Source organism: Pseudomonas monsensis (genome assembly GCF_014268495.2).
GTDB lineage: Bacteria > Pseudomonadota > Gammaproteobacteria > Pseudomonadales > Pseudomonadaceae > Aquipseudomonas > Aquipseudomonas monsensis.
In genome coordinates this window covers 3,927,436-3,985,106 of sequence record NZ_CP077087.1, presented here as the reverse complement: position 1 = coordinate 3,985,106, position 57,671 = coordinate 3,927,436, and the positions used below count along the sequence as shown (strand labels likewise).

General features: G+C 62.4%; 33 protein-coding genes and 2 pseudogenes (2 of these 35 only partly in view). 18 read left to right on the top strand and 17 right to left on the bottom strand.

Features of this window, described 5'->3' with window-relative positions; all coding sequences use genetic code 11:
* The 4 genes from HV782_RS17410 to gloB all read right to left on the bottom strand — a co-directional run.
* Positions 1 to 1,247, bottom strand: partial view of an extracellular solute-binding protein gene (locus tag HV782_RS17410; protein WP_186748536.1) — the 5' portion only. 595 nt of this gene lie to the left of the window's left edge; only the first 1,247 of its 1,842 coding nucleotides appear in the window; its start codon is at positions 1,245 to 1,247; the stop codon falls past the left edge of the window.
* Positions 1,244 to 3,076 carry an extracellular solute-binding protein gene (locus HV782_RS17405; RefSeq protein ID WP_186748537.1) on the bottom strand — a complete coding sequence of 611 codons (1,833 nt, stop codon included), beginning with the start codon at positions 3,074 to 3,076 and terminating at the stop codon, positions 1,244 to 1,246. Before HV782_RS17405 ends, HV782_RS17410 begins: the two co-directional genes overlap by 4 nt.
* A 639-nt stretch (positions 3,077 to 3,715) precedes the next feature.
* A complete protein-coding gene (locus HV782_RS17400) occupies positions 3,716 to 5,182 on the bottom strand; it encodes a transglycosylase SLT domain-containing protein (protein ID WP_186748538.1) in 1,467 nt (488 codons plus the stop codon).
* Positions 5,183 to 5,281: 99 nt separating this feature from the next.
* Positions 5,282 to 6,049 (bottom strand): hydroxyacylglutathione hydrolase, encoded by a 768-nt coding sequence (gene gloB, locus HV782_RS17395; RefSeq protein ID WP_186748539.1) that lies wholly within the window; start codon positions 6,047 to 6,049, stop codon positions 5,282 to 5,284.
* Between the two features lie 66 nt (positions 6,050 to 6,115).
* On the opposite strand from gloB, the gene HV782_RS17390 reads away from it, so the two are divergent.
* From HV782_RS17390 to HV782_RS17370, 5 genes are all read left to right on the top strand, one after another.
* Positions 6,116 to 6,874 carry a class I SAM-dependent methyltransferase gene (locus tag HV782_RS17390; RefSeq protein WP_123462795.1) on the top strand — a complete coding sequence of 253 codons (759 nt, stop codon included), beginning with the start codon at positions 6,116 to 6,118 and terminating at the stop codon, positions 6,872 to 6,874.
* Positions 6,875 to 6,966: 92 nt separating this feature from the next.
* The gene (gene rnhA / locus HV782_RS17385) at positions 6,967 to 7,428 is read left to right on the top strand and encodes a ribonuclease HI (protein ID WP_003224162.1); all 462 of its coding nucleotides are present in this window, start codon (positions 6,967 to 6,969) and stop codon (positions 7,426 to 7,428) included.
* 217 nt (positions 7,429 to 7,645) lie between these two features.
* Entirely contained in the window at positions 7,646 to 8,404 is a 759-nt protein-coding gene (gene dnaQ, locus HV782_RS17380; protein WP_123462797.1) for a DNA polymerase III subunit epsilon, read from the top strand.
* Between the two features lie 153 nt (positions 8,405 to 8,557).
* Entirely contained in the window at positions 8,558 to 10,813 is a 2,256-nt protein-coding gene (locus HV782_RS17375) for an Orn/Lys/Arg family decarboxylase (RefSeq protein ID WP_123462799.1), read from the top strand.
* A gap of 14 nt (positions 10,814 to 10,827) precedes the next feature.
* Positions 10,828 to 11,442 (top strand): GNAT family N-acetyltransferase, encoded by a 615-nt coding sequence (locus HV782_RS17370; protein WP_123462801.1) that lies wholly within the window; start codon positions 10,828 to 10,830, stop codon positions 11,440 to 11,442.
* Here HV782_RS17370 and HV782_RS17365 read toward each other — a convergent pair.
* Entirely contained in the window at positions 11,408 to 12,301 is an 894-nt protein-coding gene (locus HV782_RS17365) for a LysR family transcriptional regulator (RefSeq protein ID WP_186748540.1), read from the bottom strand. The genes HV782_RS17370 and HV782_RS17365 overlap by 35 nt on opposite strands.
* 85 nt (positions 12,302 to 12,386) lie before the next feature.
* Complete coding sequence (locus tag HV782_RS17360) at positions 12,387 to 12,623, bottom strand: hypothetical protein (RefSeq protein ID WP_064587205.1); 237 nt, start codon at positions 12,621 to 12,623, stop codon at positions 12,387 to 12,389.
* A gap of 183 nt (positions 12,624 to 12,806) precedes the next feature.
* On the opposite strand from HV782_RS17360, the gene HV782_RS17355 reads away from it, so the two are divergent.
* Positions 12,807 to 13,364: an NADPH-dependent FMN reductase gene (locus HV782_RS17355; protein ID WP_123462805.1), complete on the top strand. Its 558-nt coding sequence runs from the start codon at positions 12,807 to 12,809 to the stop codon at positions 13,362 to 13,364.
* A 162-nt stretch (positions 13,365 to 13,526) separates the two neighbouring features.
* Complete coding sequence (locus tag HV782_RS17350; RefSeq protein WP_186748541.1) at positions 13,527 to 14,810, top strand: arsenic transporter; 1,284 nt, start codon at positions 13,527 to 13,529, stop codon at positions 14,808 to 14,810.
* Positions 14,811 to 14,940: 130 nt separating this feature from the next.
* Here the strand turns inward: HV782_RS17350 and HV782_RS17345 are convergent, their stop codons facing one another.
* Positions 14,941 to 15,891 (bottom strand): DUF1853 family protein, encoded by a 951-nt coding sequence (locus HV782_RS17345; protein ID WP_186748542.1) that lies wholly within the window; start codon positions 15,889 to 15,891, stop codon positions 14,941 to 14,943.
* 115 nt (positions 15,892 to 16,006) lie between these two features.
* Here HV782_RS17345 and HV782_RS17340 point away from each other — a divergent pair, with 115 nt between their 5' ends.
* From HV782_RS17340 to pepN, 6 genes are read left to right on the top strand one after another with little or no spacing between them, the layout of a single operon-like run.
* Entirely contained in the window at positions 16,007 to 16,897 is an 891-nt protein-coding gene (locus tag HV782_RS17340; RefSeq protein ID WP_003224174.1) for an NAD(+) kinase, read from the top strand.
* Positions 16,894 to 17,868: a metallophosphoesterase gene (locus HV782_RS17335; protein WP_409202031.1), complete on the top strand. Its 975-nt coding sequence runs from the start codon at positions 16,894 to 16,896 to the stop codon at positions 17,866 to 17,868. Before HV782_RS17340 ends, HV782_RS17335 begins: the two co-directional genes overlap by 4 nt.
* On the top strand, positions 17,865 to 18,734 hold the full coding sequence (locus HV782_RS17330) for a rhomboid family intramembrane serine protease (protein ID WP_186748543.1): 870 nt from the start codon (positions 17,865 to 17,867) through the stop codon (positions 18,732 to 18,734). The genes HV782_RS17335 and HV782_RS17330 overlap by 4 nt, the downstream gene beginning before the upstream one ends.
* Before the next feature lie 33 nt (positions 18,735 to 18,767).
* Positions 18,768 to 19,028 (top strand): YeaC family protein, encoded by a 261-nt coding sequence (locus HV782_RS17325; protein WP_123462815.1) that lies wholly within the window; start codon positions 18,768 to 18,770, stop codon positions 19,026 to 19,028.
* A complete protein-coding gene (locus HV782_RS17320; protein ID WP_186748544.1) occupies positions 19,025 to 19,855 on the top strand; it encodes a DUF2797 domain-containing protein in 831 nt (276 codons plus the stop codon). Before HV782_RS17325 ends, HV782_RS17320 begins: the two co-directional genes overlap by 4 nt.
* 10 nt (positions 19,856 to 19,865) lie before the next feature.
* Positions 19,866 to 22,523 carry an aminopeptidase N gene (gene pepN, locus HV782_RS17315; protein ID WP_186748545.1) on the top strand — a complete coding sequence of 886 codons (2,658 nt, stop codon included), beginning with the start codon at positions 19,866 to 19,868 and terminating at the stop codon, positions 22,521 to 22,523.
* A gap of 126 nt (positions 22,524 to 22,649) precedes the next feature.
* Here the strand turns inward: pepN and katG are convergent, their stop codons facing one another.
* On the bottom strand, positions 22,650 to 24,920 hold the full coding sequence (katG, locus tag HV782_RS17310; RefSeq protein ID WP_186748546.1) for a catalase/peroxidase HPI: 2,271 nt from the start codon (positions 24,918 to 24,920) through the stop codon (positions 22,650 to 22,652).
* 162 nt (positions 24,921 to 25,082) lie between these two features.
* On the bottom strand, positions 25,083 to 27,293 hold the full coding sequence (locus HV782_RS17305; protein WP_128615466.1) for an LTA synthase family protein: 2,211 nt from the start codon (positions 27,291 to 27,293) through the stop codon (positions 25,083 to 25,085).
* Between the two features lie 445 nt (positions 27,294 to 27,738).
* Between HV782_RS17305 and HV782_RS17300 the strand changes: the two genes are divergently transcribed.
* Positions 27,739 to 28,755, top strand: a complete 1,017-nt coding sequence (locus tag HV782_RS17300; protein ID WP_186748547.1) for an ABC transporter substrate-binding protein — start codon at positions 27,739 to 27,741, stop codon at positions 28,753 to 28,755.
* A gap of 254 nt (positions 28,756 to 29,009) precedes the next feature.
* On the opposite strand, the gene HV782_RS17295 is transcribed toward HV782_RS17300, so the two are convergent.
* The 4 genes from HV782_RS17295 to HV782_RS17280 all read right to left on the bottom strand — a co-directional run bounded on the left by HV782_RS17295 (position 29,010) and on the right by HV782_RS17280 (position 33,367).
* Entirely contained in the window at positions 29,010 to 29,369 is a 360-nt protein-coding gene (locus tag HV782_RS17295; protein WP_186748548.1) for a DUF6124 family protein, read from the bottom strand.
* Between the two features lie 474 nt (positions 29,370 to 29,843).
* Positions 29,844 to 32,579 (bottom strand): immunoglobulin-like domain-containing protein, encoded by a 2,736-nt coding sequence (locus HV782_RS17290; RefSeq protein WP_217890322.1) that lies wholly within the window; start codon positions 32,577 to 32,579, stop codon positions 29,844 to 29,846.
* A 219-nt stretch (positions 32,580 to 32,798) separates the two neighbouring features.
* Positions 32,799 to 32,996, bottom strand: a complete 198-nt coding sequence (locus tag HV782_RS17285; RefSeq protein WP_123462826.1) for a helix-turn-helix transcriptional regulator — start codon at positions 32,994 to 32,996, stop codon at positions 32,799 to 32,801.
* Positions 32,993 to 33,367: a hypothetical protein gene (locus HV782_RS17280; protein WP_123462828.1), complete on the bottom strand. Its 375-nt coding sequence runs from the start codon at positions 33,365 to 33,367 to the stop codon at positions 32,993 to 32,995. The genes HV782_RS17285 and HV782_RS17280 overlap by 4 nt, the downstream gene beginning before the upstream one ends.
* 232 nt (positions 33,368 to 33,599) lie before the next feature.
* Between HV782_RS17280 and HV782_RS17275 the strand changes: the two genes are divergently transcribed.
* On the top strand, positions 33,600 to 34,088 hold the full coding sequence (locus HV782_RS17275; protein WP_186748640.1) for a hypothetical protein: 489 nt from the start codon (positions 33,600 to 33,602) through the stop codon (positions 34,086 to 34,088).
* Between the two features lie 79 nt (positions 34,089 to 34,167).
* On the opposite strand, the gene HV782_RS17270 is transcribed toward HV782_RS17275, so the two are convergent.
* From HV782_RS17270 to HV782_RS17255, 4 genes are all read right to left on the bottom strand, one after another.
* Positions 34,168 to 34,647, bottom strand: a complete 480-nt coding sequence (locus HV782_RS17270; protein WP_128615983.1) for a copper chaperone PCu(A)C — start codon at positions 34,645 to 34,647, stop codon at positions 34,168 to 34,170.
* On the bottom strand, positions 34,647 to 35,252 hold the full coding sequence (locus tag HV782_RS17265) for an SCO family protein (protein WP_186748641.1): 606 nt from the start codon (positions 35,250 to 35,252) through the stop codon (positions 34,647 to 34,649). The genes HV782_RS17270 and HV782_RS17265 overlap by 1 nt, the downstream gene beginning before the upstream one ends.
* 156 nt (positions 35,253 to 35,408) lie before the next feature.
* Positions 35,409 to 36,803, bottom strand: coding sequence for an efflux transporter outer membrane subunit (locus tag HV782_RS17260; protein WP_186748642.1), 1,395 nt, complete (start codon positions 36,801 to 36,803; stop codon positions 35,409 to 35,411).
* A 225-nt stretch (positions 36,804 to 37,028) separates the two neighbouring features.
* Positions 37,029 to 37,823, bottom strand: a complete 795-nt coding sequence (locus HV782_RS17255) for a helix-turn-helix transcriptional regulator (protein WP_128615984.1) — start codon at positions 37,821 to 37,823, stop codon at positions 37,029 to 37,031.
* 488 nt (positions 37,824 to 38,311) lie between these two features.
* On the opposite strand from HV782_RS17255, the pseudogene HV782_RS28975 reads away from it, so the two are divergent.
* The 3 genes and pseudogenes from HV782_RS28975 to HV782_RS17245 form a co-directional block, all read left to right on the top strand.
* Positions 38,312 to 39,634, top strand: a pseudogene (locus HV782_RS28975) (condensation domain-containing protein); the annotation flags it as partial.
* A 90-nt stretch (positions 39,635 to 39,724) separates the two neighbouring features.
* Positions 39,725 to 44,725, top strand: a pseudogene (locus HV782_RS17250) (amino acid adenylation domain-containing protein); the annotation flags it as partial.
* Positions 44,726 to 44,943: 218 nt separating this feature from the next.
* Positions 44,944 to 57,671: the 5' portion of a non-ribosomal peptide synthetase gene (locus HV782_RS17245; RefSeq protein WP_217890321.1), read on the top strand. 286 nt of this gene lie beyond the right edge of the window; only the first 12,728 of its 13,014 coding nucleotides appear in the window; the start codon lies at positions 44,944 to 44,946; its stop codon lies off the right edge, out of view.

The following is a 57,671-nucleotide window of genomic DNA, read 5'->3' as shown; positions in this document are numbered from 1 at the left end:
GCCTCTTGCAGCAATTGATAGGCCTCGCGCTGCTGAGCGCGGATCATGCCGCTGGCATCGGTCTTCGGGTTCTCGAAGGCCTCACTGAACACTTGCGCCGGGAGTTTGCTGCGGAACGGCTCGAGGATCGCCCGTTGCTCGGCGTCAGGCAGGCCATTGGCAGCCATTTCCGAGTTCTCGAAATAGCTGCGGGTGCGGAAGTAGGCGCCGTTGAACAGTTGTTTGTTGGTCCATTCGAAGTCGAACAGCAGGCCGAGCGCCTGACGCACCCGCACATCCTGAAACACCGGGCGGCGCAGGTTGAAGACAAAGCCCTGCATGCCGGTCGGATTGCTGTTGGCGATCTGTTCCTTGATCAAGCGACCTTCGGTGACCGCCGGGATGTTGTAGGCGTTGGCCCAGTTTTTTGCGGTCATTTCCAGCCAGTAATCGAATTGCCCGGCCTTCAGCGCTTCGAGGGCAACGGTGTTGTCACGGTAGTAATCGGTGGTCATCGTGTCGAAATTGTAGAAACCACGGTTGACCGGCAAATCCTTGCCCCAGTAATCCTTGACCCGCTCATAGCGCACCGAGCGCCCGGCCTTCACTTCGGCGACCTTGTACGGGCCGCTGCCCAGCGGGATTTCCAGGTTGCCCTTGGTGAAGTCACGACTGGCCCACCAGTGTTTCGGCAGCACCGGCAACTGGCCGAGAATCAGCGGCAACTCGCGGTTGTTGGTGTGCTTGAACTTGAACAGCACTTTCAGCGGATCTTCGGCGATCACTTCGGAAACGTCGCTGTAGTAGCCGCGAAACAGTGGTGAACCTTCCTTGGTCAGCGTGTTGAAGCTGAACACCACGTCCTCGGCACGTACCGGGTGGCCGTCGTGGAAGCGCGCTTCGGGGCGCAGGTAGAAGCGCACCCAGCTGTTGTCCGGAGCCTTTTCGATCTTGCTGGCGATCAGGCCGTATTCGGTGAACGGCTCATCGAGGCTGTGCTTGGTCAGGGTGTCGTAGATCTGCCCGACGTCGTCGGCCGGCACCCCTTTGCTGATGAACGGGTTGAGGCTGTCGAAGCCGCCGAAACCGGCCTGACGGAATGTCCCGCCTTTGGGCGCGTCGGGGTTCACGTAATCGAAATGCTTGAAATCGGCCGGGTATTTCGGTGGCTCGTTGTACAGGGTCACAGCGTGTTGCGGGGTGGCACAGGCCAGCCCGGCGAACAGCAGACCGCTGGCCTGCACGAGCAGGGCGCGGAACGGTTTCATTGATCTTTCTCCGAAGACTTCAGCCACCACGCGCTCAGGCCCAGGGTGTAGGGCGGCGTGGTGACAAAGGCCAACCGGTTGCGGTAGGCCAGACGGTGATAATTGAGGTACCAGTTGGGAATGCTGTAGTGCTGCCACAGCAGCACGCGGTCCAGCGCCTTGCCGGCGGCGACCTGTTCATCGCGGGTTTGCGCGGCGAGCAGCTGTTCGAGCAGATGGTCGACCACCGGGTTGGCAATACCGGCGTAGTTCTTGCTGCCCTTGACCCCGACCTGACTGGAATGGAAGTACTGCCATTGCTCCAGACCCGGGCTGAGCGTCTGGTTGAGCGTCATCAGGATCATGTCGAAATCGAACTGATCCAGACGTTGTTTGTACTGGGCGCGATCCACCGTGCGCAGGCGCGCATCTATGCCGATGCTGTTGAGGTTCTCGATGTACGGCTGCAGGATGCGCTCAAGGTTCGGGTTGACCAGCAGCAGTTCGAAGCTCAGTGGCTGGCCATTGGCGTTTTGCAAGCGTTGACCGTTGAGCTTCCAGCCGGCCTCGGCGAGCAGGGCCAGGGCCTTGCGCATGGTCTCCCGAGGGATGCCGCGGCCATCGGTCTGCGGCAGGCTGAATGGTTCGGTGAACAGCCGTGCCGGGAGTTGCTCCTTGTACGGCTTGAGCATCAGCCATTCATGGCCGACCGGCAGCCCCGTCGCGGAAAACTCGCTGTTGGGGTAGTAGCTGGTCGTGCGCTTGTAGGCGTCGCTGAACAGCGCTCGGTTGGTCCACTCGAAGTCGAACATCAGGCCCAGCGCTTCACGCACCTTGACGTCGGCAAACGTCGGACGCCGGGTGTTCATGAACAGGCCCTGGCTCGGGGTCGGGATCTGATGCGGGATCTGCGCCTTGATAACATCGCCACGGCGCACGGCCGGGAAGTTGTAGCCGTTGGCCCAGTTCTTCGCCTGGTGCTCGATATAGATGTCGAACTCGCCGGCCTTGAATGCTTCGAAGGCGACGTCGCTGTCGCGGTAGAACTCGACTTCCATGCGATCAAAGTTGTACTTGCCGCGATTGACCGGCAAATCCTTGCCCCAGTAGTCCTTGACCCGTTCGAAGATCAACTGCCGCCCCGGTGTGACGGACGTGATGCGGTATGGCCCGCTGCCCAGCGGCGGCTCGAAGGTGGTGGCCTTGAAGTCGCGGTCTTTCCAGTAATGCTGCGGCAGCACCGGCAGTTCGCCGAGACGCAGGATCAACAACGGATTACCGGAGCGCTTGAGCACGAAACGGATGCGCTGCTTGTTGAGGATGTCGACGCGCAACACTTCCTGCAACGCCGTTCGGTACAGCGGATGACCTTCCTTGAGCAGCAGACGGTAGGAGAACGCCACGTCGTAGGCGGTGATCGGCGTGCCATCGTGAAAACGTGCTTCGGGGCGCAGATTGAACACCACCCAGCTGCGATCTTCGCTGTACTCCACCGATTGCGCGATCAAGCCGTAACTGGATGCGGGTTCGTCACCGGACGGCGAATACTGGCCGGTGCCGACCATCAGCGGCTCGTTCAGCTCGTTGATGCCGTACTGCAGGAAATTCGGCGTGGTGACCGGGCTGGTGCCCTTGAACGTGTAGGGATTGACCGTATCGAAGGTGCCGAATGCCATCACCCGCAACGTACCGCCCTTGGGCGCTTGCGGGTTGACCCAGTCGAAGTGGGTAAATCTGGCCGGGTACTTGAGCGTGCCGAACTGCGCATAACCGTGACTTTCGGTAATCGTCGCGCTTGCGGTTGAGCTCAAGGCCAGGCTGATCAGGAGCAGGAGGAGGGGACGCTTCAAGTCAGATCCGATCCAGGCGGCTTGGGCTTAGTGGGCCGTACAGTAACAGCTTGTCTGGACAGGAAAAAGATGCGGGTTAATGCAGGGTTAATCGTTTGCGCGAAGAGCCCCTCACCCTGACCCTCTCCGGGGGGAGAGGGGACTGATCGTGGTGTTTGGACGAATTACACCGACGTGCTGCACCGAGTCGAACTCAAGTTCTCAAAAGCCCCTCACCCTGACCCTCTCCCGGGGGGAGAGGGGACTGATCGTGGTGTTTGGACGAATTACACCGACGTGCTGCACCGAGTCGAACTCAAGTTCTCAAAAGCCCCTCACCCTGACCCTCTCCCGGAGGGGAGGGGACTGATCGTGGTGTTTGGACGAATTACACCGACGTGCTGCACCGAGTCGAACTCAAGTTCTCAAAAGCCCCTCACCCTAACCCTCTCCCGGGGGGAGAGGGGGCTGACTGTGGTGTTTGCGAGAGCTGCGCCGACGTGCGATACCGCGCCGAACTCGGATGTTGAACAGCACGGAGATCGGCTCCCTTTCCCCCTCGCCCCCTTGGGGGAGAGGGCTGGGGTGAGGGGGATGGATCTAATGCACACCTCAAAAACGTGATCAAAAAAAGCCCCCGAAATCTCAGGGGCTCTTCTGTCAGTGCGGCTGATAAACCGTGAGCATCTGCCCCGGCTTCAGTGCTTTACCCGCACCCGGATTCCAGCGCTTGAGATGCTGCATCTCAACGTTGAAGCGCTTGGCCACGACGTACAGCGTGTCGCCGCGTTTGACCTTGTACTGGGTTTGCTGCGCGCTGTCGTCCTTGCCTTTGCTCTTGCTGTTGGCCGCAATCACCGTGTTGACCCGGCCGGATTTGCGTGCCGGCGCGCGCTTGGTGGTGTCTTGCATCACCAGGGTCTGACCAACCTTGAGGTTCTTGCCGGTCAGCTTGTTCCAGCGCTGCAGGTCTTTGACTTCGACCTTGTTGGCCTTGGCGATGGAACCGAGGTTGTCGCCACGCTTCACCCGATAGGCACGCTTGAGCTGCGCCACTTCTGACGGATCGGCGCCTTCGAAGACTGGTTTCAGCGAACGCGGGCTGATCAGCTCTTCCGGACGCATGGTCTGCAAACTGGCCGTCAGCAATTGCGCCTTCGACGTCGGCACCAGCAAATGCTGAGGGCCGTCGATGGTGGTGCGTTGCTTGAAGGCCGGGTTGAGCTGGAACAGTTCGTCTTCGTCGATGTTGGCCACCGCAGCGACCTTGGACAGGTCCATGCGCTGGTTGATTTCGACGACCTGGAAGTACGGTTCGTTGGCGATCGGGTTGAGGTTCACGCCGTAGGCTTCCGGCGCCAGCACCACTTGCGACAGCGCCAGCAGTTTCGGCACGTAGGCCTGGGTTTCCGCCGGCAACGAAGACAGGTTCCAGTAGTCGGTCGGCAGGCCTAGCTTCTCGTTCCGCTCAATGGCGCGGCTGACGGTGCCTTCACCGGCGTTGTAGGCGGCCAGGGCCAGCAGCCAGTCACCGTTGAACATGTCGTGCAGGCGGGTCAGGTAATCCATCGCTGCGGTGGTCGAGGCGGTGATGTCGCGACGGCCATCATAAAAGCGGGTCTGGCGCAGGTTGTAGTAGCGGCCCGTGGACGGGATGAACTGCCACAGCCCCGACGCGTCGGAGCGGGAGTAGGCCATCGGGTTGTAGGCGCTCTCGATCACTGGCAGCAGGGCCAGCTCCAGCGGCATGTTGCGCTCTTCGAGACGCTCGACGATGTAATGAATATAGAGACTGCCGCGTTCGCCGGCATTCTCGAGGAAAGAGGGGTTACTGGCGAACCACAGGCGCTGCTGCTCGATGCGCGGGTTCACGCCCAGGCCTTCTTGCAGCTGGAAACCGCCGCGCATACGCTCCCAGATGTCCTGGGGCACCTGCGGGCTGGGCTTTTCACTCAGCCAGATGGGCTTCTGCTTGGCTCGCGCAGCAATGTTCGGCGTATGGGTCGCTTCAGTCTGCGGAGCATGGCTGGAACAGCCCGCCAGCGTGGCGGACACAGCCACCGCGATGGCTTGCGCCAGGCGGGTCAATGCGTCTGAATTGACGGACTTACGTATGGATGACGACATTGGCTGGAAGTAAGTTCCGGGCAAAAATGTCGGGCGATTCTAGAAAGCGCACCCCCTGCGGTCAACCATTCAGAATTTTTGTACCAGCTGGTGAGTCACTTAGAATTTATCTTTCCAGGCTCGCAGCGCAGCAAATACCTCACTCGGCGCCCGGTTTTGAGCGCCTGCCCGTTCGTCCACTTTTTGTGTAACTAATGTTTCAGTGGTCCGCAAAAACGGGTTGGTGAGCTTTTCCAGAGCCAGGGTCGAGGGCAGGGTCATGACCCCGTTTTGCCGTTGCTGGCTGACTTTTTCCAGACGAGCGGCGATGTCCGGGTTGGTCGGTTCCACCGCAGCCGCAAACTTGAGATTGCTCAGGGTGTATTCATGGGTGCAGTAGACCAGCGTATCTTCGGGCAACGCGGCGAGACGGCTCAGGGAATGGTGCATCTGCTCCGGCGTCCCTTCGAACAAGCGGCCACAACCGGCGGCAAACAAGGTGTCGCCGCAAAACAGCAGACCGTGGTGGTAATAGGCAATGTGTCCCAAGGTGTGACCGGGCACCGCATAGACCGCGAAGTCCCAGCCGAGCACACTGACGCTGTCGTTGTCCTTGAGCGCCACGTCGCGCGCCGGGATGTTTTCGCTGGCCGGCCCATAGACCGTGGCGCCGCTGGCCTGCTTGAGGCGCTCGACGCCGCCGACGTGGTCATGATGGTGGTGGGTGATCAGAATGTCGCTCAACACCCAGCCCGGATGGGCGTCGAGCCACGCCAGCACCGGCGCGGCGTCGCCCGGGTCGATCACCGCACAGCGTTGGGAGCGGTGATCCTGTAACAACCAGATGTAGTTGTCGGTGAACGCGGGCAGGGCACTGATCTGTATCATTGTCGGAATTCGCCAAGCGGAAAACATTGGCGCATCTTAGTAGTTCCTGGCGCGTTGGAGAATGACATGACCGATAAAGCGTTCGCTCAGGCCGATCCGGACTGGCTGGCATTGATCAGCGCCGCACGTGAATGGCTGTCGGGGCCGCTCGGGCAATTTCTGCTCGACGAAGAGCGGCGCATGCTTGAAGACGAGCTGGGTCGTTTCTTCGGTGGTTATCTGGTGCATTACGGCCCGTCCGCGCAAACCCCGCCCTCGGCACCGCAGGTTCAGCGCAACGTGCGCCTTGGCGCGCCGCTGCCCGGGGTCGAGATCGTCTGCGAAGAACAGGCCTGGCCGCTGAGCGAGCATGCCGCCGACGTGGTGGTGATGCAGCACGGCCTCGATTTCTGTCTGTCGCCCCACGGCCTGTTGCGCGAAGCCGCGAGCAGCGTGCGCCCCGGCGGGCATTTGCTGATCGTCGGCATCAACCCCTGGAGCACCTGGGGATTGCGGCATGTCTTCGCCCATGACGCCTTGCGTCAGGCCCGTTGCATCTCGCCGTCGCGAGTGGCCGACTGGCTCAATCTGCTGGGCTTTGCGCTGGAGAAACGCCGCTTCGGGTGCTATCGTCCGCCGCTCGCGTCAGCCAAGTGGCAGGCCCGTCTGGCCGGCTGGGAACGCAAGGCCGGTGACTGGCAACTGTCGGGCGGCGGTTTCTATTTATTGGTGGCACGCAAGATTGTGGTCGGCCTGCGACCGGTGCGTCAGGAACGTCGCGAGCCGATGGGCAAGCTGATTCCGCTGCCGATGGCCAAGGTCAACCGCCGCCGTATCGAACCGTAAACCTTCTTTTTATAAGTGGCCGGACATGCTCCGGCTGCGGCCATCGTCGATCCGCGATTGACGAGGCAGGCATTTATTCTGGATAGACTGGCATGAGCGAAAGCGTCGATAGCGTAGAACTGTTCACCGACGGCGCCTGCAAGGGCAACCCCGGTCCGGGCGGCTGGGGCGCCTTGCTGGTGTGCAAGGGCGTCGAAAAGGAACTGTGGGGCGGCGAGGCCAATACCACCAACAACCGCATGGAACTGCTCGGCGCCATCCGTGGCCTCGAAGCCTTGAAGCGGCCCTGCGAAGTATTGCTGGTGACCGACTCGCAGTACGTGATGAAAGGCATCAACGAGTGGATGGCCAACTGGAAGAAGCGCGGCTGGAAGACAGCGGCGAAAGAACCGGTGAAAAATGCTGATCTGTGGAAAGAGCTCGACGAGCAGGTCAATCGCCACAAGGTCACCTGGAAGTGGGTGCGCGGGCACATCGGGCATCACGGCAACGAGCGGGCTGACCAGTTGGCCAACCGTGGCGTGGATGAAGTGCGCGGCTACAAGCAAAGCTGATTTCGCTTCTGAACCGTGGTGCGGCCATTCGCGAGCAAGCTCGCTCCCACAGGGAAATGCATTCCAGATCTGATGCCCCTTCCCTGAATTGGAATGCATTCCAATGTGGGAGCGAGCTTGCTCGCGAAGGGCGCGCCACGGTCTGACTGAAACACCCCGCCGAGCGTGTTAACATCCGCTTTTTTGCACGAATGACCCCGTTGAGAATTGAACACTGATGGCCACCAGATCCGTTGTACTCGATACCGAAACCACCGGCATGCCGGTGACCGATGGTCACCGGATCATTGAAATCGGCTGTGTCGAACTGATCGGTCGGCGCCTCACGGGCCGGCACTTTCACGTCTATCTGCAACCGGATCGCGAGAGTGACGAAGGCGCGATCGGCGTTCACGGCATCACCAACGAATTCCTCGTCGGCAAACCGCGTTTCGCCGAGGTGGCCGACGAGTTTTTCGAGTTCATCAACGGCGCGCAGCTGATCATCCATAACGCGGCGTTCGACGTTGGCTTCATCAACAACGAATTCGCCTTGATGGGCCAGCACGATCGCGCTGACATCACCCGGCACTGTTCGATCCTCGACACCCTGATGATGGCCCGGGAACGTCACCCGGGGCAGCGCAACAGCCTCGATGCGTTGTGCAAACGTTATGGCGTCGACAACTCCGGCCGTGAACTGCACGGCGCCTTGCTCGACTCGGAGATTCTCGCCGACGTCTACCTGACCATGACCGGTGGCCAGACCAGTCTGTCGCTGGCCGGTAACGCTTCCGACGGCAATGGCACAGGAGAGGGGGCGGACAACTCCGCCACCGAGATCCGGCGTCTGCCGGCCGATCGCCAGCCCGCGCGGATCATTCGGGCGACGGAAGAAGAGCTGGCGGCGCATATGGCGCGGCTGGAGATCATTGCTAAATCGGCGGGCGGGCCGGCGTTGTGGACGCAGATCGCCGAGGCTGACGCGCAGGCTTGACCCTGTCCCTGTGGTGAGGGAGCAAGCTCTCTCGCCACAAAAGTCAGGTCAGGTGTCATGAAGCCAACTGGCCACCCTCGCCACTTTCGCTGCAACCCTCTACCCTGAGTGCATTGGCAGACATTGATCCGCCGCCTCAGGACACTGAGCCTCATGTACAAAGATTTGAAGTTTCCGGTGTTGATCGTCCACCGCGACATCAAGGCCGACACGGTCGCCGGTGACCGTATCCGTGGCATCGCCCGCGAGTTGGAGCAGGAAGGTTTCAATATCGTTTCGGCCACCGATTACACCGAAGGGCGGTTGGTGGCTTCGACCCATCATGGTCTGGCGTGCATGCTGATCGCTGCCGAAGACGCCAGCACGAACTCCCATTTATTGCAGAACATGGCCGAACTGATCGGCCTGGCGCGGGTGCGCGCACCGGATCTGCCGATCTTTGCCCTGGGCGAACAGGTCACCCTGGAAAACGCCCCGGCCGATGCCATGGCCGAGCTCAATCAACTGCGCGGCATCCTGTATCTGTTCGAAGACACCGTGCCGTTCCTCGCCCGGCAAGTGGCGCGGGCGGCGCGCAAGTATCTGGATGGTTTGCTGCCGCCATTTTTCAAGGCGCTGGTGCAGCACACAGCCGACTCCAATTATTCCTGGCACACCCCAGGCCACGGCGGCGGTGTGGCGTATCACAAGAGTCCGGTGGGGCAGGCGTTTCATCAGTTCTTCGGGGAAAATACCCTGCGTTCGGATTTGTCGGTGTCCGTACCGGAGCTCGGTTCGCTGCTCGACCACACTGGCCCCCTCGCTGAAGCGGAAGCCCGCGCGGCGCGCAACTTCGGCGCCGACCACACCTTTTTCGTGATCAATGGCACCTCGACCGCCAACAAGATTGTCTGGCACTCGATGGTCGGTCGCGACGACCTGGTACTGGTTGATCGCAACTGTCACAAATCGGTGCTGCACGCGATCATCATGACCGGCGCAATCCCGCTGTACCTGTGTCCGGAGCGCAATGAACTGGGGATCATCGGCCCGATTCCGCTGAGTGAATTCAGTCGCGAATCGATTCAGGCCAAGATCGAGGCCAGCCCGTTGACCAAGGGGCGTGAGCCGAAAGTCAAACTGGCGGTGGTCACCAACTCAACCTACGACGGCTTGTGCTACAACGCCGAGCTGATCAAGCAGAACCTGGGCAACAGCGTCGAAGTGCTGCATTTCGACGAAGCCTGGTACGCCTACGCGGCGTTTCACGAGTTCTTCGCCGGTCGCTACGGCATGGCCACCTCGCGCAGCGAAACCAGCCCGCTGGTGTTCACCACCCATTCCACGCACAAACTGCTCGCCGCGTTCAGTCAGGCTTCGATGATTCACGTGCAGGACGGCGGGGCGCGGCAACTGGACCGTGATCGTTTCAACGAAGCGTTCATGATGCACATCTCGACCTCGCCGCAGTACAGCATCATTGCTTCGCTGGACGTGGCATCGGCGATGATGGAAGGCCCGGCCGGGCGCTCGCTGTTGCAGGAAACCTTCGACGAAGCCCTGAGCTTCCGCCGGGCGTTGGCTAATCTGCGGCAGCACATTGCCGCCGATGACTGGTGGTTCTCGATCTGGCAACCGCCGGGGGTCGAAGGTATCGACCGCGTGCAGACCGAAGACTGGCTGTTGCAGCCGGAGGCCGAATGGCACGGGTTTGGTGAAGTCAGTGACGACTACGTGCTGCTCGACCCCATCAAAGTCACCCTGGTGATGCCGGGGTTGAACGCCGGCGGTGCGTTGAGCGAGAAGGGCATCCCGGCGGCGGTGGTCAGCAAGTTCCTCTGGGAGCGTGGGCTGGTGGTGGAAAAGACCGGTCTGTATTCGTTCCTGGTGCTGTTTTCGATGGGCATCACCAAAGGCAAATGGAGCACGCTGCTTACTGAATTGCTGGAATTCAAGCGCAGTTACGATGCCAACGTCCGTCTCGAAACCTGCCTGCCGTGCGTTGCACAACAAGACAGCACGCGTTATCGCGGCATGGGCCTGCGCGATCTGTGCGATCAATTGCATGCCTGCTATCGCAGCAATGCCACGGCCAGACACCTTAAACGCATGTACACGGTACTGCCGGAAATCGCCATGAAACCGGCCCACGCCTATGATCATCTGGTGCGTGGCGAAGTCGAAGCGGTGCCGATAGATGAGCTGGAGGGGCGGATCGCGGCGGTGATGCTGGTGCCGTATCCGCCGGGTATTCCGTTGATCATGCCCGGCGAGCGCTTCACCGAAGCCACCCGCTCGATCATCGACTACCTGAAGTTTGCCCGCACGTTCGATAGCAGCTTTCCCGGTTTTGTCGCTGATGTGCATGGACTGCAACATGAAGATGAAGGCAATGGGCGGTTCTACACCGTCGATTGCGTCAAGGAATGAGGACTTTCCCGAGTATGCAACCGGTCATGAATCCGAAATACCCAGGGCTGTCGGTGCGGGTCGCCGATGAGGGCTTTGCGCCTTATATCTGGGGCAGCGACTTCAGTTTTGAAGTGGTTGCGTATGGGGCCGCGGTGGTCGGCGCACCGGTCGAGCAGTGGCAGGTGACGCCGATCGTGCCGTACCGCAAGTGCTACGGCATCGATCCGGAGGAGTTCAGCGCCTTTCACAATGCGCCCGACAGCGCGATCTTCATGGCGTATCTGGATGACGAGCCGGTCGGTCATCTGGTGATCAGTACCAACTGGAACGGCTTCGCCCATATCGACGAACTGGCGGTGCATGCCCCGGCCCGTCGGCACGGTGTGGCCAAGGCGTTGCTGGATGTCGCGCAGTTCTGGAGCCGCAAAAAGAAGCTGCCGGGGATCATGCTGGAAACCCAGAACAACAACCTCGGCGCCTGTCGGCTGTATGAGCGTTGCGGTTATGTGATTGGCGGTATCGACCATTTGCGTTATCGCGGCATCGATCCGAACACCGCCGAAGTGGCGCTGTTCTGGTATCGATTGTTCGATAATCCGCTGGAGCGCCCGCTCAGCTCGACAGCATCGCCTCGGCTTGTTCCGTGACGATTGCCAGCAGGGTCTGAATCGCAGAAGGCGTGGCCGCGTGTTTGCAGGTCAGCGCGTACAGGCTGATCGGCACTGCCGGTGACAACGGGCACACGTCCAGCCCGCCGGCCCTTGCGCCAAGGGCGGTGAACGGGTCGACGATGGCCAGCCCTTCGCCGGCCTCGACCATGCTGCGCATCATCTGGTGGGTTTGCACCCGGGTCTGGATGCTCGGCACAGGCCGCAGGGCCTGGAGCTTGTTTTCCAGTGCCGGGCTCAGCGGGTCGTGGCCTTCGAGGCCGATCATCGCCTGACCGGCGAGGTCCTGCAGGGAAATGTACTTTTGCTTCGGTTGCAGCCAGCCGTGGGGAGCGAGCAACTGCAACTTGCCTTGGGCCAGTGGCCGGGCGTGGATGTCGGGGTGTTCGGGGTCGTGCAGGCTCAGGCCCAGATCGCTTTCGCGCAGCAACAGGCTGCGGACGATGTCGCGGGTTGATGCGCCAAGCAAGGTGCACGGTGCGTCAGGCAGGCGCCGGCGCAGGGCGGCAAGGCTTTGTGGCAGTAATTGTTGCGCCAGCGGCGGAGTGCCGATGATGCGCAGGGGCGGGGCGAGGTATTGCTTGAGGCTGCTGGCCAGACGCTGCACTGGCTCCAGCGCTTCATAGACATGGGCGATTTCCACCTGCAATGCCCGGGCTTCGGGCGTTGCCTGCAAGCGTCCGCGCACGCTGGCGAACAGCATGAACCCCAACTCACTCTCGGCTTCACGCAAGCGCGCTTCAACGTCGGTCAGCGGCAATTGCAGCCATTCGGCGGCCGTGCCCAGGTGACCGGTCTGCAAGAGCGCCCGAATCACTTCGATATGACGTAAACGCATGCGTGAAGTCCATGTTCAGCAGGTGGGGTCAGAGGCTGAATCCTACCCCAACTCTGCGCATATGACTTCTGCTCATAACGAGGTGTTATTGAGCGACGGTTGGCTCGGGTTCGCGGATCAGGGTGATGTCCGACTGAACCAGCAAAAACTCATTGTCACTGAGCTTTTTGACGCGATCGCCAATCGCCAGTTTGTAGGTGGTGACAGGCTCCATGCCGGTGAGACCGTCTGCCGACGGGGTGGATTCCTGGAACTCATGCACGGAATAAACGCGGCCTTCCGCATCTCTTGCATGGAACTGACCGACGAGTACTGCTGCCATCTGCTTAGAACCTCTGGAGATAAAACGCTTGATTTGCGGCTTGGTAGACCTTCATCAAGCCCTGTAAGTTTTCCTACAGGAAAAAAATAATCAGTGCGGAGGAATTTCCCTTGCGCGCTGGTGAAACTGTCATCGAATCATCTATAACTACAGGCTCTTCCCACGGACAGTCGAGAGTCTTCCATGAGCAATGTCTACAACGTCGCTGTAGTCGTCGGCAGCCTGCGCAAAGCATCGATCAACCGCAAAGTCGCACTGGCGCTGGCCGAGCTGGCACCGGCGAACCTCAAACTGAAGATTGTCGAAATTGGCGACCTGCCACTCTATAACGAAGACATTGACGGCGATTCACCGCCGGCAGCCTACAGCACTTTCCGCCAAGAAGTAGGCTCTTCCGACGCGGTGCTGTTTGTCACCCCGGAATATAACCGCTCGGTGCCGGCACCGTTGAAGAATGCGATTGACGTGGGTTCACGGCCGTATGGCAAAAGCGTCTGGAGCGGTAAGCCGGGTGCGGTAATCAGCGTGTCGCCGGGGGCGATTGGCGGTTTTGGCGCCAACCAGCATCTGCGTCAGTCCTTCGTGTTTCTCAATGTGCCGTGCATGCAGCAGCCGGAAGCGTATCTGGGTGGCGCGGGTTCGGCATTTGACGAGGCGGGCAAGTTGAGCGACTCGGTGAAACCATTCCTGCAGAATTTCATCAATGCGTATGGGCAGTTCGTGGAGCAACACAAGAAATAATCTGGTCAGATCGGCGGTAAAACAGAGATCATGTGGGAGCGAGCTTACTCGCGAAAGGGCCATCAGCCACACCTTTGGTGACTGACAGTTCGCTTTCGCGAGCAAGCTCGTTCCCACATTTTTGTGGTTTGGCTTATTTTCCATTTATTAAGGCTGTTGCGGATGCTCGCTGCGTCACTGATTTTCCTGCTGACCATTACCCTTGTCATCTGGCAACCCAAAGGCCTCGGCGTCGGCTGGAGTGCGACGCTTGGCGCCGTACTGGCGCTGATCTTCGGTGTCGTTCACCTGAGCGATATCCCGCTGGTGTGGCAGATCATCTGGAACGCCACCGGCACGTTCGTCGCGCTGATCATCATCAGCCTGTTGCTCGACGAAGCCGGGTTCTTTGCCTGGGCCGCGTTGCATGTGGCGCGCTGGGGGCGGGGCAGCGGACGCAAGCTGTTTGCTTTTATGGTGCTGCTCGGTGCGCTGGTGTCGGCGCTGTTCGCCAATGACGGCGCGGCGCTGATCCTGACGCCCATCGTCATCTCCATGCTGCTGGCGCTGCGTTTTTCACCGGCGGCAACCCTGGCGTTCGTGATGGGGGCAGGTTTTATCGCCGACACCGCGAGCCTGCCGCTGGTGGTATCGAACCTGGTCAATATTGTCTCGGCAGACTTCTTTCACATCGGCTTCAACCGCTATGCGGCGGTGATGGTGCCGGTCAACGTTGTCAGCGTTGCGGCGACGCTGGGCATGTTGCTGTGGTTTTTTCGCCGCGACATTCCGGCGGCTTACGACCCTGAACAACTCGAACACCCAGAAACTGCGATTCACGATAAAGCCACGTTCTACGCCGGTTGGGCAGTGTTGGTAATCCTCCTCATTGGTTGTTTTGCGCTGGAGCCACTGGGCATTCCGATCAGTGCGATTTCCGCGGTGTGCGCCGCGCTGTTGCTTTGCATCGCTGCCCGCGGCCACAAGATTTCCACGCGCAAGGTGATGAAAGAAGCGCCGTGGCAGATCGTGATTTTCTCGCTGGGCATGTACCTGGTGGTCTATGGCCTGCGTAATGCCGGGCTGACCGGGTATCTGGCCGGTTGGCTGGATGTGTTCGGCGAGCATGGCGTGTGGGGCGCGGCGCTGGGCACCGGTGTGCTGACGGCGTTGCTGTCGTCGATCATGAACAACTTGCCGACGGTGTTGATCGGGTTGTTGTCGATTGATGCCAGTCAGGCGAGCGGGGTGGTCAAGGAAGCGATGATTTACGCCAACGTGATTGGCAGTGACCTGGGGCCAAAGATTACGCCGATCGGCAGCCTGGCCACGTTGTTGTGGTTGCATGTGCTGGAGCGCAAGGGGATCCACATTGGTTGGGGGTATTACTTCAAGGTGGGGATTGTGCTGACGGTGCCGGTGCTGTTGATTACCTTGGCGGCTTTGGCTCTGCGGTTATCCCTTTAGACCGAGTCGGCCCGTTCGCGAGCAAGCTCGCTCCCACAGGGGAGTGTATCGCCTCTCCCTACATTTGAAATGCAGTCCAAATGTGGGAGCGAGCTTGCTCGCGAAGGGGCCGGTTCAGGCGCTAAAAATCTCAGGCCTGACCCGGCACATTCGGCCAAAGATCCGACACCAGAAACAATCGCTCCGCCTCTTCCCATTCGCCCCGTGCATTCTCGATCAGGCGCACCATCAGTTGCGCCGGGGCCAGGGGTTCCAGGTCATCCAGCCACATCTGCAAGTGTGCGTGGCTCCAGGTCTGGTCCGCCGGATAATGCGCCGGTGCGAGCCAGGCGTGGCGTGGCAGCGGTTGCCAGCGTCCGGCCGGGCGCTGATCGACAAAGGCCGGCCAGTCTTTTTGATGCAGCCAACTGCCACGCAGGTGTTGCGGATGTGCGCCTTTCGGCGATTCGGCCTCACCGGGCCACGGGTACAGCAGGTATCCGCCCAGCCACAGCTGCGCACTGAACACCCCGATGCCCAGCGTCGCCAGCGCCTCGCGGCTTTCCGGACGGGCCGATATCGGCAATTGATGCTCGGCCAGATGTGCCAGTTTGCGGTCCAGCCGGTCATGGCATCCGGGCCCCAGCCACTGCGCCGGATCCCGTCCGTCACCGTGCTGCGGCCCGAGGTACAACTTGATCGCCAGCTCCAGATGATGCACCCCGTCGCGGTCTCGCAGCAGCATGTCCAGTTCGCCGAGGGTGTGGCCTTCGCGGCGGATCGGCAGGTTGGCGGCGATCAATTCGATGCCCGGCGCGTGCTCCACCGCAAACTGCCACAACCGTTCGTAATACAGGCCCAGGCGCCGGGTGCGCGCCTGCGACAGCCAATGCAGCAAGCCATAACTGTCGCGGTCGAGCTCGCGCAACCAGTGTTCCAGTCGCTGCGGGTCATGCACCCAATCGCTGCCGGCCAGCGGATGACGCTGCGGCCACGGCGTGGCGGCGAGCATCGGCGGCGCCAGAATCACCCACGCCAGATCCCGCACTTCCGGATGGCGTAATTGGTGCGGCAGCTGGAGCAAATCGGGAAACAGGATCATCTTGCGAGCATAGCCTGAAACACGAGCACACCCTTGAGGCTGAAAGGATTTTGTCTATCGCAGGCTTTCGCCCATAATCGTGCTTTTCGCGTTTTCGATTGTCCGCAGAGGTCCCATGGAGCAATTTCGCAATATCGGCATCATCGGTCGCCTGGGCAGTTCCCAGGTGCTGGATACCGTCCGCCGACTGAAACGCTTTCTGCTCGATCGTCACCTGCACGTGATTCTCGAAGACACCATCGCCGAAGTCCTGCCGGGCCACGGCCTGCAGACCTCGTCGCGCAAGATGCTCGGCGAAGTCTGCGACATGGTCATCGTCGTCGGCGGTGACGGCAGCCTGCTCGGCGCCGCGCGCGCCTTGGCCAAGCACAATATTCCGGTGCTCGGGATCAACCGTGGCAGCCTCGGTTTTCTCACCGACATTCGCCCCGATGAGCTGGAAGTCGAAGTGGCCAAGGTGCTCGACGGCCATTACCTGGTGGAAAACCGCTTCCTGCTGCAAGCCGAAGTGCGCCGGCATGCCGAGGCCATCGGCCAGGGCGATGCACTCAACGACGTGGTGCTGCACCCGGGCAAATCGACGCGGATGATCGAGTTCGAGCTGTACATCGACGGCCAGTTCGTTTGCAGCCAGAAGGCCGACGGCCTGATCGTCGCCACCCCGACCGGCTCCACGGCCTACGCGCTGTCCGCCGGCGGGCCGATCATGCATCCCAAGCTCGACGCCATTGTGATTGTGCCGATGTACCCCCATATGTTGTCGAGCCGGCCAATTGTGGTCGATGGCAACAGTGAGCTGAAAATCGTCGTGTCGAAAAACATGCAGATCTATCCGCAGGTCTCCTGCGACGGGCAGAACCACTTCACCTGCGCGCCGGGCGACACCATCACCGTCAGCAAGAAAGCCCAGAAGCTGCGGCTGATTCACCCGCTCGACCACAACTATTACGAAGTCTGCCGGACCAAGCTCGGCTGGGGCAGCAAGTTGGGTGGTGGAGGCGACTGATGCTCGATCCCGCGCGCAGTTATGACCTGATTGGTGACGTGCACGGATGCGCCCTGACCCTCGAACACCTGCTTGACCGTCTCGGTTACCACAAGCAGGGCGGGGTCTGGCGGCATCCATCGCGCATGGCCGTGTTCGTCGGCGACATCATTGACCGTGGCCCGCGAATCCGCGAGGCACTGCACATCGTCCACGACATGGTCGAGGCCGGCCAGGCCTTGTGCATCATGGGCAACCACGAATTCAACGCGCTCGGCTGGAGCACGCCGGCGCCACCGGGCAGCGGCAAGCAGTTCGTCCGCGAACACACACCGCGCCATGCGCGCCTGCTGCACGAAACCCTGAGCCAGTTCGAAGACCATCCGGGGGACTGGCACGACTTCCTCAACTGGTTCTACGAGCTGCCGCTGGTGGTGGATGCCGGGCGCTTCCGCGTGGTGCACGCCTGTTGGGATGCCAGCCTGATCGAACCGTTACGCGGGCTGTTCGCCGATGCGCGCATTGATGAACACTTTCTCCAGGCCTCGGCCGTGCCCGGCAGCTTCGCCTGCACCGTGTTTGATCGCCTGCTGCGCGGCACCGACATGCGCCTGCCGGATGGCCTGACCATGACCAGCGGCGACGGTCTGGTGCGTTCGTTCTTCCGCACCAAATTCTGGGAAGACGACCCGAAAACCTACGGCGACATCGTCTTCCAGCCGGATGCATTGCCAGAGCCGGTGGCGCAGAAGCCGCTGAGCTCCAGCGAAAAAAACAACCTGCTGCGCTACGGCGTCGACGAGCCGTTGCTGTTCGTCGGCCACTACTGGCGCAGCGGCCAACCGGCGCCGATCCGCCCGAACCTCGCGTGTCTCGATTACAGCGCGGTGCTCTACGGCAAACTGGTGGCCTATCGTCTGGATCAGGAAACCCGCCTCGATCCGCATAAATTTGTCTGGGTCGATGTCGAGCGGCCGGAGGTGCTGCAATGAGTGCGGTAGCGGTATTGCGTCTGCCGTTGGCAGTGGACCTGAGCGGTTTCGTCAAACTGCTGCAACGCATGCAGGTGCCGCATCGGGTCAGCGAAGAGGCGGGCGAGCAGGTGCTGTGGGCACCGGCGGAAATCAGCGAGGACGTGCGTTCGCTGTACGAGCGCTTCCCGGCGGGCGATCCCGATCAGCAACTGGAGATCCCGGTGGCGCCGACCTTCAAGCGTCCGAGCTTCGCCGAACAACTCAAACACGCCAAGGCCACCGGATTTATCCTGCTGCTGAGCCTGCTGGTCGGTGGCCTGACCTACCTGGGCGACAACCTCGACACCATCCGCCTGCTGACCTTCCTCGACTTCCGCGTGGTCGGCGAGTACATCCAGTTCACGCCGCTGGCCGACAGTCTGGCGGCGGGGCAGTGGTGGCGCCTGTTCACGCCGATGCTGCTGCACTTTGGCATCCTGCACCTGGCCATGAACGGCATGTGGTACTGGGAGCTGGGACGGCGCATCGAGTCACGTCAGGGCAGCATCAATCTGCTCGGTCTGACCCTGCTGTTCAGCCTGGTGTCGAACTACGCGCAGTTCGCCTGGAGTGGCCCGAGCCTGTTTGGCGGCTTGTCCGGCGTGCTCTACGGATTGCTCGGCCACTGCTGGATTTTCCAGTTGCTGGCGCCGAACCCGGCGTATCGCCTGCCGCGTGGCGTGCTGGTGATGATGCTGGTGTGGCTGGTGATCTGCATGTCCGGGCTGGTCTCGATGATCGGTTTCGGCCAGATCGCCAACGCTGCGCACGTTAGCGGGTTACTCATCGGATGCTTCACCGGTTTGTTGGGCGGTTTGTATAACCGCCGTAAACTGGCCGCCTAAAATTTTCAGTGAATAAAGAGCACGGAGACCCTGATGTCCTCTTTTAACGAAATGATCAACAACATCACCCCGGACATCTACGAGAGCCTGAAACTGGCCGTGGAAATCGGCAAGTGGTCCGACGGCGGCAAACTCACCGCCGAACAGCGCGAGCTGTCGTTGCAGGCGATGATCGCCTGGGAAATCCAGAACCTGCCTGAAGAGCAGCGCACCGGTTACATGGGCCCGCAGGAATGTGCGTCGAAGTCGATCGAAGTGCCGAACATCCTGTTCAAGTCGGATGCCATCCATTGATCGAGATTGGCCGCGGTGCAATCAGCAAAATGTCGGCGCGCCTCGACGGGCCGAACGTGCAATATGCGTTTCGTCTGGATGACGTCGAGGTGCCGGTCAATCCCATGATCGGCACCACGGTGCGTCTGGAGTACCTGGGGGCGATTCATTGCACCCATTGCGGACGCAAGACCAAAACCAGTTTCAGTCAGGGTTACTGCTACCCGTGCATGACCAAGCTGGCGCAGTGCGACTTGTGCATCATGAGCCCGGAGCGCTGCCACTTCGAGGCCGGCACCTGCCGTGAACCCGAGTGGGGCCAGAAGTTTTGCATGACCGACCATGTGGTGTATCTGGCCAATTCGTCGGGCATCAAGGTTGGCATCACCCGCGCTACGCAATTGCCGACCCGCTGGCTTGATCAGGGCGCCAGTCAGGCGTTGCCGATCATGCGCGTCGCCACGCGCCAGCAGTCCGGCTTCGTCGAAGACCTGTTCCGCAGCCAGGTGGCGGACAAAACCAACTGGCGCGCGTTGCTCAAGGGCGATGCGGCGGCGGTGGACCTGGCGCAAGTTCGCGATCAGCTGTTTGAAAGCTGCGCCGAGGGCTTGCAAGGTCTGCAACAGCGATTCGGCCTACAGGCAATTCAGACGATTGCCGATGTCGAACCGCTCGAAATCCGCTATCCGGTCGAGCAATACCCGGCCAAAATCGTCAGCTTCAACCTGGACAAGAACCCGATTGCCGAAGGCACGCTGCTGGGGATCAAGGGCCAGTACCTGATTTTCGACACCGGCGTGATCAACATTCGTAAGTACACGGCCTATCAGCTCGCCGTGCATCAATAAGGATTCCAGCATGCGCACCGAACAACCGAAGATGATTTACCTGAAGGACTATCAGGCACCCGAGTACCTGATCGACGAGACGCACCTGACCTTCGAGTTGTTCGAGGATCACAGTCTGGTCCACGCGCAACTGGTGATGCGTCGCAACCCTGAGCGTGGCCCGGGCCTGCCGCCGCTGGTGCTCGACGGCCAGCAACTGGAGTTGCTGTCGGTGACCCTGGCCGACCAGGAACTCGGCGCCGACGACTATCAGCTGACGGAAAACACCCTGACCCTGCAGCCCGCCAGCGCCAGCTTCACCGTCGACACCAGCGTAAAGATCCACCCGGAAACCAACACCGCGCTGGAAGGCCTGTACAAGTCCGGGACGATGTTCTGCACCCAGTGCGAGGCCGAAGGCTTCCGCAAGATCACCTATTACCTCGACCGCCCGGACGTGATGAGCAAGTTCACCACCACCGTGGTCGCCGAGCAGCACAGCTACCCGGTGTTGCTCTCCAACGGCAACCCGATCGCCTCGGGCCCCGGCGAAGACGGCCGGCACTGGGCGACCTGGGAAGACCCGTTCATGAAGCCGGCGTACCTGTTTGCGCTGGTGGCCGGTGATTTGTGGTGCGTCGAAGACACCTTCACCACCATGACCAATCGCAATGTCGCGCTGCGCATCTACGTCGAGCCGGAAAACATCGACAAGTGCCAGCACGCGATGAACAGCCTGAAGAAGTCGATGCGCTGGGACGAAGAGGTCTACGGTCGCGAGTACGATCTGGACATCTTCATGATCGTCGCGGTGAATGACTTCAACATGGGCGCGATGGAGAACAAGGGCCTCAATATCTTCAACTCCAGCGCCGTGCTGGCCCGCGCCGAAACCGCCACCGACGCCGCGCACCAGCGGGTCGAGGCGATCGTCGCCCACGAATATTTCCATAACTGGTCGGGCAACCGCGTGACCTGCCGCGACTGGTTCCAGCTGTCGCTCAAGGAAGGTTTCACTGTGTTCCGTGACGCCGGGTTCTCCTCGGACATGAACTCGGCCACGGTCAAGCGCATTCAGGACGTGGCGTACCTGCGTACCCACCAGTTCGCCGAAGATGCAGGTCCCATGGCTCACGCGGTGCGGCCGGACAGCTTCATCGAGATTTCCAACTTCTACACCCTGACCGTGTACGAAAAGGGCTCGGAAGTGGTCGGCATGATCCACACCCTGCTCGGCGCCGAAGGCTTCCGCAAGGGCAGCGACCTGTATTTCGAACGCCACGACGGTCAGGCCGTGACCTGTGACGATTTCATCAAGGCCATGGAAGATGCCAACGGCGTCGACCTCAGCCAGTTCAAGCGCTGGTACAGCCAGGCGGGCACACCGCGTCTGGCGGTGAGCGAGTCCTACGACGCCGCAGCGAAGACCTACAGCCTGACCTTCCGCCAGAGCTGCCCGGCAACCCCGGACAAGGTCGAAAAACTGCCGTTCGTGATTCCGGTCGAACTCGGCCTGCTCGACAGCAATGGCAATGAGATAGCCCTGCGTCTGGCTGGCGAAGCGTCGGCGCAAGGCACCACTCGCGTGATCTCGGTGACCGAAGCCGAACAGACTTTCACCTTCGTCGACGTCGCCGAACATCCGCTGCCGTCCTTGCTGCGTGGTTTCTCGGCCCCGGTGAAACTGAGCTTCCCGTACAGCCGCGACCAGTTGATGTTCCTGATGCAGCATGACAGCGACGGCTTCAACCGCTGGGACGCCGGGCAGCAGTTGTCGGTGCAGGTGCTGCAAGAGCTGATCGGCCAGCAGCAAAAGGGCGAGAGTCTGGTACTCGATTCGCGGTTGATCACGGCGCTGCGTACCGTGCTGTCCGATGAGTCGCTGGATCAGGCGATGGTCGCCGAAATGCTCTCGCTGCCGGGTGAGGCCTATCTCACCGAAATCAGCGAAGTGGCTGACGTCGAAGCCATCCACACCGCACGCGAATTTGCCCGCAAGCAACTGGCGGACAATCTGTTTGAGGCGCTGTGGCTGCGTTATCAGGCCAACCGCGACCTGTCGAAGCAGACGCCGTACGTGGCCGAGGCCGAGCACTTCGCCCGTCGTGCGCTGCAGAATATTGCGCTGTCGTACCTGATGCTCAGCGGCAAGCCTGAAGTACTGGCCGCCGCACTGGAGCAGTTCGAAAACAGCGACAACATGACCGAGCGCCTGACCGCGCTGGCCGTGCTGGTCAACTCGCCGTTCGAGGAACAGAAAGCCCTGGCGCTGGCGAGCTTCGCCGAGCACTTCAAGGACAACCCGCTGGTCATGGATCAATGGTTCAGCGTGCAGGCCGGCAGCACCTTGCCGGGCGGTCTGGAGCGCGTGAAAGCGTTGATGCAGCACCCGGCGTTCACGATCAAGAACCCGAACAAGGTGCGTGCACTGGTGGGTGCGTTTGCCGGACAGAACCTGATCAACTTCCACGCGGCGGATGGTTCGGGCTACCGTTTCCTCGCCGACCTGGTGATCGAACTGAACGGCTTCAACCCGCAGATCGCCTCGCGCCAACTGGCGCCGCTGACCCGCTGGCGCAAATATGACAGCGCGCGGCAGGCGTTGATGAGGGCCGAGCTGGAGCGGATTCTGGCTTCCGGTCAGCTGTCCAGCGACGTGTACGAAGTGGTGAGCAAGAGCCTGGCGTAAGCCGGGTTACACCAGACACTGTGGGAGCGGGCTTGCCCGCGATGGCGGCATTAGATTCAACGTCGATGTTGAATGATCTGCCGCTATCGCTGGTAAGCCAGCTCCCACAGTTTTTTTGCGTTTGCGTTATTTCAGATCGAAGCGATCCAGCTCCATCACCTTGGCCCACGCCGCCACGAAGTCCTTCACGAACTGTTCCTTCGCGTCAGAGCTCGCATACACCTCGGCCAGCGCCCGCAGGATCGCGTTCGAACCGAACACCAGATCAACCCGCGTTGCCGTCCATTTCACGCTCCCTGTATTACGGTCGCGGCCTTCGAACTCGTCCGCCGCCCGTGAGGTCGGCTTCCACTCCACGCCCATGTCCAGCAGGTTGGTGAAGAAGTCGTTGCTCAAGGTTTCCGTGCGGGTGGTGAAGACGCCGTGACGACTCTGCCCGGTGTTGGCGCCCAAGACGCGCAGGCCGCCGACCAGCACGGTCATTTCCGGCGCGGAGAGGGTCAGCAGTTGAGCCTTGTCGATCAGCAGGGCTTCCGCTGAAACGGTGTATTTGCCCTTGCTGTAGTTACGGAAACCATCGGCGATCGGTTCGAGGAAACCAAACGATTCGACGTCGGTTTGCTCCTGGGTGGCATCGGTGCGTCCTGGGGTGAACGGCACGGAAACCGAGTGCCCGGCGTTTTTCGCCGCTTGCTCGACCCCGGCATTACCGGCCAGCACAATCAGGTCCGCCAGCGAGACTTTCTTCCCGGAGGCTCCGGCATTGAACTCGTTCTGAATGCCTTCGAGGGTTTTCAGCACTTTGTCCAGTTGCTCCGGCTGATTGGCCTGCCAGAACTTCTGCGGGGCCAGACGCAGACGACCGCCATTGGCGCCGCCACGCTTGTCGGAACCGCGGAACGTCGATGCTGCGGCCCACGCGGTGGAGACCAGTTGCGACACCGACAGACCGGACGCCAGCACTTTGCTTTTCAGCGCCGCCGCGTCATTGCTGTCGATCAGCGGGTGAGTCGCGTCCGGAATCGGGTCTTGCCACAGCAGCTCTTCATTGGGCAGTTCCGGGCCGAGGTAGCGCGAGAGCGGGCCCATGTCGCGGTGGATCAGCTTGTACCAGGCGCGGGCGAAGGCGTCGGCCAGTTGCTCCGGGTTGGCCAGGAAGCGCCGGGCGATCGGCTCGTAGATCGGGTCGAAGCGCAGCGCCAGGTCAGACGTGAGCATGGTCGGCGAAAGTTTCTTGCTCGGATCGTGAGCATGCGGAACGGTGCCGGCGCCAGCGCCGTTTTTTGGTTTCCACTGGTGCGCACCCGCCGGGCTTTTGAACAGCTCCCACTCGAAGCCGAACAGGTTTTCCAGGTAGTTGTTGCTCCACTGGGTCGGCGTGGTGGTCCAGGTCACTTCCAGGCCGCTGGTGATGGTGTCGGCGCCTTTGCCGGTGCCGAAGGCGTTGCGCCAGCCGAGGCCTTGTTCTTCCAGCCCGGCGGCTTCCGGCTCCGGCCCGACATTGTCGGCAGGGCCGGCGCCGTGGGTCTTGCCAAAGGCGTGACCGCCGGCGATCAGCGCCACGGTTTCTTCATCGTTCATGGCCATGCGGGCGAAGGTTTCACGAATGTCGCGCCCGGAGGCGACTGGATCGGGATTGCCTTCCGGGCCTTCCGGGTTCACGTAGATCAGGCCCATCTGCACCGCGGCGAGAGGGTTTTCCAGATTGCGCTCGCCCTGATCGGTGCGGCTTTCCTCTTTGCCGTGCAGATCGGGTTCGGCCACGAGCGTGCCGTCACCGGGTTCCTGCATGGCCGATTTGTCTTTGCCGTAGCGACTGTCGCCGCCGAGCCATTCGCGTTCCGAGCCCCAGTACACGTCCTCATCCGGCTCCCACACATCGGGACGGCCACCGGAGAAACCGAAGGTCTTGAAGCCCATCGACTCCAGCGCGACGTTGCCGGTGAGGACAATCAAGTCAGCCCAGGAAATATTGCGGCCATACTTCTGTTTGATCGGCCACAGCAGGCGCCGGGCCTTGTCCAGGCTGACGTTGTCCGGCCAGCTGTTGAGCGGGGCAAAACGCTGTTGCCCGGAGCCGGCGCCGCCGCGGCCATCGGCGGTGCGATAGGTGCCGGCGCTGTGCCAGGCCATGCGGATGAACAGCGGGCCGTAGTGGCCGAAGTCGGCGGGCCACCAGTCCTGCGAGTCGGTCATCAGCGCGCGCAGGTCTTGTTTCAGCGCCTGGAAGTCCAGGCTTTTGAAGGCTTTGGCGTAGTCGAAGTCCTTGCCCAGCGGATCGGACTTGGGCGAATGCTGGCTGAGGATCTTCAGGTTAAGTTGATTCGGCCACCAGTCACGGTTCGTCGTACCACCACCGGCGGCGCGGTTGAACGGGCATTTCGATTCGTTTGCCATGTTCGGGTCCTTATCAGGTCTTCTACGGCCGGCTCGTGCCGACTTCGGACTAGTAAGGCTAGACCCGACTGGCGCAGTCAGCTAATAGGCCGACTATTGGGTGGTGATAGTCAGAACCTTTTAGTGCGTGCGCCATGCAGGAGTTGTCGCAGGACGTTGTGCTCAGCTCGATTGTGCGGCTTCGTCGTCCGGCACGTCGTCGAGGATGTCTTCCTGCCCCGGTACTTCAGTGATCACGCTGAAATCCGTCACTTCCACCGCACCAAGCCCATATCCCAATAAGTGGAAGGAGAAGGCCTTGCGCGGCAGCGGGTTGTCGAAGCTGAAATCCATCTCCAGCGGCTGATCCGCAGTGGCGACCATCTCCGACGGCAGCCCCAGTTGCACGTCCTGTTCGAACTCCTTGGCCTTGAGCTGAATGTACGCTGCCTGCTGCGGATCGACCGAGCGCACCGTCAGACGTACGCGGGTGTGCGAGCCCTTGGGCATTTCCAGGTACTGCGCGCCGATCAGGTTATCGGCCCAGTCATCCTTGATCTGCGCCTGCAGCGGGATGACGTTGTTGCTGCCGAACTGATAGCGATGATTGAGCGGGGTGCGCAGCAACGACAGGTCCAGCGCATCGGCCCGGGCGGCGATCTGCCGGGCCGGGTGGCCGCTGTAGTTGCCCTTGAACTTCGCGCTTTCGGCGATGAAGCCGGCGCTTTCGTAATAGCGGCAGCGGCGCGGCATGTCGCATTCGGAGAAAATGCCATGACCATCGTGATAGCGCAGCTTGCCGTTGGTGAACGACATGATTTCGCGGCCGCTGTCGTAGTCGCGGAACAACGAGCGACCGCTCAGCGCGGACGGCACCGGCAGGTCGAAATAGTCGAGGATCGAAGCGCTCAGATCGACGTGGCCATAGACCCCGGCATTCAGTCGCGGCAGCTGTTCATGCTCCGGCGCCAGGGTCAGGTTGAATCCCCAGGAGGAGGCCAGGCGCACGCCGTCGATGCCGTGGGATTCATCCGACGTGATCATCACCAGGGTGTCCTTGAGCACGCCCTGGCGTTCCAGGCCGCTGAGGAACTGTTCCAGGGCATCGTCGAGATAACCGACGGCGGCCTGTTTCGGCGTTTCGTAACGCTCAAGGTAATCGTCCGGCGCGGAGTAGGGCTGGTGGGTGCCGACGGTCAGCAGCGTCAGCATCCACGGTTGTTTTTGCGTCTTCAGTTGGCCGACATAATCCAGCGCACCTTCGAAGAAGGCCCTGTCGTCCTTGCCCCACGGGAATTCCAGATAGTTAGCGTTGCTGAACCACTCCAGACCATGCGTGGCAGCGAAACCGATGTGCGGCATGATCTTGTCTTTGGCCATGAAACGCAGGCCGGCACCTTGCAGATAATGCGTGCTGAAGCCGTTCTGACGCAGCTGCGCCGGCAGGCACGCCTTATTGCGCTCGTGCTGGGTCAGCATTTCCACGCCTTTGGGCGTACCGTTGTTGAGCTTGTCGTAATCGCCGCAAAGCATCGCGTACAGGCCACGAATGGTCTGGTGGGTGTGCAATACGTAATCCGGCGTGTTCATGCCGCGCTCGGCCCAACGGCTGAGGTTGGGCATGAGGTCTTCCTGATAGTGGCTGCCGATGGCTTCGCGGTTGGCACGGATGTAGGCACCGGGGATGCCTTCCAGGGCGATGATCAATACGTTGCGTGCCTGGCCCGGTGCACTCAGCAGTTTGTGCCCGTTGAGGTCGACATCGGTGAGCCCGGCCATGACCGGCGCGGCTTCTTCGACATCACCGTCGAGCCATTCCTCGGCCTGGATTTGCAGATCGGCGACCTGACTGGCGAGCAACTGATGCGGCAGGTTGTACTGCCGCCACGGATCGTCTTCGTTCGGCCACAGGTTCTGCGCAGCCCAGTGTGCGGCGAACAGCACCACGGGGGCGGCCCAGATGGCGCGAGGCAGAGCCGGGCGCTTCACTGCGCGGCTGACGAACTGTGTCAGCAGCCAGAACAGCAGCGCCACCAGCAAGGTCACCGCCAATGCCGGATGCGCCATCCCGCCGCCGGTGGAGTTCTCGACGAATTGCGGGTCGATCAGGTAATGCAGATCCGCCGGCGTCGGCAGGCGCCCGACGGCACTGACCAGTTCCGCCGTGGCCACCGCCAGCAAACCCCAGAACAACAGCACCGGCAACGCCAGCCACCACGCCCGCCGATGCAGCACCACCAGCAGCAGACTGCCGATGGCCAGGTCCGACAGATAACCCAGCGGCGTCGACCAGCCCAGCGCCGCGCGCAGGCACACCGGGACGATCAGCACCAGCACAATCAGCGAAAAGAGGCGGGCATGCGGCCGCCGCAGCCAGTGAAAAAAAGCGCTCACAAAAAAAGACCTTCCACGTCATCAAACCGTCAAAAAAGTGTGGGCGATGATACCAAGGGTGGGCGGTCTGATTGCCTTTTTAAACGCACGGCTGATTCGGTGGCGGGCCGCTCTTGAAGGGTGGGCGGCAGGTCCGAAGCCTTGATGGGCGCGCCTGTCGGAGGGCGTTCGGCTGGTTTGTCGCTGCAGATGTGCGACGGTTTTATTGTTTCAGGCTGTTTACTGGCGGTGATTTCGCTGTAGGTGCTGCGATCTTTTGACTTTGATTTCTTAACGCAAGATTAAAAGATCGCAGTCTCGTTTAGCTCGACAGCGCCGAGAGGAATTGATTTATGCCGGCCCGACAATCGCGTGCTATCCATATGCAATAAAGGTATTTAATTTCTGTTTTTTATAGCGATAAAGTCATGCCTTTCAGCACACCACCCCCTGCTGCGAGGTAGTCATGGCCACACCGTTCAAACGTTCCGCGCTGACTCTGTTGGCCGCTTCCCTGGCAGCGGGCGCGCTGTTCAGCAGCGGCGCCCAGGCTGAAGGCAAGATCAGCATTGCCCAGCAATTCGGCATCGGTTACCTGATTCTCGATGTGGTGCGCGATCAGCAACTGATCGAAAAGCACGGTAAGGCACAGGGCCTCGATATCAAGGTCGACTGGAACAGCATCTCTGGCGCGACTGCGATGAATGAAGCGCTGCTCACCGGTTCGCTGGATGTGGTGTCTGCGGGCGTGCCCCCCATGCTGACCGTGTGGGATCGCACCAAGGGCAAACAGAACGTCAAGGCCATCGCCGCCCTCGGCTCAATGCCCAACTACCTGCTGACCAACAACCCGAACATCAAGACCCTCAAGGACTTCAGCGACAAGGACCGCATTGCCGTGCCCGCTGCCGGCGTCGGCTTCCAGTCGCGTACCTTGCAGATCGAAACCGCCAGGGAGTTCGGTGACGATCAGTACAAGAAATTCGACGACATCTCGGTCAGCCTGCCGCACCCGGACGCTACGGCGGCGCTGATTGCCGGCGGTTCGGAAATCAACGCGCATTTCTCCAGCCCGCCATTCCAGTACCAGGCCCTGCAAAACCCCAACGTGCACAAAGTGCTGAGTTCCTATGACGTACTCGGCGGCCAGGCCACGTTCAACGTGTTGTACACCACCGAAAAATTCCACGACGAAAACCCGAAAACCTACAAGGCGTTTTACGACGCACTGGCGGAAGCGGAGACGATCATCAAGGCCGACAAACCTGCCGCGGCCCAGGCGTACATCCGCGTCGAGCAATCGAAGCTGCCACTGGCGCTGGTCGAACAAATCGTCAAGGACCCGGAAATCGACTTCACCGTGGTCCCGCAGCGCACCTTTATCTACGCCGAGAAACTGCAAGAGCTGGGCGTGCTGAAGAACAAGGCGGGGAGCTGGAAGGATTACTTCTTTGAAGAGGCGCATGCTGGCGCGGGGAGTTGATGGACGAGGGGTAAGCTGACTCGGGGTTTATACCGATCGGAATCGGTATGCCTCGGGAGCGGGCTTGCTCGCGAAAATGGTGTGTCACTGCAGTCAATGCTGACTGACGCGACGCCTTCGCGAGCAAGCCCGCTTCCACAGGGGGCGGTGTTGCTCACAAACCTGTATTTACACGCAGAACCTGTGGGAGCGGGCTTGCCCGCGAAGGCCTCAGCGGCCACAACGCCTTGCTCAGTCCTTGTCACAGATCCCTGCTATTGAGGCAATTGCAGATTATCCAGCGCGCGGTTCACCGCCAGCTCACTCAGCATGATCAGTTGCGCAATCCCCAACAGCGTCCGGCGCTGCGCTGCCGGCAACAGGGCGGCGGCGTCATGGGCGATGGTTCTGGCTGAAGCGAGTGTGTCGCTGGCATCGACCAGCAGTTCTTCGTTTTTGAAGTCGGCGGTGACGGCGTACATCCCGCGGCTTCTGCGTGGCAGTGGGGTGGAGCCGGGCGGGCAGAGGTAGTGATCGAGGGCGCGGTCGGCGGCTTCGTGGAGTTTTTTTGAGTCGAGGGATTCGTAGGGGGAGGTGGCGTCGGTTTCGGGCGGGCTGGGTGTTGGTTTGATCATGGTAAAGCTCCGTGGTTGATTTAGCCGCCACGGCTCATCGCTAAACAAGTAAAGGTGGCGGCTGTACGCAGGTTAGCGATCCGGGTCACAGAAACCCCGGGTAGACCCGAAGGTCTCCCACGCACAGCCACCATGACATCAAGTGCAGATCGAAAAACTGCAGTTTGAGACTGGGCACTGGTGCGTCTGTAAGTTGTCGGATCGCTAAACCCGATCGCTGATTCGTCAGCGACCGATCCACGATAGAGACCCGGTACAAGGCGCACAAGTCGGCGGATTCTGGCGTAGCTGTAGGCAAAGGCGCAAGGTTCTGTAGCTTGGGAGGTGTGTCTGAAGGTGTTTTTTAAACGCTGTGGTTTAAATGCAAAAAATCGCCGCCTTCGGCAGCGCTTGCAGGGAGCGATGTAGGCGCTGCCCAAAGCTGCGATCTTTTTGATTTGTCTGCCGCTACCTAATCAATTCCCCTCCACGCCCTTAACTGGGGGAGGGGGATTTCGTTGATACCGTATGTGGGCAAAGTGTAAACCCCAAAGCGTAGAGATTCGAACCAGTCCCCGCCACGGTCCATTCACGCTGCGCGGGGATAAAGATATAGAGAGTGTTGCTGTATTCGAGATGGAATAACTGCGAGTTGGCGGGAAGAGGTGACAACTGGACAGGGAAAAACTTTTCTATTTCATTTGAGGAGACAAAGTGGGTGAGCGTGGCATATCCATGAGTTTCTCGCCAAGCTATGGCGTCCAGGTGGCTGTTAAGGATGGTAGGCGACCGATGTATCCGCCTGACTCGACTAACCGTCACCTGAATCTCCACCACATCCCCACTCGCATCCGCAACGGTAATGGTCGTCGTGCCATTCCCCGTCCCTGAAATCCGCCCGTTGGTTGGGTTGGCAACGGCAATCGCCTCATTGGCAGACGTGTAGGTATAGGGCGGGGTGCCCTGCTGCGGAAATCGGTCTGCGTAGGTGCCGACCGGCGGGGTCGGGTTGGCGACCAGAAGCTTCTGCAGTTCTTCCCCTACCGCGATCCAGTTGCGGGCGCTGAGCACCACCGGTGTTTTGTCAATAATCAGCTCGGGCAACGCGGAGACTTTCAGGCTGCGCACGGTCGATGTCTGGCCTGAACCGTACAAGGCCTTGGCGGTGAAGGGGTGCTCTGCGACGCTCAGTCCGCTGATCCTGTGGCTCCAGATTCCGCTCAGCGGGTCGGCGCTGGCTTCGCCCTTGTCGGCGGCGCCGTCGAAGATTTGCACCTTCTGACCCGGGGTTGCGCTGCCGGTGAGGATCACGGTGGTGTCACGTGTCGTGCCTCCCTGCGGGATCTCCACGCCTTGGCTGTCTTCGGCCCGGGTGATTACTGGTTGCACGTCGGCGCCTGCCTTGACGATATAAGAGCGCACCGGAAACCCCACCGCCGTCGCCGCGTTCGCCACCCCGTCAAAATTAACCTTGAGCGTCACCTTCAAGTCACGGCCATCTTTCAAGCCTTTCAGCCAGGCCAGCGGCACCGCCCGGCTCAAGCCTGGCGCACCCACGCCCACTTCACCGCGAAGGTCGTCGAAGGTCACGGTCTGGTCCTGATTGTCCTTGCCCTCGTACTGCAACCACAGCCGCTCACCTTCGACGTGCGGCCATGCCGCAACGGTGAGCAGGGCGGTGGGCTGTAACAGCGCCACGTCGAGTTCATTGCCGGTCTTGCCATCCACCACCGGCGTCGGCAAACGTGCATCGCCCTCGGTAATTTTCGACACGCTCAGGTTCAGCTCAGGCGATCGGGCAACCTCCGCGTTATTGCTATTCAGGTGCCAGCGAAACACCAGGGGCTTGCCTTGTCGTGCGATCAGAAAAGCCTGGCTCAACAAGGTGTTGGTGCGTTTATTGGCGTTGAAGGGCACCAATGGAAACCCTGGTGCACCTGCGGGTGGGTTAACTTCCACCAGCTGCGCTTTATCGCCTGGCAGGTGTTCTAAATACTCGACCTGAATGGTCACGCCCTGCGGATACGCCAGCGCGTCGATCGGGCTCACTGCCTTCAGCAGCACCGGCGGCAACAACTCGATAACCTCTGAGCCGGTAACTTCGGCCACGGCATTTTTCGAAGTGGCGAAGACGTTGCCATTTTTCAGCAATTCGTACTTCGCCCGCACCACACTGCCGGCGATCACTTTGGCGTTGGGCACCATCAGTTTGTAGGTGAACGGGATCCGCACGACGTCCTGTTCCACACTGTGCAGGGTAACGGTGCCGTTCGACGCGGTGGCGCTGTAGCTCACGCGGATTTTATCGTTGGGTTGCCACAACGGAGCAAAGGTCTGGACCAATACGGTCAGGTCCTTGCCGGCGAGTTTGTCCAGATCGATGGTGCTCGGATCGTCGGTCGGATCGTCCGGATCCTCGGCCAGATCGGGGGCGGCCAGGCGGGTTTCCCGAAGATGCACATCGACCTCCACCGTGCCGGAGTAGGGCGAATCGGTGTCCGGCCCGTTGCCGAGCTGGTCGGTGACGGTGTAGGAAAAGATGAACTTCGGGTTGTCCCCGGCGCTCAGGAACACTGCTTCGTCGACCATCACGCAGACCCTGGTCGGCTCGGCCGAGGGAGTGGGCGGAGCCTCGGCGGCGGTCACGGTGTGCGTGACATCCTGACCGTTGCAGTTCAATCGGATCTGGTCGTAGGCGCGGCAGTAAGGGTAGGCGAAACACACTTGCACGCCCTGTTTGGCGCGGTCGGCGTCGATGCCGTCGTCGAGCACGTCCTGGGGCAGGATCAGTTGCAGTTCCGAATGGGCGCTATCGCCGGGCGAGCGGTCCTCGATGCCGGGGCGGATGGTGTTGTACAGCAGGGTCAGCTCCGGCGTGGAGGTGCCTTTGTTCTCGCTGATGCGGGTGATGGTGTAAACGAGGGTATTGACGCGATCGGTCAGCAGCAGGCCCTTGGGCAGGTACAGGGTGTGACGGGAATTTTCTTCGCCAGCCAGGACGGTCTTTGTGGCTTCGGTATCGGCGCCGTTGAGCCGCAGCCGAATGACATCGCCTTCTTCCAGCGTGCCAGATTGCGGCGGATCGACGACGATGGTCAGGCCCATGGGCTTGAGGTCGTAGACATGCTTGGGCACACCATAGACAGCACCGACCACCGGGGTGGTGGCGTCTGGAGCGTGGGGAGGGAATAGCGCCAATATGGTGTTGTCGCTGGATTTGGCTGTGGCCATGTTTACGGCTCCTGGACGGTGGGCGGGCAGGAGTTATCAGAGCGCTTTGCGGGGGAAAACGCACCTGTCAGATCTGACAGGTGGCGACGAGTGGCAGGTGGGGTGGCGCTTGAAAAGCACAAGATCGCTGCCTTTGGCGGCTCCGTGATTTCTGCAAAAGCCGGTTGAGGGCTTCCCCTCAACCATAGAATCTCCCACAGGGATGTGGGTGTGGACAGGTCAGCATTTGCCATCGTCAAAGATGCTTTCAATCGGCATCTCGAACGCCCGGGCAATTTGAAACGCCAATGGCAGGCTCGGGTCGTACCGCTCGTTTTCGATGGCGTTGATCGTCTGGCGTGAGACGTTCAGACGTTCCGCCAAATCGCCCTGTGACCATTTGCGCTCGGCACGCAGTGCCTTGAGACGGTTTTTCATTGGTAGCGGCGCCGAGCGATTTGCAGGCCGAGAATCCACATCGCGCCCATCACGGGCCACACGCATGTCCACGGAATATGGGGAGCGCCAACGTTTTCCAGAAAGCCGTAACTGAAAGTCACTAGCGCCGACGCGGCGAAAGCAAAGCCCAGCGCTTCAAACTGGATGCGCAAATGCATTTCGTCCATGCGCCGCAGGTTGCGCACGATGGCCCAGCACATCAGTCCCGCCGGAATGACCGGGGTCATTGCGACGGCCGAGCGCAGCACGATAGGGGCGTCCATCAGATATTGCGAGGCAATCAATGATGCCGTCAGCACCAGCATGTAGAGGATTAAGGCCGCGCCCATTTCGAGGTAGAACCGGTTCATGCTTGAACTTCCTATGTAAAAGACCCTTTACATAATTGCTGATGTTTTTTTCGATGTAAAGTACGCTTTCCATCAGGTTGGTAACTTCGACAGGCTTGAACTGGAGGTTTTTTGCGTAGGTCCTGGGTTGGTGTCGCGCTTTCTGGACAGAGTAATGGCCACTCAGTAGCATTCGCGCCCAACGGACTTTCCCTTCGCACGTCGTCCGACGTGGAATGCTCAAGGAATCGACATGCGCGACACCCCCGATGGTCAACGAACGGTCGTGACCCTGGTCAACGGCGAGATTCGCTGTGAAACCCAGATCAGTTTCAGCACCGTGTCGCTCGTCGATGGCGAGGTGCGGGTGCATACCGCTCAAGGCAATCAACTGGACGTTGCGGTGCCCGGGGCGGACTTTGTTTTGCGTTTTGATCAGGAGGGGGTGCAGCAGATTCCGCTGGCGCAACAGGCGCCGGTTGAAGCGGTGCCTGTCGACGACAGTGTGAAGTTGTTCACCTCGAAAACCGTGTGGATCACTCTCGCACTGTTGTTCTTCGTCGGTTCGGTCTTCGGTTGGCTGGGGTTGGTGGTTGCAGGCGGATACTTCGGTTACCAGTGGCGTCAGGTGGCCAGGCGCAAGAAACAGTTGGCCAAGGCAACCGCAGGTGAAACCGTGACCCGTTCCGGCACGGCGATGTCACGGCAAAGCGTGCGCAACGCCTTGGCCCGCAAGCATTAAGGCGACACGCGCCGGCAACAAAAAAGGGGCGGTCTGATCAACGATCAGGTCGCCCCTTTTTTGTGAACGCGATGTCAGATCAATGCATCTTGCTGTGATCGTGACCTTCCATGTTGGTCAGTGCGCGAACCGGCGCTTTGACTTCAACGGTTTCTTTCTCGCCCTTGGCGTTTTCCACGGTCAGGGTCAGCGGCACTGTTTCGCCTTCTTTCAACTGACCGTTCAAGCCCATCAGCATCACGTGGTAGCCATTCGGATCAAGCTTGACGGCTTTGCCGGCCGGCAGTTCGATGAACTTCACCGGGCCCATGCTCATGACGTCGTTCTTCATGGTCATTTCGTGGATCTGCACATCCTTGGCCACCGGGGTGGCTACGCTGAGCAGCTTGCTGTCGCTGTCGGCGGTGAGGGTCATGAACGCGCCGCTGGCGGACTGGGTCGGTACGGTCGCACGGACCCAGGCGTCGCTGACGGTGGTCTGTGCCGATGCCTGGAAAGCCAGGCCCAGCAGGGACAGACCGAGTACCGCGCGTTTGATGTGATTCATAACAGGTTGCATCAGCAAACCTCCATAACAGTGAGCAAATCTTCTGTGCATTCTTCTGCCGAAAGCGAGGTGGACAGACCCAGGCGCAAGCCGCCATTGGAGTCGTAAACGTAGCTGGTGGCCGTGTGCGAGATGGTGTACGTGTCGCCGGCCGGGACTTTCTCGTAGAACACGTCGAATTCCTTGGCCGTGGCCGCGGTTTCCTCAAGCGTGCCGTACAGCGCAACGAACGTCGGGTCGAAGGCTTTCATGTAGGCGTCGAGGATTTCCGGGGTGTCGCGCTCGGGATCGAGGGTGATGAAGATCACCTGCAAGCGGTCGCCGTCCTTGCCCATCAGTTTCTTGATTTTCGCCGCGCGGGCGAGGGTGGTCGGGCAGACTGCCGGGCACTGGGTGAAGCCGAAGAACACCATCGGCATCATGCCGCGAAAGCTCGACAGCGTCATGGTTTCGCCGTCGGTGTTCTTCAGTTTGAAGGTGCGCCCCATGATCTTGTTACTCAGATCCTTGCCGTACTTGTACGACAGTTGGCCGCGGGTGTCGCAGCCGGCGAGCAGGCCGAGCCCGAGCACGCCCATTCCCGCAAGCACCTTGCGGCGAGTCAACAAAGCCGTCATCTAATACCGCCTTTTGCAGCCCGTCAGTCGGCAGGACTGGCGGGGGGTTAACCTTAAAAGCGGCGCATGATACCAAACTGAGGGCAGGCGCCGGCCATGGATCGCCGCACCGCATAGGATCGGGCGACAAAAGGTGTAAGAAAAAGTGACGGGTGCTTATTGAATCGTCGCTTCCGAAGCCTGCCAGCCACCGCCCAGCGCGGTGTACAGATTGACCTCCGCCACCAACTGCGCCAGCCGATCGGTGATCAGGCCTTGTTGCGAACTGAACAGCGAACGCTGGGCATCGAGGAACGTCAGGCTGCTGTCGACACCATTCTGATAACGGTTCTGCGCCAGGTTGTAATAGGTCTGCGTAGCCTCGACCAGATCGCGCTGCGCCTGTAATTGCTGCTGATACGTCGTGCGCGCGGCGAGGCCATCGGCGACTTCCTGAAACGCGGTCTGGATCGACTTTTCGTATTCGGCCACCGCCACGTCTTTCTGCAACTTCGAATAATCCAGGCTCGCGCGCAGGCTGCCGGCATTGAAAATCGGCAGGCTGATCTGTGGCTGAAAGGTCCAGGCGCCGGAGCCGCTGCCGAACAGTCCGGACAGATCGCGACTCGAGGTGCCGGCATTGGCCGTCAGACTGACGCTGGGGAAAAACGCCGCCCGCGCTGCGCCAATGTTGGCGTTGGCCGCCTTGAGTTTGTATTCGGCCTGAAGAATGTCCGGGCGCCGTTGCAGCAGATCCGACGGCAATCCCGCCGGCACTTGCTGCACCAGTTCGCTGGCCAGCGGCCGGGCGGGCAACGACGCCGGCACGGGCGCACCGACCAGCAGCGTCAGGCTGTTCAGGTCCTGCGCCACCTGCCGCTGATAACGCGCCAGATTGGCCCGCGAACTGTCGACGCTGGTTTTCGCCTGCGCCTGTTCCAGCGCCGACGACTTGCCGGCCTCGCGGTTACGGGTGGTCAGGTGCAGGCTCTGTTCGTCGGCGGCGAGGGTGTCGCGGGTCAGTTCGAGCAACTCCTGATCGGCGCGCCAGGTCAGGTAAGCATTGGCGACGTTGGCCACCAGACTCAACTGCGCACTGCGTCGCGCTTCTTCCGTCGCCAGCCAGCTCTGCAGCGCTTGCTCGCTGAGGCTGCGCACACGGCCGAAGAAATCCAGTTCGTAGGCGCTGATGCCGAGGTTGACCGCGTAGGTCGAGTTAATCAGCGCTTTGCCTTTGGTCACGCTGGAGGGCATACGTTGGCGTGACTCGCTGGCATTGGCCGACACCGCCGGCAGCAGGTCGGCACGCTGGATGCGGTATTGCGCCTGGAAGGCTTCGACGTTCAGCGCGGCCACGCGCAGGTCCCGGTTGTTGATCAGTGCCGACTCGATCAGCTGTTGCAGAGCCGGGTCGTTGAACAGCGTGCGCCAGTCTTCGTTAGGTGTTGCCGGTTGTGTGGCGGTGGGGTATTGCGCGGCGCTCGGCGATGCCGGGCGCTGGTACTCGGGAATCAGGGAACAGCCGCCCAGCAGCATGGCCATGGACAGCAGGGAAAGTCGCAAGGTAGACATCGAACAGCCTCGTGCATGAAAGAGGGGAGATGCTTGCAAGGAAAACGGGGGGGGAGGGGCTTGTGTGTTGAGAAAGATCCTGTGCTGAGAACACCCTGTGACGAGGGGATTTATCGCCGTCGGGGCGCGTAGCGGCCCCTCTTTTGGACGATAAAAAGCGCGGCCTGCTTAGCCGTCCAGTGGGGATAAATCCCCTCGCCACAAAGGTACTCACGCAGTTCGAAGTCAGGCCCCGGCCATCCACCGCGCCAGCCCATGCCGGCCACTGACCCCGAGTTTGGCCGCCGCCCGTTTGAGGTACGTCTCGATCGAGCTGTTTTTCACCCGCAGTTTTTCGGCGATTTGCGGCACCGTACCGCCGGTCAGCAAGCCCAGGCAGACTTCCTTTTCGCGTGCCGAAAGGACGACGCCACTCATCGCCAGGCGCTCATCGAACACCAGCGCCAGCGGTGCCTGATCGAGTTCGGCCTGGGGCAGGCGTGGCTGGCGGGCGAGGGTTTGCCGACTGATGTGCGCATGGCGTTCGATCAGCGGCAGCAGGGTGTCCGAAAGGCTTTTGAGAAACGACAGCTCCGTCAGTGAAAACACCCGCCGGGTATGCGGTCGGTAAAACGAAATGACGCAGCGGCGGTTGGACATGCGCGACACCAGATTGCACTGGTGCGCATTGTGTTGCGGGTAGCGAGGTTGCAGCGAGGCTCTGAGCTGGATCAGCAGCGAGTCATTCATCTCGATCATCTTCGGCAACAACGGATGGTCATCGGCCCGTTCGAGCGGGTCGGCCGGCGCACAGGTCTGCGGCAAACCGGCACTGCCCAGCGGCTTGATCTCGACCACGCTGGCCTGACGCTCATCCAGCGTCCACTCGCTGAGGTCGACGCCGTCGACCGGCACCAGCGTGTCGACCAGCTGAAACATGTTCGCGGCGAAGTGATCGTCCCCGGTGCTGGCAATCAGCTCACCCAGTTGCCAGTAGAAATGCGGGTTTTCCATATTGCGAATACTGCCGGTCAGATTCATATCCTTGTCATCCCTGGTTCAGAGCCATCACTGAATCGTCTGCCGTCTAAGTAAAAGCCGCCCACGCAGTCATTTCTCCTTGAACATGATCTGGAGCGGGATTTAAGCCTATGGATTTGTCCTACGTCTGTAGGGGAAAACAGGGACACAAAGTGCCATCATTTCGGAAAGTTGGCGCCGGGCTTCTGACGGTATCCGGTACAGATGCCACGGCTTTCGTGACTGTTCGGTCACTGCAAAGCCTTGAAAGCCGGGACTATTAAGCTGCGGTGCGAGCATTGCGCTGGCCGATGGCTGCGCTGGCTTGTGGCATTTTTCCTACAAGTATTTCAGCGTTTCCTCTCCGAACTTTTAGAAGCTTCCTGCCGGATCAGCGGCAACCGGGGCTGACAGGCCTTGGGAGGGGGCTGGGTTGTCCGGGTTTCACGTGTCATGTCGGCGTCGGGGCCGATGCTTGAATAGGCGCAAAATTTCATGAGAAGGACTTTATGCCGCCTATTTCTGCCCCAGCGGTGGACACGCCGTCCGCATCGACCCAGACGTATCCCCTGACCGCAGCGCAGCTGGACATCTGGCTGGATCAGCTGAGTCGCGGCGATTCGCCGCTGTACAACATCGGCGGGTACCTGGAGCTGAGCGGTCCGCTGGATCCGGCACGGATGCAGGCAGCGCTCGAACGCCTGGTGGCCCGGCATGACGCCCTGCGCACGGTGCTGCTGCCGGGTGCCGGCGTCGATGGCTTGCCGTTGCAGCGGTTTGCCCGCGCATGGCCGGTGCCGATGCCGATTCACGATGTGTCGGCGCATGCCGACCCGGAGTCGGCGGCGCGGGCATTGGTTCAGGCGCGTATTGATCAGCCCTTCGTGCTGGGCGGCGGCTGCCTGTTCCGTTTTCTGTTGATCCGCCTGGATGATGAGCGCCACTGGCTGTCCGTTCAGGCCCATCACCTGATCATTGATGGCTGGAGCTTCGGCGAAATGTTCAAGTCGCTGGACGATATCTATAACGCGCTGGCGAACGGCCAACCGGCGCCGGCCTCGGCACCGTCCTACCTCGACTTCATCGCCGACGATACGCGCTATCGCGCGTCGCCCCGTTACGCGCTGGACCGCAGGTACTGGCTGGACAAATACCGGCAATTGCCCGAGCCGCTGTTGCTGCCACGCCATCAACCGAGCCGCGCCGGCAAAACCGTTCAGACCCAGGTGTTCACGCAACCCTTGCCGACGTTGTTGCACGAGCGCATGAAGCAGGTGGCCCGAGGCGTTGGCGCTTCGGCGTTCCATGTGTTGCTGGCGGCGCTGCACGTGTATTTCAGCCGTACGGCGCAGCGTGACGAATGGGTGGTCGGCCTGCCGATTCTCAATCGCGGCGGTGCACGGTTCAAATCCACCCTCGGGCTGTTCGCGCAGATCAGTGCGGTTCACATGGCGTTTGGTCGCCAGCGCACGTTCGGCGAACTGGTCAGGGCGATCCGCGATGAGCTCAGAAAGGATTTTCGCCATCAGCGTTTCCCGGTCAGTGAGATGAACCGCGCCCTGGGCCTGCTGCGTGAGGAGCGCTCGCAGTTGTTCGAGGTGACGGTGTCCTACGAGCAGGGCGCTCACGATTATCGCTACGGTGAGGCGTCGGGGCGGATGATCAAGGCCTCCAACATGGAGGAGGCCACGCCGCTGGCGGTGCACCTGCTGAGCAATCAGGTCAACGACGACGCGCATTTGTACCTGGTTTACAGCGAGGCGTATTTCAGCGCCGAGGAGATCACGGCCCTGGCCGCACGCTGGCTGTTGATTCTGGAACAAGGGCTGGAGGCGGTGAACTTGCCGGTGGCGGATTTCAGTCTGAGCACGCCTGAGGAAGAGGCGCTGCTGCAACAGTGGAATGCGACGCGAGTGAGCTACCCGGCGGTGAGCACGATCCATCAGCGTTTCCAGGCGCAGGTGGCGCAACGGCCGCAGGCGCTGGCGGCGGTGCAGCAAGGGCAATCGTTGACCTATGCCGAGCTTGATCAACGAGCCAACGCGCTGGCTCATCATCTGCTCGATCTTGGTGTGCGCCCGGATGACCGGGTGGCGATCGTCGCCCGGCGCGGTCTCGACACGTTGGTCGGGTTGCTGGCGATTCTCAAGGCCGGCGCCGCCTATGTGCCGCTCGACCCGGCGCATCCGGCCGAGCGCCTGAGCTATCTGCTGGAGGACAGCGCGCCGCTGGCGGTGCTGACCCAGCGTGGTTTGCGCGGGCATCTGCCGGCGTTGTCGGTGCCGGTGATCGAACTCGATCGCCCGAGCTGGCCGGCCACTGATAGTGACGCGCCAAAGGTGCCCGGACTGACTCCGGCACATCTCGCCTATGTCATTTACACCTCCGGCTCCACCGGCCTGCCCAAAGGGGTGATGGTCGAGCACCGGACCCTGTGCAATCTGGTGGATTGGCACGCTGACGCGTTCGATCTGCAGGCCGGCAGCCAGACCTCGAGCCTCGCCGGATTCGGTTTCGATGCGATGGCCTGGGAAGTCTGGCCGGCGCTGTGCGTGGGTGCGACCTTGCACCTGGCACCCGCCAGCGAGGGCAGCGAAGACATTGGTGCGCTGCTCGACTGGTGGCGGGCGCAACCACTGGAGGTGAGTTTTCTGCCGACCCCGATCGCCGAATACGCCTTCAGCCGCCAGCTCGATCATCCGACCTTGCGCACGCTGCTGATCGGTGGCGATCGCCTGCGCCAGCCCCCGCGCCCGCAATCGTTCGCGGTGATCAACAACTACGGCCCGACCGAAGCCACGGTGGTGGCGACCTCGGGGCGCCTCGCCGCCGGGCAGGCGCTGCACATCGGCAAGCCGGTGAGCAACGCCACGGTGTATGTGCTCGATGATCAGCAACAACCGCTGCCGCCAGGCGTGGCCGGCGAGTTGTACGTCGGTGGGGCCGGCGTGGCTCGCGGTTACCTGAACCGTGCGGACCTGAGCGCCGAACGCTTCCTGCGCGATCCGTTCAGCCGCGAAGCGGATGCGCGGATGTATCGCACCGGCGATCTGGCGCGCTGGCGCAACGACGGCACGCTGGAGTATCTGGGGCGTAACGACGATCAGGTGAAAATCCGTGGCGTACGCATCGAACCGGGAGAAATCGAGAGCGCACTCGCCAGCCATGCGGCGGTGCGCGAAGCCGTGGTGCTGGTGCGCGACGGGCAGTTGTTGGCGTGGTTCACCGAGCAGGCGCCGCTGGACATCAACCAGTTGCACGCGCACCTGAAAAGTCGCCTGAGCAGTGCCATGCTGCCGAGCGCCTACGTGCGTCTACCGGCATTGCCCCTGACCGCCAATGGCAAGGTCGACCGCAAGGCGCTGCCGGCGCCCGGGCCTGAGGACCTGATCCGCCGCGAATATGAAGCGCCGCAAGGCGAGGTTGAAATCGCTCTGGCGCAAATCTGGACGGAAGTGTTGCAAGTCGAACGGGTCGGGCGTCACGACCATTTCTTCGAGTTGGGCGGGCATTCTTTGCTGGCGGTGATACTGATCGAGCGCATGCGACAGCTCGACTTGAGCAGTGACGTGCGCGTGTTGTTCAGTCAGCCGACCCTCGCCGCACTGGCGGCCTCGGTCGGCAGCGGGCGTGAAGTCGAGGTGCCGGCCAACCGCATCGCTGCCGACTGCACGCACATCACCCCGGCGCTGCTGCCGCTGGTGCAACTGGCCCAGGCGGACATCGAGCGCATCGTCGCCACGGTGCCCGGCGGGGCGGCCAATGTGCAGGACATTTATCCGCTGGCGCCGCTGCAGGAAGGCATCCTCTACCACCACATCACCGCCGCCCAGGGCGATCCGTACCTGCTGCAATCGCAGCTGGCGTTCGATAGCCTTGAGCGCGTCGAGGCTTTCGCCGCAGCGCTGCGCGAGGTCATGGCGCGCCACGACATTCTGCGCACGGCGGTGCTCTGGGAGGGCCTGAGCACGCCGGTGCAAGTGGTCTGGCGCGAGGCGATTCTGCCGTTGCAGGAAGTCGAACTCGACCCGGCCAACGGCCCGGTCCTCGAGCAGTTGCATGCGCGCTTCAACGCCCGGCGTTACCGCCTCGACGTCAGTCAGGCGCCGCTGATGCGTCTGGTGTACGCCAAGGATCCGGCGTTGGGCCGGGTAGTGGGGATTCTGCTGTTTCATCACCTGGCGATGGACCACATTGCCCTCGAAGTGATGCGCGGCGAGTTGCAGGCCAGCCTTTGCGGGCAGGTCGTGGAACTGGCGCCGCCGGTGCCGTATCGCAACTACGTGGCGCAGGCGCGCCTGGGTGTCAGCGAGCAGGAGCACGAGACGTTTTTCCGCGAACAACTGGCGGATATCGACGCGCCGACCCTGCCGTTCGGCCTGCAGCAAGTGCAGGGCGATGGTTGCGGTATCGACGAGGCGCAGCAGGCGCTGCCGGCAGAGGTCTATCAGCGTTTGCGCCATCAGGCGCGTCAGGCCGGGGTCAGCGTCGCGAGCCTGATCCATCTGGCGTGGGCGCGGGTGCTGGCGGCGACGTCCGGCCAGTCCAATGTGGTATTCGGCACCGTGCTGATGGGGCGGATGCAGGGCGGCGAGGGCGCCGATCGGGCATTGGGGGTGTTCATCAACACATTGCCGCTGCGCATCGACGTCGACGCCGGGGTGCTCGACGCTGTGCGCGCTACCCATGCACGACTGACCGCACTGCTCGGGCACGAACATGCGTCGCTGGCGCTGGCCCAGCGTTGCAGCGGAGTCGCCTCACCGGCGCCGCTGTTCAGCGCGCTGCTCAACTACCGGCACAGCGATGAATCGCAACTGCTGGAACCGTCGCGGCAAGCCTGGCAAGGCATCGAAACCCTGGCCAACGAAGAACGCACCAACTATCCGCTGACCCTGAGCGTGGATGATTACGGCAACGGTTTGCGCCTCACCGGCAGGGCCGTGGCGCAGATCGGCGCGCAGCGGATCTGCGGTTATATGCAAGCCGCGCTGAGCGGCCTGGTGCAGGCGTTGGAACAGGCACCGCAACAGCCGCTGAACCGCTTGCCGATCCTGCAGGCCGAGGAGTTGCAACGCTTGCTGATCGCGTTCAACGCCACCGAGGTCGATTGCCCGCTGGAGCAGCCGCTGCACGTTTTGTTCGAAGCGCAGGTGCGGCGCAAACCAGATGCCGTTGCGCTGCAGAGCGGTGAACGCAGCCTGACGTATCGCCAGCTCAACGAGCACGCCAACCGCCTGGCCCACCACTTGCGCGAACTCGGCGTACAGCCGGATGCGCGGGTGGCGATCTGTGTCGAGCGCGGGCTGGATCTGGTGGTCGGTTTGCTCGGCATCCTCAAGGCCGGGGGCGCCTATGTGCCGCTGGACCCGGACTATCCGCTGGAGCGTCTGAATTACATGTTGCAGGACAGCGCGCCGGTTGCCCTGCTGGTGCATGGCGCCACGCGGCAACTATTGGGCGAGCCGGGGGTGCCGCTGCTCGACCTCGACCGCCGCACGTGGGACCAGCAACCCGCGAGCAATCTGCAGGTGCCCGGCCTCGGCGCCGCGAACCTCGCCTATATGATCTACACCTCGGGTTCTACAGGCCTGCCCAAAGGCGTGATGATCGAACACCGCAGCGCCTGCAACATGGTGCACTGGGGCTCGGTCATTTCGCCGCCAACCGGGCACGGTGCGCTGCTGCAAAAAGCGCCGTTCAGCTTCGACAGTTCGGTGTGGGAGATCTTCTGGCCGCTGTGTTCCGGCATGCGTCTGGTATTGGCCCGACCGGATGGCAACCGTGATTCGGCGTACGTGGTGCAGACCATTCGCCAGCATCAAGTGACGGTGGTCAAGTTCGTCCCGGCGTTGCTGCAGCAGTTCATCGAACAGGACGACATCGAGCAGTGCACCAGCCTCACTGATGTCCTCAACGGTGGCGGCGAACTCAGCGCGGCACTGGCGCGGCAGGTGCGTGCCCGGTTGCCATGGGTGCGTTTGCACAACGTCTACGGCCCGACCGAAACCACGGTGGACAGCACCGGATGGACGCTGGAGCCGCACTTGCCGGTGCCGGAGAATCTGGTGCCGATCGGCAAGGCGCTGAGCAACACCCGTCTGTACGTACTCGACGCTTACGATCAACCGGTGCCGCAAGGCGTCAGCGGTCAGTTGCACATCGGCGGGGTCGGCGTGGCGCGCGGTTATCACCGATTGCCCGAGATGCAGGCCGAGCGCTTCATCGACAGTCCGTTTGTGCCCGGCGACCGGCTGTACCGCACGGGCGATCTGGTGCGCTACAACCCGGATGGAGAGCTGGAGTTCCTCGGGCGCAACGACTTCCAGATCAAGCTGCGGGGCTTGCGCCTGGAGCCGGGGGAAATCGAGGCGCGGCTGATCGAACATCCAGCGATCCGCGAAGCGCTGGTGATGGTGCGCGACGAGCGTCTGGTGGCCTGGTACACCGTGCGCTGCGGTGCAGAAGCACCGGGGCTGGAGACCTTGCGCACCCATGTGCTGGCGCGGCTGCCCGAATACATGGTGCCGGGAGCCTTTGTACGGCTCGACGCTTTGCCGCTGACGCCAAACGACAAGATCGACCGGAAAGCCTTGCCGGAACCGGGGGCGGACGCGCTGATCAACCGGCCTTACGTGGCGCCCGAGGGTGAAGTCGAAACCACGCTGGCACGGATCTGGGGTGAGGTGCTCGGCGTCCATCGGATCGGGCGGCATGACAACTTCTTCGAGCTCGGCGGGCATTCGTTACTCGCGGTAAGCCTGGTGGCGCGCATGCGCCAGAACGGTTTGCACACCGATGCCCGGGCGCTGTTCAGTCAGCCGACGCTGGCCGCGCTGGCGCTCAGCACCACGCGAGAGGCGCAGCACGTGGTCATCCCGAAAACCACCATCCCGAGCCTCAACCGCAAACGCCGGCTCTAGTCCGGCGCCGTCCACTACGGCTGACATCGAACCTGTGGCGAGGGCGCTTGCTCCCTCGCCACAGGTATTCGGCAACTCGTCGGCAGGGAAGGTGGCTTGTCCCCGCTTCCCATGTCAGCCCCCCATGCCCCGATGTTTTAGTTTTTCCAGGCTGCGCGCAGTTCGCACGGACTCGCGGCTGCGCGCTCATTTTTCTCGTATTTACAGCAGGTTATCCCATGCAATTCAGCGAACTGATGGCTGTTATTTCCACCCATGCGATCCGCCTTCAACAGGAAGATGAAGACTTGGTCATTCTGGGCAGCGACGACGCGCTGGATGATGCGGTGTGGGACAGTCTCGCCGCGCACAAGACGCAACTGCTGGAACTGGTCGCCCGTCACGGCGGCGACTGGTTGAGCCCGGCGTTTCGCATCACCCCGGACATGCTGCCGCTGGTGACGCTGGATCAGCCGACCATCGACCGTATCGTCGCCAGCGTGCCGGGCGGCGCTGGCAACCTGCAGGATATTTACCCGCTGGCGCCGTTGCAGGAAGGCATGCTGTACCTGCACCTGTCGGCGCCTGCTGGCGACCCCTACGTGTCGCAGGCGCGCTTCGCCTTCGCCAGTCGTGAGCGTCTGGAGGCTTTCGCCGAGGCGCTGCAGTGGATGATCGAACGCCACGACATCCTGCGCACCTCGTTCGTCTGGGAACGCCTGGATGAACCGCTGCAAGTGGTGCAACGCCATGCGTCGCTGCATTGCGAAGAAGTCCGGCTCGACCCGGGTGTCGACGTGCTGACGCAACTGCTCGAACGTCACGATCCGCGCACCTTCCGTCTTGACGTGCAGCAGGCGCCGCTGCTGCGTCTGGTGTATGCGGCGGACCCGGCGAACGGGCGTGTGGTTGCGCTGTTGCTGTTTCATCACTTGATCATGGACCACGTCGCCCTCGATGTGGTGCGTCGGGAAACTCGTGCGCACCTGCTCGGCCAGGCCGCGCAGGTGGGGCCAGCGGTGCCGTATCGCGATCACCTGGCCAAGGCGCGCCTGGGCCTCGACCAACAGTTCCATGAGGCGTTCTTCCGCGAGATGCTCGCCGACATTGACGAGCCGACCTTGCCCTGCGGTTTGCAGGATGTGCAAGGCGACGGCCAGGCCATCGAAGAAGCCTTGCTGATGCTTGAGCCCGAGTTGAGTCGACAACTGCGCGGGCAGGCGCGCCAGCTCGGGGTCAGTGTCGCCAGCCTGATGCACCTGGCGCTGGGCCGGGTGCTCGGCCAGTTGTCCGGGCGCACGGCGGTGGTGTTCGGCACCGTGCTGCTGGGGCGGATGGAGGCAGGCGAGGGCGGCGAGCAAGCGCTGGGCATGTTCATCAACACGTTGCCGCTGCGCGTGGATGTCGGGCAGGACGGGGCGCGCGAGGCGGTGCTGGCGACCCATCGGCGCCTGACCGCATTGCTCGCCCATGAGCAGACGTCACTGGCACTGGCCCAGCGCTGCAGCGCCGTCGCGGTGCCGACGCCGCTGTTCAGCGCCATTCTCAACTACCGGCACAGCAGCGCGGAAGACGTCGCCGAGGTCAGCGATCTGGCCCCTGGCGTGCAGGTGTTGGGCGCCCGTGAGCGCACCAACTACCCGTTGACCGTCAATATTGATGATCTCGGTGAAGACTTGCGCATTACCGCGCTGGCGGACGCGGCCCTCGGTGCCGAGCGCATCGCCCGTTACCTGAACACCGCGCTGCACAGTCTGGTGCACGCCCTGCAATCGGCGCCGAATACGCCGCTGCACAGCCTCGATATCCTGCCGGCAGCCGAGCGTGAAAAACTCCTGCATGGCGACCGTTCATTGGCGCCGCGCTTCCCCGAGTCACCGCTGATCCACCAACAGTTCGAAGCCCACGCACGGGCTCGGCCCGAAGCGCCGGCGCTGATGTTCGGCGGGCACACCCTGAGCTACGGCGAACTCAATCGCCGCGCCAACCAGCTCGCGCATCACTTGCTGGCGCGCGGTGTCCGCCCGGATGACCGGGTGGCGATCTGCGTCGAGCGCGGCCCGCAGATGATCGTCGGCCTGCTTGGCGTGCTCAAGGCCGGCGCCGCTTACGTGCCGATCGACCCGGCGTATCCGCTGGAACGCATCGCCTACACCCTTGAGGACAGCACCCCGGTGGCGCTGTTGATGCAGGCCGACACCGCCGAGCGCGTGGCCGGTGCCGAGGTTGTGCAAATCGACCTCGACAGTGTGCAACTGCACGCCGAACTGACCAGCAATCCGTACATCCCTGAACTGCTGCCGAGCCATCTGGCCTATGTGATCTACACCTCCGGCTCCACCGGTCTGCCCAAAGGCGTAATGGTCGAGCACCGCAACGTGGTGCGGTTGTTCGCGGCGACCCAGCCGTGGTTCAACTTCAACCCGCAAGATGTCGGGGCACTGTTCCATTCCTTTGCGTTCGACTTTTCGGTGTGGGAAATCTGGGCCGCGCTGGCCTTCGGCGGCCAGTTGCTGCTGGTCCCGCAAACGGTCAGCCGTTCCCCGGACGACTGCTACGCGTTGCTGTGCCGCAGCGGCGTCACCGTGCTCAACCAGACCCCGAGTGCCTTTCGCCAGTTGATCGCCGCGCAGGGGCGCAGCCCGTTGCAGCACTCGTTGCGCGAAGTGGTGTTCGGCGGCGAAGCCCTGGAACCGGGCCTGCTCAAGCCGTGGTATGCGCGGGTCGGCAATGCCGGCACGCGCCTGGTGAACATGTACGGCATCACCGAAACCACCGTGCACGTGACCTATCGGCCATTGGCCGCAGCGGATGCGCATCTGGTCGGGCGCAGCCCGATTGGTGTGGGCATTCCCGACCTGCAACTGTACGTGCTCGACGCCCAACGCGAACCGGTACCGGCCGGCGTCATCGGTGAGCTGTACGTCGGCGGTGCCGGGGTTGCCCGTGGCTACCTCAATCGCCAGGCGCTGACCGCCGAGCGCTTTATTGCCGACCCGTTCAGCGGCCGCACCGACGCCCGTTTGTACAAGACCGGTGACCTCGCACGCTGGACCGCAGACGGCAGCCTCGAATACCTGGGGCGCAATGACGATCAGGTGAAAATCCGCGGTTTCCGCATCGAACTGGGCGAAATCGAAGCGCGTCTTGCGGCCTGCCACGGTGTGCGTGAAGCGGTGGTCATCGCCCGCGAAGACAGCCCCGGCGATCAGCGCCTGGTGGCGTACTGGCTGGCCGCCGAAGACGCCGCGCCGAGTGCCGCGCAATTGCGCGACGCGTTGCTGCTGTCGCTGGCCGACTACATGGTGCCGAGCGCCTTCGTACGCCTCGATGCGTTGCCGCTGACCACCAACGGCAAGCTGGATCGCAAGGCCTTGCCGCAGCCTGAGAGCGATGCGTTCGCCCGGCGCGGTTTCGAAGCACCGTCGGGTGACGTGGAAACACTGATTGCCGGCCTCTGGCAGACCCTGCTCGGTGTCGAACAGGTCGGCCGTCACGACAATTTCTTCGAACTCGGCGGCCATTCGCTGCTGGCGGTAAAACTGATCGAGCGCATGCGCCAGCACGATCTGCACTGCGACGTACGCGTGCTGTTCGGCCAGCCAAGCGTGGCGGCACTGGCGGCCACGCTCGGCAGCGGCCATCGCCTCGTGGTGCCAGACAATCGGATCAGCGCCGATTGCACACGGATCACCCCGGACTTGCTGCCACTGGTCTCACTGGATCAAGCCGCCATCGACCGCGTTGTGGCCACGGTGCCCGGCGGCGTCGCCAATGTGCAGGACATTTACGGTCTGGCACCGTTGCAGGCGGGGATTCTCTACCACCACCTGGCGACCAGCGCCGGCGACCCGTACGTGCTGCAGGCGCAGTTCGCCTTCGCGGGTCTGCCACAGATCGAGGCCTTCGTTCGCGCACTGAACGCAGGGATCGCCCGGCACGACATTCTGCGCACCGGCGTGGTCTGGGAAGGCCTGGAAGAACCGGTGCAGGTGGTGTGGCGCGAAGCGCCGCTGGCGCTGGAGCGCGTCGATGCCGACCTGTTCGAAGGCGACGTGCTGGAGCAGATGCAGGCGCGTTTCGATCCGCGTCACTACCGCCTCGACCTGCGCCGTGCGCCTTTGATGCGCCTGGCCTATAGCGAAGACCGCGAACACCAGCGCTGGGTCGGCATCCTGTTGCTGCACCACATCGTCCTCGACCACACCGCACTCGAGGTGTTGCTGGCAGAAATGAACGACAGCCTGCAACCAGGCGCTCGCGAACTGCCGGCGCCGGTGCAGTACCGCAACTACGTGGCGCAGGCGCAACTGGACGCCAGTGCTCAGGCGCATGAAGCGTTTTTCCGCGACATGCTCGGCGACATCGACGAACCGACCGTGGCCTTCGGTCTGCAAGACGTGCATGGCGACGGCAGCAGCATTGTCGATACCGTGCAGGCACTGGACGCCGGCGTTGCCCGGCGCTTGCGCGAACAGGCGCGCCGGCTCGGGATCAGCGCCGCCAGCCTGGTGCACCAGGCCTGGGGGCAGGTGCTGGCGCAAATGTCGGGCCGCGACGAGGTGGTGTTCGGCACGGTCTTGCTCGGGCGCATGCAGGGCGGCGAGGGCGCCGACCGCGCGTTGGGCATGTTCATCAACACCTTGCCGCTGCGGGTCAGTGTCGGCGCGATGGCGGTGCAGGACGGTGTGCGCGCCACCCACGAGCGGCTGGCGCAACTGCTCGGCCACGAACAGGCCTCGCTGGCGCTGGCCCAGCGTTGCAGCGGTGTATCGGCGGCGCTGCCGCTGTTCAGCACCTTGCTCAACTATCGCCACAGCGCGGCGCAATCGGCGAGCGTGGCGTGGGATGGCATCGAGGTGCTGAGTTCCCGCGAGCGCAGCAACTATCCATTGGTGATCAGCGTCGACGATCTCGGTGAAGGCTTTGGCCTGACTGTGCAAGCCGTCCCGCAAGTGAATGGCGTGCGGGTCTGCGATTACCTGCAAACCGCGCTGCACAACCTGCTGACGGCACTCGAGCACGCTCCGGCCACTGCGCTGCAGCAGATTTCGGTGATGTCGCCCAGCGAGCGGCAGCGGGTTCTGGTCGGGTTCAACATCACCGGGCGTGAATACCCGCCTGCGCAAACCGTACAGCGTCTTTTCGAACAGCAAGCGGTAGCCCATCCCGAGGCCCTGGCGGCGGTGCAAGGTACGCAGCAATTGAGCTATGGCGAACTCAACCAGCGCGCCAATCGCCTCGCGCATCACCTGATCGGCCTTGGCGTGCAGCCCGACGACCGGATCGCCCTGTGTGCCCGGCGCAGCCCGGACATGCTGGTCGCACTGTTGGCGATCCTCAAGGCCGGCGCCGCTTATGTGCCGGTCGATCCGGCGTACCCGCCGGAGCGCATTGCCTACCTGTTGCAGGACTGTGCGCCGGTGGCGGTCCTGGCCCAGGCCTCGACCCGCGACCTGCTCGGTGGCGTAGCGCTGATCAATCTCGACAGCGAATGCTGGCAACACCTGTCAGATGCCAATCCGCGGATACCGGCGCTGACGCCGAACCATTTGGCCTATGTGATCTACACCTCCGGTTCCACCGGCCAGCCGAAAGGGGTGATGGTCGAACATGCGACCCTGGAAAACCTCGTGCACTGGCACGTCGAAGCCTTCGACCTGCAGGCCGGCAGTCATACCGCGAGTGTCGCCGGGTTCGGTTTCGACGCCATGGCCTGGGAAGTGTGGCCAGCGCTGTGCGTCGGTGCGACCTTGCACCTGCCGCCGCAGTCGATCGGTAACGAGCACCTGGACGAGTTGCTCGACTGGTGGTGCGTGCAGCCGTTGCAGGTGAGTTTCCTGCCGACACCGGTGGCCGAATACGCCTTCAGCCGTCAGTTGCAGCACCCGACCTTGCGCACGCTGTTGATCGGTGGCGATCGCCTGCGCCAGTTCACGCGCCTGCAAAGCTTCGAGGTGATCAACAACTATGGTCCGACCGAAGCGACGGTGGTCGCGACTTCCGGGCGGGTGGAGTGTGGTCAGCCGTTGCACATTGGCCGGCCGATCGCCAATGCCAAGGTGTACTTGCTGGACGCCGAGCAGCGTCCGGTGCCGGTGGGCGTGGCGGGCGAGTTGTATGTCGGCGGCGCGGGCGTGGCGCGTGGCTATTTGAATCGCCCCGAATTGAGCGCTGCGCAGTTCCTCTTTGACCCGTTCAGCGATGACCCGCAGGCGCGCATGTACCGCACCGGCGATCAGGCGCGCTGGCTGGCCGACGGCAATATCGAGTACCTGGGGCGCAACGACGATCAGGTCAAATTGCGCGGCGTGCGCATCGAACTCGGTGAAATCGAAGCCGCGCTCGGCAGTCACGCGGCGTTGCAGGAAGCTGTGGTTCTGGTGCGCGATGGGCGCCTGATCGCCTGGTTCACCGAGCGCTCGGCGGTTGACATCGGACAGTTGCGCAATCACTTGCAGGCGCGCCTGCCCGACGCTTTGTTGCCCGCAGCTTACGTGCGGCTGGCGGCCTTGCCGTTGACCGCCAACGGCAAGATTGATCGCAAGGCCTTGCCGGAACCGGAGCACGGTGCGTGGCTCAGCCGCGAATACGAGGCGCCACACGGTGCGGTGGAAATCGCGCTGGCGCAGATCTGGATCGACGTGCTGAAGGTCGAGCAGGTCGGGCGCCACGACAACTTCTTCGAATTGGGCGGGCATTCGTTGTTGGCGGTGAGCCTGATTGAACGCATGCGCCAGATCGACCTCGCCGCCGACGTGCGCGTGTTATTCAACCAGCCGACCCTGGCAGCACTGGCGGCCGCTGTGGGCAGCGGTCGTGAAATTGCAGTCCCGGCCAACCGGATCCCGCCAGGCTGCACGCACATCACCCCGGACATGCTGAGCCTGACCGAACTCGATCAGCCGAGCATCGCGCGCATCGTCGCCACGGTGCCCGGTGGCGCGGCCAACGTGCAGGACATCTACCCGCTGGCGCCGCTGCAGGAAGGCATTCTTTATCACCACCTGAGCGCCGAACAGGGTGATCCATACCTGCTGCAATCGCGACTGGCGTTCGACAGTGTCGAGCGTCTGCGCACGTTCGGTAATGCCTTGCAGCAGGTCATCGCGCGCCACGACATCCTGCGCACCAGCGTGGTCTGGGAGGGACTGTCGAGTCCGCACCAGGTGGTGTGGCGCGAGGCTCCGCTGGTGGTGCAAGCGGTGGCGCTGGACCCGGCGCAAGGTGACATTCTCGAACAGTTGCACGCACGCTTCGATGCGCGCTACCACCGCCTCGACCTCAGTCAGGCGCCGCTGATGCGCATCGTCTATGCCGAGGACCCGGTGCAGCAGCAGGTGGTGGCGATTATCCTGTTCCAGCACTTGATCCTCGACCACACCGCGATGGCAGTGGTGGGCGAGGAAATGCGTGCGTTCATGTTCGATCAGGCCGACAGCCTCGGCGCGCCGATGCCGTATCGCAACTACGTGGCGCAGGCGCGGCTGGGCGCCAATGAGCAGGAGCACGAAGCGTTCTTCCGCGACATGCATGGCGATATCGACGAGCCGACCCTGCCGTTCGGCCTGCACGACGTGCAAGGCGATGGCGGCGACATCGAGGAGGCGCAGCAAACCGTCGATCCCGGGCTGACCCGGCGTCTGCGCGAGCAGGCCCGGCAACTGGGCGTCAGTCCGGCGAGCCTGATGCACGCGGCCTGGGCGCAGGTATTGGGCGTGCTTGCCAACCGCCGCGACGTGGTGTTCGGCACGGTGCTGCTGGGCCGTCTGCAGGGCGGCGAGGGCGCCGACCGCACGCTGGGCGTGTTCATTAACACCTTGCCGTTACGCGTGGACGTCAGCGCAGGCGTGCAAGACGCGGTCAAGGCCACACATGCACGCTTGACCGCGCTGTTGGCCCATGAACATGCGCCACTCTCACTGGCCCAACGCTGCAGCGCGGTGTCCGGGGCGCCGCTGTTCAGCGCCATTCTCAACTACCGGCACAGTGCCGCCGAGGCGCAGCCGCGTGACGGTCAGGGCATCTGGGAAGGTGTGCAGTTACTCGGCGGCGAAGAGCGCAGCAACTACCCGCTGACCCTCAGCGTCGACGACCTGGGCGAAGGCTTCGCCCTCGCGGTGCTGGCGCTGACGCAGATCGGCGCGCAGCGCATTTGCGGCTACATGCACACCGCGCTGGAACATCTGGTGAACGCGCTTGAACAGGCGCCGCAACGTCCGCTCAACCGCTTGCCGATTCTTCCGGTGGAGGAATACGAGCGCTTGCTGGTCGGCTTCAACCCGACAGCGACGGCGTACCCGCGCGGGGCAACGATTCAGGCGCTGGTGCAAGTGCAGGCCGCGCAACAACCAGAGGCTCTGGCGGTGGTGCAGGGCGCGCAGCAACTGACCTATGCGCAACTCAATCAGCAGGCCAATCGCCTGGCCCATCACTTGCTCGGCCTCGGCGTGCAACCGGACGACCGGATCGCCGTGTGCCTGCAACGCAGCCCGCAAATGCTGGTGGCGCTGCTGGCGATCCTCAAGGCCGGCGCCGGTTACGTGCCGGTCGATCCGGCGTACCCGGCGGAACGCATCGCTTACCTGTTGCAGGACAGCGATCCGGTGGCGGTGCTGGCACAGGCCTCGACCCGTGAGCTGTTGGGCCGGGTGCCGGTGATCGACCTCGACCAGGACATCTGGCAGCACCTGTCCGACGCCAATCCGCAACTGCCGACATTGACCCCGGCGCATCTGGCCTATGTGATCTACACGTCGGGTTCGACCGGCCAGCCGAAAGGCGTGATGGTCGAACATGCGACCCTGGAAAACCTCGTGCACTGGCACTGCGAGGCGTTCGACCTGCGCGCGGGCAGCCACACCGCGAGTGTCGCCGGTTGCGGTTTTGACGCGATGGCCTGGGAAGTCTGGCCGGCGCTGTGCGTCGGTGCGACCCTGCATTTGCCGCCGCAGTCGATCGGCAACGAACACCTCGACGACTTGCTCGACTGGTGGTGCGCGCAACCGTTGCAGGTCAGCTTCCTGCCGACTCCGATCGCCGAATACGCCTTCAGTCGCGAGCTGCAGCACCCGACGCTGCGCACGTTGTTGATTGGCGGCGATCGCCTGCGCCAGTTCCCCCACGAACACAGCTTTGCGGTGATCAACAACTACGGCCCGACCGAGGCCACGGTGGTCGCGACCTCCGGCCAGATCAATGCCGGCCGGCTGCTGCACATCGGCCGGCCCGTCAGCAACGCCAAAGTCTACCTGCTCGATGATCAGCAACGGCCGGTGCCGGTGGGCGTGACGGGTGAGTTGTACGTCGGTGGCGCGGGGGTGGCCCGGGGTTATCTGAACCGCCGTGATCTGAGCGCCGAACGCTTCCTCGAAGACCCGTTCAGCGACGAACCGCAGGCGCGCATGTACCGCACCGGCGACCTCGCGCGCTGGTTGGCCGATGGCAACATCGAGTACCTGGGGCGTAACGACGATCAGGTCAAACTGCGCGGCGTGCGCGTGGAACTGGGGGAAATCGACGCCGCGCTGTCGAGTCATCCGGCGGTGCAGGACGCGGTGGTGCTGGTGCGCGAGGCGCGTTTGATCGCCTGGTTCACGGCGCGCTCGGCAGTCGACATCGAGGACCTGCGCCTGCATCTGCAGGCACGCTTGCCGCAGGCCTTGGTGCCCGCCGCTTATGTGCGCCTGTCGGCGCTGCCGTTGACCGCCAACGGCAAACTCGACCGCAAGGCCTTGCCCGAACCGGATCAGGACGCCTGGCTCAGCCGCGAATACGTTGCACCGCAAGGTTCAGTGGAAACCGCGCTGGCGCAGGTCTGGGCCGAGGTGTTGCAGGTCGAGCAGGTCGGGCGTCACGACAACTTTTTCGAACTGGGCGGCCATTCGCTGCTGGCGGTGAGCCTGATCGAACGTATGCGTCAGCTCGGCCTGAGCACCGACGTGCGCGTGCTGTTCAGCCAGCCGACCCTCGCCGCGCTGGCCGCCGCCGTGGGCAGCGGCCGCGAAGTCGAAGTGCCGGCCAACCTGATTCCGAGCGGATGCACGCACATCACCCCGCAGATGCTGACGTTGCTGCAACTGGATCAGCCGAGTATCGAGCGGGTGGTCGCGACGGTGCCGGGTGGCGCGGCCAACGTGCAGGATATTTACCCGTTGGCGCCGCTGCAGGAAGGCATTCTTTATCACCACTTGAGCGCCGCGCAGGGCGATCCGTACCTGCTGCAATCGCGCCTTGCATTCGACAGCCTCGAACGCTTGCAAGCCTTCGCCGCCGCGCTGCGTCAGGTCATGGCCCGTCACGACATCCTGCGCAGCGGGGTGGTCTGGGAGGGCTTGGCGACGCCGGTGCAAGTGGTCTGGCGTGAGGCGCAACTGCCGGTTCAGGAGGTCATCCTCGACCCGGCGGCCGGCGATGTTCTGGCGCAGTTGTACGAGCGTTTCGACGCGCGGCATTACCGCATCGAGCTCAGTCAGGCACCGTTGATTCGTCTGGCCCATGTGCAAGACCCGGCCAATGATCGGGTGGTCGCGATGCTGCTGTTCCATCACATCGCCATGGACCACACGGCGCTGGCCGTGGTCCAGGAAGAAATGCAGGTGATCCTTTTCGGCCACGGCCAGGCACCGCTGCCGGCGGTGCCATACCGCAACTACGTGGCGCAGACGCGCCTGGGCGTCAGTGAGCAGGAACATGAAGCGTTCTTCCGCACGATGCTCGGTGACATTGACGAGCCGACGCTGCCGTTCGGTCTGCTTGACGTACACGGCGACGGCAGTGACATCGAAGAAGTGCGCCAGAGCGTGCCCGAAGCCCTGGCCCTGCGCTTGCGTGGCCAGGCGCGGCAACTCGGGGTGAGTGTCGCCAGCCTGTTCCACTTGGCGTGGGCGCAGGTCCTGGCCGCGACTTCCGGGCAGGAGCGCGTGGTGTTCGGCACCGTGCTGTTGGGCCGGATGCAGGGCGGCAGCGGTGCCGATCGCGGCCTGGGCATGTTCATCAACACCTTGCCGTTGCGCGTCGATCTGGGCGACACCCCGGTGCGTGCCGGCGTCCGTGCGACCCACGCCCGACTGACCGCGTTGCTCGGCCACGAACATGCGTCACTGGCGCTGGCCCAGCGTTGCAGCGGTGTGGCAGCGCCGGCGCCGCTGTTCAGCGCCATGCTCAACTACCGCCACAGCGTCAGCGAGGAACAGCAGCAGGCCGCTCGCCTGAGCTGGCAAGGCATTCATAACCTGTCCAGCGAAGAGCGCACCAACTATCCGCTGAGCCTGAACGTCGATGACCTCGGCCAGGGCTTTTACCTCACAGCGATGATCCCTTCGCGCATCGGCGCGGCGCGGGTCTGTGGCTACCTGCAACAGGCGTTGTCGGGGCTGGTCGAGGCGCTGGAGCAGACACCGCAGCAGGCGTTGAACCGTTTACCGGTGTTACCGGATGGCGAACGTCGGCAACTGCTGTTCGGCCTCAATGCCACTGACGTCGATTACGATCTGGAGCAGACGATTCATGGGCTGTTCGAGGCGCAAGTGCAGCGCTCGCCGCAGGCGCCGGCGGTGGTGGCCGGTGAGCAGTCGCTGACCTTCGCCGAACTCAATGCGCGGGCCAATCAACTGGCGCGGCACTTGCGCGGGGTGGGGGTGCAGGCCGATTCGCGGGTGGCGATCTGCGTCGAACGCAGTCTGGACATGGTGGTCGGGCTGCTGGCGATTCTCAAGGCCGGCGGCGGTTATGTGCCGCTCGACCCGGCGTACCCGTTGGAGCGTCTGGCCTACATGCTGGAAGACAGTGCGCCACTGGCGGTGCTGGTGCAGGGTTCGACGCGTTCGTTGCTCGGCGACGTCACGGTGCCGTTGATCGATCTGGATCAGCCGCACTGGCAATCGCAACCGGCGGACAATCTGTCAGCACCGGAATTGACCCCGCACCACACGGCTTACGTGATTTACACCTCGGGTTCCACCGGGCAACCCAAAGGCGTGATCAACGAACACGCCGGGGTGGTCAACCGCTTGTTGTGGATGCAGGACGCTTATCAGCTGACGGCGGCCGACACGGTATTGCAGAAGACGCCGTTCAGCTTCGACGTGTCGGTGTGGGAGTTCTTCTGGCCATTGATGACCGGCGCCCGACTGGTCATGGCAAGGCCCGAGGGGCATAAGGATCCGCAGTATCTCAGCGAAGTGATCGAGCGCGAGCACATCACCACGCTGCACTTTGTGCCGTCGATGCTCGACGTGTTCCTCACCCATGCTGAAACTGCACGTTGCGGCGGATTGCGGCAGGTCATGTGCAGTGGCGAAGCCTTGCCGGGCAGCATCGTTCGGCGTTTCAAACAGCAAGTGCCGGGCGCAGCGTTGTACAACCTGTACGGCCCGACCGAAGCGGCGGTGGACGTCACCGCGTGGGATTGCGCCGGGCCGCTGGAGCAAACCCCGGACAACACGCCGATCGGCAAACCGATCGCCAACACCCGGATGTACATCCTCGATGCGCAACAACAGCCCGTGCCCCAAGGCGTGGTCGGCGAGTTGTATATCGGCGGCGTGCAGGTGGCCCGTGGTTATCTGAACCGCCCGGAACTGAGCGCCGAACGCTTCCTCGACGATCCATTTCAGGCAAACGGACGCATGTACCGCACCGGCGACGTCGCGCGCTATCTGGCCGACGGCAATATCGAATACCTCGGCCGCAACGACGATCAGGTGAAGATCCGTGGCTTGCGCATCGAACTCGGTGAAATCCAGGCCCGCCTGACTCAGGTCGATGGTGTACAGGAAGCCGCCGTGCTGGCTCGTGAAGACGTACCTGGCGACAAGCGTCTGGTCGCGTATTACACCGGCGCGGCGCTGGACATCGAGGCACTGCGCCGGCAATTGCTCGAGCATTTGCCGGACTACATGGTGCCCGCCGTGTTCGTGCACCTCGACACGTTGCCGCTCAGCCCCAACGGCAAACTTGACCGCAA

What these genes read in the sequence shown, in the direction of transcription:
- HV782_RS17400 (WP_186748538.1), bottom strand. Translation starts at nt 5,182, where the DNA reads ATGTCGTCATCCATACGTAAGTCCGTCAATTCAGACGCATTGACCCGC.
- gloB (WP_186748539.1), bottom strand. Translation starts at nt 6,049, where the DNA reads ATGATACAGATCAGTGCCCTGCCCGCGTTCACCGACAACTACATCTGG.
- HV782_RS17390 (WP_123462795.1), top strand. Translation starts at nt 6,116, where the DNA reads ATGACCGATAAAGCGTTCGCTCAGGCCGATCCGGACTGGCTGGCATTG.
- rnhA (WP_003224162.1), top strand. Translation starts at nt 6,967, where the DNA reads ATGAGCGAAAGCGTCGATAGCGTAGAACTGTTCACCGACGGCGCCTGC.
- dnaQ (WP_123462797.1), top strand. Translation starts at nt 7,646, where the DNA reads ATGGCCACCAGATCCGTTGTACTCGATACCGAAACCACCGGCATGCCG.
- HV782_RS17375 (WP_123462799.1), top strand. Translation starts at nt 8,558, where the DNA reads ATGTACAAAGATTTGAAGTTTCCGGTGTTGATCGTCCACCGCGACATC.
- HV782_RS17370 (WP_123462801.1), top strand. Translation starts at nt 10,828, where the DNA reads ATGCAACCGGTCATGAATCCGAAATACCCAGGGCTGTCGGTGCGGGTC.
- HV782_RS17365 (WP_186748540.1), bottom strand. Translation starts at nt 12,301, where the DNA reads ATGCGTTTACGTCATATCGAAGTGATTCGGGCGCTCTTGCAGACCGGT.
- HV782_RS17360 (WP_064587205.1), bottom strand. Translation starts at nt 12,623, where the DNA reads ATGGCAGCAGTACTCGTCGGTCAGTTCCATGCAAGAGATGCGGAAGGC.
- HV782_RS17355 (WP_123462805.1), top strand. Translation starts at nt 12,807, where the DNA reads ATGAGCAATGTCTACAACGTCGCTGTAGTCGTCGGCAGCCTGCGCAAA.
- HV782_RS17350 (WP_186748541.1), top strand. Translation starts at nt 13,527, where the DNA reads ATGCTCGCTGCGTCACTGATTTTCCTGCTGACCATTACCCTTGTCATC.
- HV782_RS17345 (WP_186748542.1), bottom strand. Translation starts at nt 15,891, where the DNA reads ATGATCCTGTTTCCCGATTTGCTCCAGCTGCCGCACCAATTACGCCAT.
- HV782_RS17340 (WP_003224174.1), top strand. Translation starts at nt 16,007, where the DNA reads ATGGAGCAATTTCGCAATATCGGCATCATCGGTCGCCTGGGCAGTTCC.
- HV782_RS17330 (WP_186748543.1), top strand. Translation starts at nt 17,865, where the DNA reads ATGAGTGCGGTAGCGGTATTGCGTCTGCCGTTGGCAGTGGACCTGAGC.
- HV782_RS17325 (WP_123462815.1), top strand. Translation starts at nt 18,768, where the DNA reads ATGTCCTCTTTTAACGAAATGATCAACAACATCACCCCGGACATCTAC.
- pepN (WP_186748545.1), top strand. Translation starts at nt 19,866, where the DNA reads ATGCGCACCGAACAACCGAAGATGATTTACCTGAAGGACTATCAGGCA.
- katG (WP_186748546.1), bottom strand. Translation starts at nt 24,920, where the DNA reads ATGGCAAACGAATCGAAATGCCCGTTCAACCGCGCCGCCGGTGGTGGT.
- HV782_RS17300 (WP_186748547.1), top strand. Translation starts at nt 27,739, where the DNA reads ATGGCCACACCGTTCAAACGTTCCGCGCTGACTCTGTTGGCCGCTTCC.
- HV782_RS17295 (WP_186748548.1), bottom strand. Translation starts at nt 29,369, where the DNA reads ATGATCAAACCAACACCCAGCCCGCCCGAAACCGACGCCACCTCCCCC.
- HV782_RS17290 (WP_217890322.1), bottom strand. Translation starts at nt 32,579, where the DNA reads ATGGCCACAGCCAAATCCAGCGACAACACCATATTGGCGCTATTCCCT.
- HV782_RS17285 (WP_123462826.1), bottom strand. Translation starts at nt 32,996, where the DNA reads ATGAAAAACCGTCTCAAGGCACTGCGTGCCGAGCGCAAATGGTCACAG.
- HV782_RS17280 (WP_123462828.1), bottom strand. Translation starts at nt 33,367, where the DNA reads ATGAACCGGTTCTACCTCGAAATGGGCGCGGCCTTAATCCTCTACATG.
- HV782_RS17275 (WP_186748640.1), top strand. Translation starts at nt 33,600, where the DNA reads ATGCGCGACACCCCCGATGGTCAACGAACGGTCGTGACCCTGGTCAAC.
- HV782_RS17270 (WP_128615983.1), bottom strand. Translation starts at nt 34,647, where the DNA reads ATGCAACCTGTTATGAATCACATCAAACGCGCGGTACTCGGTCTGTCC.
- HV782_RS17265 (WP_186748641.1), bottom strand. Translation starts at nt 35,252, where the DNA reads ATGACGGCTTTGTTGACTCGCCGCAAGGTGCTTGCGGGAATGGGCGTG.
- HV782_RS17260 (WP_186748642.1), bottom strand. Translation starts at nt 36,803, where the DNA reads ATGTCTACCTTGCGACTTTCCCTGCTGTCCATGGCCATGCTGCTGGGC.
- HV782_RS17255 (WP_128615984.1), bottom strand. Translation starts at nt 37,823, where the DNA reads ATGAATCTGACCGGCAGTATTCGCAATATGGAAAACCCGCATTTCTAC.